The organism is Mesorhizobium sp. M1088 (assembly GCF_040318575.1).
Classification (GTDB): domain Bacteria; phylum Pseudomonadota; class Alphaproteobacteria; order Rhizobiales; family Rhizobiaceae; genus Mesorhizobium.
The window spans coordinates 1-55,136 of sequence record NZ_JAMYMO010000026.1; the positions used below are offsets into that span (position 1 = coordinate 1).

Consider the following 55,136-nt stretch of genomic DNA (forward strand, 5'->3'; position numbering starts at 1 on the left):
CTCCATCACCGAACACTCTCTCCACGGCATCAACACCTCCGGCCAAAAGCCAAAAGTGTTACCCATGTGTCCGGTACAAAACGTCACCTATGTCTCAGGCCGCACACGCTGCGGTGCGATGCGGCCGCGGACCTATTCAATTTCCCTGTAGGATCATGCGCTTCGCTCCAGCCGGCGCGATGGGGAAGAAAGTTGTGGCCAACCTTCGCGCAAGCATCGACGCGATGTTCTGGTTATAACTAACGCTTCGAGTTGGATACCGGACCTCGACCTATGCCTTTCCTGCTGCGCCTATCGAGATTCAGGAATGAGCCGCTATCGACCACGCCCCTGAGTACAATATGACGAAGGGAACATCACGATCCCGACGGATCCCGATGCCGCAACGCGTCGACAATGATCTTGAACGCAGGAAGGTTTTGGCGGCGGCTCGGATAATAGAGAAAATAGCCATCGAAGAAGGGTGACCAGTCGTCGAGGACCTTCACCAGCAATCCTGAGACGACGTGCCGCTCCACGATGTTCTCGGGAACATAGGCGATGCCATAGCCACTCACTGCAGCGTCGATCATGGCGTAGGAGTTGTTGAAGGTAAGTTGACCGTCCACACGGACACGCAGCGCCTGTCCATCCTTCTCGAACTCCCATGCGTACAGACCACCGGCGGTTTCGTGACGCATGTTGATGCAGACGTGCCGGACCAGATCCTGCGGATGCACAGGCACGCTGTGCGCCGCGAAGTATCGCGGCGAAGCCACGGCGACTAAGCGCCAGTCCGGGCCGATGCGGACCGCGATCATGTCTTTCTCGACGCTCTCTCCAAGCCGGACACCGGCATCAAAACCTTCCTCGACAATGTTGCGGAAGGTGCTGTCCAGGATCAGTTCGACGCCGATGTCGGGATAGCCGCTGAGGACCGGCTTAAGCTTCGGCCAGACGACGCTTTCGAGCGCGTGGTCGGACAGGGTCAACCTGATCGAGCCTGACGGCTTTTCGCGGAGCGCCATCAGCGCTGTGATCTCGTCTTCGATTTCACCAATGCGCGGGGTGATCGTCTGTAGCAGCCTTTCGCCCGCAACGGTCGTCGCGACATTACGCGTCGTGCGGGTCAGAAGGCGTATGCCCATGCGTGTTTCGAGCTGCTTGATCGTGTGACTGAGCGTCGATTGCGCGACGCCGAGCTTTGCCGCCGCCTTGGTGAAGCTGCGCTCTTCTGCGACAGCCTGAAACCACGTCAATTGGTTGAGATCGGTTCTGGCCATGAAGTTTCTCTCTCCGTCGCTTGCAGCGGATTATTCGATATAGTCGATAGGTTCATGCCGATTTATATGGGTAATCGCTTTATGGCAAAACCATTAGGTTTGCACTGCAACAATGCATTACCCGCGATGTCGGTGATTTGGATGACATGGATGTCGCAAAATGCGGCCGAGGCCGCCGGCAAGCCTGATGGTCGCGGCGATCCAGGCTTCGATCCTTCTGGGCGCGGTAGTCGGAGGGGTGCTGCTGTATGGTCTGACGATCTCCGCGATCTTCATCGGCAGCTTGGTTCTGGCCGGCTTCGCAATCGCGCTGATCGGCAACGGTCGGCGTCTGCTCAAACTCGAAGAGGACTGGCCAAAGTGGCGAGTGGTTCAATTCCAACCCAAACTTACAGGAGATCGGAAATGCCTTTGAATACCCCTGATACGAAAATACCAGCGCGTGAAATCCACCGGCGGGAGCTTTTGAAGCTGACCGGCTCCGGCATCGCCGCCTTCAGTGGGGCGTCACTCTTCAACTTTCCCTTCGCAAAGGCTCAAGACATGTCAAACGGTGCAAACAATTTCTATACAAGCGGTCAGGTGACGCTGGAGAAAGTGACCTTCAAAAGCCAATACCAGATGAATATTGCGGGAAATCTGCTCGTTCCCAAGAACCTCGACCGCAATGCACGTCATCCGGCCATCGTCGTCGGCCATCCAATGGGCGCGGTGAAAGAGCAAAGCGCGACCCTCTATGCCACCAAGATGGCCGAGCAGGGCTTCATCGCCATGGCGATCGACCTGCCATTCTGGGGCGAGAGCGAGGGCGAAGCCCGACAGATCGTTTCACCGGATGTCTACGCCGAGGCGTTCAGCGCGGCGGTGGACTTCCTCGGGACACACGCGTTCGTGGACCGCAACCGCATTGGCGCGATTGGTGTCTGCGGCAGCGGCAGCTTCGTCATCAGCGCCGCCAAGATCGACCCGCGCATGCGCGCCATCGCCACGGTCAGCATGTATGACATGGGCGCGGCGAACCGAAACGCACTCAATCACTCGCTAAGCGTCGAGCAACGGAAGCAGATCATCGCAGCGGCCGCCGAACAGCGCTACTCCGAATTCGAAGGCGGCCAAGTCCAGTATACGGGCGGCACTGATCTCGAACTGACCGCGTCGACGCATCCCATCCAGCGCGAGTTCTACGATTTCTATCGGACACCCCGCGGAGAGTTTACCCCGGCGGGTGTCTCCGACCAGATAACGACTAAGCCGACGCTGACCAGCAACGTCAAGTTCATGAACTTCTACCCGTTCAATGACATCGAGACGATCTCGCCGCGCCCAATGCTGTTCATCAGCGGCGATCAGGCGCATTCGAGGGAATTCAGCGAGGAAGCCTACAGACTGGCAGCCGAGCCCAAGGAACTGGTTTGGGTCCAGGGCGCCGGTCACGTCGATCTCTACGACCGTGTGGACCTGATTCCGTTCGACAGGCTTACCAGCTTCTTCAATCAGCACCTCTCCGCGTGACTGACGAGATGGAGCCTGTGTTTGCTGGGGCGGGCTCCATCTGCCTAGACTAGAAAACGGAGGAATGACCCGTGCTGAAATCACTGCTGAGCGCTGGCGTTATTGCATTTGGAATGGTTGGACCCAGGATGGCTCAAGAACGTATTCGCATTTCATCAGACTGGGGCGAGGTCACGGCCGATCTTGCCGATAACGAAGCCGCAAAATCTCTTGCTCAGATGTTGCCGCTTACCATTGAGATGAGCGACCACCTTCGCCAGGAAGAAGACCGGTAAATCTACCGGCTCCATTTCCGGAACAGACACGGCAGCGCGACTTCTCGGTCGGCACGCTCGGGCTGTGGAGTTCCGATTATTTCGTGATCTGCTATCGGAATGGTCGCGTCCCGTCGCCCGGCATCGTTGTGCTCGGGAAGGTCGCCGGCGATGTTTCGATCTTTGATCGTCCCGGTTCCGTCACGGTGAGAATTGAACGTGCTGGCTGAGGCGTGTGCAGCGCGGTGGCATCACGGGAAACAGCAGCATGAGCCGGGTGCGGATTTCGACAGCGCCTGCCCTGCGGTCACAGACGCCACGACCGGCATGGAGCACCTCCTTGCCACCGCGGCGATCCGCTCCCTGATTTCCCTCGTGATCGCACTGATCCCCAGGCCGCGTTCAACACTGCCGCGCGATACCGTCCCTAGCCGACCTTCACGAGCAATCCTCCTCGGCCCGCCGGCAACGAGTAGCGCCTCAGTGCGATCACCGTCACGTTTCGTTTCCTGTGCGCTTGCGGCGAATCCTGGCGTCGTCCGATCGCGAACTCGTAGTTCTCAGCTTCATCTTTCATTTGCCGGACGACATTGCCAGTCGCAAGGCCGCCCTGCCCTGGAAAGCCGCCTGCCCTAGATTGGACAGCGGCGCGGCAATGTTCCCAATGCAGGCCGCCCAAGCCAACCTGAATGACGGGAATTACGGAATTACGGTGACACTTTTTGCGGCGGCATTCAGGGCGTTTCCGCCGCAAATCTCAAATGCGCGTTTTTTAGCCTTCCCTGACCGGCAGCGCCTTTTCACCGGAATTGACCGCCCTATTTCGCCTCGACAGGTGGGTGGCTGCTTGCTGGACGAGTCCCTTGCGGCGAGTACGGCATGTGCTTCGAGGTAACCCCCAATGGACTTCCACGATCGGCACCTATTGCGGTTGCGGGTGAACGGAGAGGACCACAGCCTTTCCGATCTCGATCCCCGCGTCACGCTGCTCGACCTGCTGCGCGAGCGGCTTCATCTGACCGGAACGAAAAAGGGATGCAATTTCGGCGAGTGCGGCGCCTGCACCGTGCACCTCGACGGACGGCGTGTGAATGCCTGCATGATACTTGCCGTGTCCTGCGAGGGACGCGAGGTCACGACGATCGAAGGGCTGGCAGACGGCGACGCGCTTCATCCCGTGCAGCAGGCGTTCATCGATCATGATGGTTTCCAGTGCGGATTCTGCACGCCCGGCCAGGTGATGTCGGCGGCGGCGCTGATCGAGGAGGGACATACCGGCTCCGATGCCGAGATCCGCGAATGGATGAGCGGCAATCTGTGCCGCTGCTCCGCCTATCCGCAAATCGCCGAGGCGGTGCGCGCGGCGGCCGGGAGGGTGAGCCAATGACCCCATTCGTCTACGCGCGCGCCGATAGCCTGGGCGACACGATCGCGGCCGGTGCCGCGCCGGACAGCGCCTTTCTCGCCGGCGGCACCGAATTGCTCAATTGGCTGCGCCTTGGAATTGCCGGGCCGGCGCGGATCATCGATATCTCCCGCCTCGATGGGCTGGATCAGATCGAGGCACTGCCAGGCGGCGGCTTGACGATCGGCGCGCTGATGCATCTCAACGATGTCGCGCAGCATGCGCTGGTGATGCGCGATTATCCGGTGTTGAGCCAGGCGATCCTCAACGCAGCGTCGCCGCAGCTGAGAAACCTCGCAACGATAGGCGGCAATCTGCTGCAGAAGACGCGCTGCGCCTATTTCCGTGCCGAAGAGCAGCTGCCATGCAACAAGCGTCAGCTCGGCTCCGGCTGCTCCGCATTGCATGGCATCAACGACAATCACGCGATATTCGGCTGGACCGAGGATTGCGTCGCCACCCAGCCATCCGACCCGGCCGTGGCGCTGGCAGCACTTGATGCGGTCATCGTCACCGCGCACCGCAGCGGCGGCCGGCGCATTCCGGCAGCCGAATTCCACCTGCTTCCCGATACGCGGCCCGAGGCGGACAATGTGTTGCAGCAAGGCGAACTGATCACGGCAATCGAGCTGCCGGCGCCGGCGCCGCGATCGGCTTACCTCAAGGTGCGCGAGCGCGAATCCTACGAATACGCCATCGTCTCCGCCGCCGCTGTGCTGGAGATGGACGGCCAAACCATCCGTCGGGCTGCCCTGGCGCTGGGGTCCGTCGCGCTGCGGCCGTGGCGGCTGAGCACCGCCGAGGAGCAGCTCGCCGGTGCCGAAATCGGCGATCGCGAGGCGTTGAGCACCGCTATCGAGCAATCCTTCGCCGAAGCGCGTCCCTTGTCGCAGAACGCCTACAAGATCGAACTGGCCAAGACCGCCGCTTTGCGGGCGATCGAAAGAGCAGCGAGGATGCCGTCATGATGATCAGCCAGCCTGTTGCCCGCCCTGACGGCGGCGTCAAGGTCACCGGCCGCGCCCGCTATGCGGCCGACTATTTCACCCCCGACCTGCTCTATGCGGTACTCGTGACCGCGCCCGTTCCGGCCGGCCGCGTGACGTCGATCATGGTCGACGACGCGCTCGCCGAGGAGGGCGTCGTGCGTGTGCTCACGCATGAGGACATGCCCAAATTCGGCCGGTTCGCATCGCCGAGAGCCGAGCCCGATACGCAGATGCAGCAGGCCGAAGGCCCGCCGGCAGCGCAGAGCTTCATGCCCATGCAGGGCGACGAGATACGTCACGAGGGTCAGCCGCTTGCCATTGTGCTGGGCGAGACGCTGGAGGCGGCGGAGGCCGGCGCTCGCCGCGTCGCATTACGCTACGAGTTCGCCGAGCCGGAATTGCCGGCACCGGCGGAGTGGACCGCCATCGACAAGGCTGCGGTCGTGCCGAGGGAGAGCGGCTTCCTGTTCCTGGAGCCGACGTTTACCAAGGGCGAGGTCGACCGCGGGCTTAGCGACGCAGCCGCCATGGTCGAAGCCGTCTACCTGCAGCCGTCGCGCCATCACAACGCGATGGAGCCCTCGGCGACGCTCGCTGAGTGGAATGACGGAGAGCTGACGCTGCACGATGCCACGCAGCACGTCTACGGTGTCCGCCAGGTGCTTGCCGCCCGCATGAATGTCCCGGCCGAGAAGGTCCGCGTGATTTCCCGCCATACCGGCGGCGGCTTCGGCGGCAAGGGTTGGATCTGGCCGCATCAGGTGCTGGCCGCCGCCGCTGCGCGCATCATGCAGCGCCCGGTCAGGCTGGCGCTAAGCCGCGCCAACGCCTATTCCTGTCTCGGCTATCAGCCGCGCATGGCGCAGAAGATCGTGCTGGCGGCGGACAGCTCGGGCAAGCTGACCGCCGTGCAACAGGACGTGATCAACCTGACCACCGTGAGCGACGATTTCGTCGAGTTCGCCACCGAAGCCTCGAAGGGTCTCTACGCCACGCCGGCGATGCGTCTCAGCCAGCGCGTGGAGCGCGCGAACGTCGCCATGCCGACGGCGCTGCGCGCGCCGGTCGAGGGTCCAGGCACCTGGGCCCTCGAAAGCGCGATGGACGAGCTCGCCCACCGCCTGGGCGTCGATCCGCTCGACCTGCGTCTGATCAACCATGCGGACACGGATCCGGCCACCGGCCAGCCCTGGTCATCGAAGAAGCTGCGCGAGGCCTATGAGGAAGGCGCCCGCCTGTTCGGCTGGCGCGAGCGCCCGCGCAAGCCGCAACGCGACGGCGATTGGCTGATCGGCTACGGCATGGCGACCTGTACCATGGGTTGTTTCCGCCACCCGACGCCTGCAGCCGAGGTCAGGCTGCACAGGGACGGCACGGTGCTCATCCGCACCGGCACGCAGGACATAGGGACCGGAACACTCACCATCTTTCCGCAGATCGCAGCCGACGTGCTGGGCCTGCCGATGGAGAAGATCGAGTTGGAAATGGGCGATACGCAGCTGCCGGAGGCGGGACCGACCTATGGCTCGTCATCGACCATGGGGGTGGGCGCGGCGGTGCTTGCCGCCGCCGAAGATGCGCGTTCGCAGCTTGCCCGTCTTGCCAATCTGCTGCCGGACGAGGTGGAGATGCAGGACGGCAAGATTCGCCGCAGGGGCGCTGCCGGCGGTCAGACGATCGCCGATGTGATGAGCCATACCGACATCGGCGAGATCGTCGGCTCCGGCTCGTTCGATCCGGCGCAGCATGGCAAAGGCCTCGCCATGCGCACTTTCGGCGCGATTTTCATGGAGGTCGGCGTCGATCCGGGGCTCGGCCTGCTCAGGCTCCGTCGCGCCGTCGGCAGCTACAGCGCCGGCCGCATCGTCAATCCCCGCACCGCACGCAGCCAGATGACGGGCGGCGTCATCTGGGGCTGGGGCATGGCGGCCATGGAGCAGAGCAGGCACGAACCGGTGCTTGGGCGGTTCCTGTCGAAGAACCTTTCCGGGGTCGCCATTCCGGTCAACGCCGACATTCCCGGCGACATCATAATCCACTTCGTCGATGAGGTGGACGAGCATGCCAGCCCGATCGGCGGCAAAGGCATCGGCGAACTCGGCGCCACCGGCGTTGCCGCTGCTGTTGCCAACGCCGTCTTCGACGCCACAGGCAAGCGGATCCGGGAGTTGCCGATCACGCCGGAAAAACTGCTGTCGAAGGATCGGCCCGCGGAAGCGTCTGCTCGACCAGGTTGACGTAATAGCGCATCACCGTCGGCACGATCTCGTCGTTGAAAACGTAGCGGTCGCCATGCAGGCCTTTGCCCGGGCCAGCCTCGCCGGCGCCGATCCAGGCATAGCAGCCGCCGGCGTCGCGGATCATGAAAGCGAAATCCTCGCAGCCGAGACTGGGGCTGAACTCGGTCAAGACATTCTCCCGGCCGACGACGGGGGCGGCGGCCTCGACGGCGCGGGCCGTCGCATCCGCCGTATTGATCAGCGGCGGATAGCCCTTCCTGTAGTCGAGCCTGGCCTTGAGCGAATGCGCGGCGGCAATACCTTGTGCGATCTCGCCGATCAGCCTCTCGCAATGGTCGGAAAGGCCGTGCTCGAAGAAGCGGCAGGTGCCTTGCAGCCAGACCTTGCCCGGCACGATGTTGCCGACATTGCCGCCATGGATCTGCGTGATGCTGACGACAAGCGCGCTCTGCGGGTCGACCGAGCGGCTGACGATGCGCTGGACGGCTTGCACGAAGGCGCTGGCGGCCAGGATCGGGTCGTCGCCGAGCTGCGGCATCGCGGCATGCGCGCCAAGACCCTCGAAGGTCAGCTCGAAATTATCGACGGCCGCCATTTGCGGCCCGACGCGGGCGGCGATCGTCCCCAGCCTGATGCCCGGCCAGTTGTGGACCGCATAGACCGCTTCGACCCGAAAGCGCTTGAACAGGCCGTCCTCGATCATGCGCATGCTGCCGCCCTCGTTTTCCTCGGCCGGCTGAAAGATGAAAGTGACGGTGCCGTCGAAGGCGCGCGATTGACTGAGCAGTTTGGCGGCGCCGAGCAGCATGGCGGTGTGGCCGTCATGGCCGCAGGCGTGCATCACGCCCTCTTGCCTCGAAGCATAGGGCAGGCCGGTTTTCTCCAGCACCGGAAGCGCGTCGAGCTCGGCGCGAAGGCCGATAGCGCACGTTCCAGCGCCGCTGCGCAGGACACCGACGACGCCGGTGCCGCCGATCCCTTCATGCACCTCGTCGACGCCGAAGGAGCGCAGCTTCTCTGCAACGAAACGCGCCGTTTCGTATTCATTGAATCCGAGCTCCGGATTGGCATGGATATGGTGCCGCCAGCCTATGACCTCTGGTGTCAGCGCGGCGATGGGGTCATTATGCAGCATGATGCCTCCTTTCACGCCGGCAAGGCGGCGCGGTTTGATCCTGCCAGCCATAGAAGGCCGGACGAGAAGCGTCTTGAACCGGATTGACCATGGCAAGGACAAACGAAGCGGCAGAGACCGGGAAATACTGGCGCCATCCGTGCTTCCCCGACCTTGGTCTGTTTAAGGCGCGCTTCACCCGGCACCGTTACGACCTGCACACGCACCCGACCTATGTGGTCGCCCTGATCACCTCCGGCTGCGAACGCATTCGCATCGGCCGCCAAAGCGTTCTCGCTCCGGCAGGCACCATTGCCGTCGTCAATCCCGAGGAGTGGCATGACGGCGAACGCGGCGCGGACGAAGGCTGGGCTTACCGGACGTTTTATCCTTCGGTGCCGCTGATGACCGCGCTTGCCCGCGAACTCGGCCGGGACGGCGCTCCAATGTTTTCGCGCGCGACGATCGAAGACAGCAGTCTCGCCGCGGCATTGATGGCAGCACACCAGGGCTCGACATCCCCGGAAACAATGACGGCCGAGACGTCCCTGCTCGTGGCGCTGCGACGGCTGATCGTTCGGCATGGCGGCTCGAGCGGACAGGCCGAAGAGATCGAAAGCTCAGGATCGCAGCGGAGGTTTTCGCTCTGTCGCGACCTTATCGAAAGCGAACTTGGTTCGCAGCTCGACCTCAAGCGGCTTGCCGGCGTGGCAGGCGTGACCCGGTTCCAGGTCATCCGCGACTTCAACAAGGCGATCGGCCTGACGCCGGCGGCCTATATCCGGGACCGGCGATTGCGCCGGGCGAGCGCGCTGATCGAACAGGGATCTGGCCTCGCCGACGCCGCTATCGCAGCAGGTTTCGCGGACCAGAGCCATCTGTCCCGTACATTCCGGGCTATGCATGGCATGACGCCAGGCATGTTCAGAAGAGCGGGATAAGGCGCTCCCCAACAGACAAGCTTGCGCACCAATGCGTGCTGCGCGATGCTGACGCAGCCTGGGGGAATCATGCGAAAAATCTTGGCGCCGACGCTGCTGCTCGCGGCTGCACTGTTTGCAAACAACGCCCAGGCGCTGGATGCCGGCGGGACGCCGGTTGTCGTGACCCCGCTTGCCTCTCGCACCGAGACCGCGTCCGGCCAGCCGATCACGCTGCCGCAGAACAACGTCCAGGTCCTGGTCTCGGCCTATCAGATCGCGCCGGGCGCGACCTTGCCGGTCCACAAGCATCCGTTTCCGCGCTATGCCTATGTCGAGGCCGGCACGCTTCAGGTCACCAATGTCGAGACCGGCAAGAGCAACACCTATCAAACAGGTGATTTCATCATCGAGATGATCGGGCAATGGCATCAGGCGACCAATGTCGGCGCCGACCCGGTCAAGCTGCTGGTCATCGACCAGGTCGAAGAAGGCACCAAGAACACCGTGTTGCGCCAGTAGCTGCCAGGTCTGAGAACGGCGTCCGGGGCGGATCCAGCACAGCGCGTAACAGACGTCAGAACGCGAACCCCTCCGGCAAATTGTGATTCCAATAGCCTTCCTCGACCAGTTCACTTATGCGCCAGCCCTCGGACGTGCGTACGACGCGGTCTCGATACCAAAGCCCCTGGAAGAAGACCTGCCTTTTGCCTTCGCCGAGGTCTACCACCATCGGGCATGAACAATGCACGCGCGCGCTGGCCTCGTCCCCTCGGAGATCCAGAAGGATTGTCGAAATGGCGTGCTGCGAGATCAATATCTTGGAAAGGGCGCCTTTCATGTAAGCAACATGCTCATCCACACCGCTCCTGATTCCACCTGTTACAGTGTCGTCAAGCAAGGCATCGGGTGTGAATATTTTGCGATAGGCTTCCCAGTCGCGATCGTCCACCGCATAGCAATAGCGAACAAGCAGCTGTTCGATCTCAAGCCTATCGGAAACCTCCTGCAATGAAAGGGTCATGTCCTGTCTCCGCGGTTGGCGGCACTAATGCCGCATGCGCCAAGCCTGCCCCGACATTTCGATCAATATTCACGTTGCCGATGCTCCGAGCAACCTCGCCGCGCGATTGGGCCTGCGCAAACCCGAACACTCATTTGGCCTTCGCCTTTACCCGGTCGGCCGCAGCGGCCAGAACGGCGCGATCCCCCTCTTCGTACAAGCGGCGGATGGAGATTGCCTTGACGCGCCAGCCTTCCGGCGTCCGCACCAGCCGGTGGAGATACTGCCGCCGACCGTCCAGAACCTGGCACCGATCCAGTGGGCTGCGCGGACATGGCTGCGTGCAACCGCGTCATTGCCCGCGCCTTCGACAATGATGTTGGTGATGAGGTGCTGGGTGGCGTCGAAGCCCGGCAGCAGCCCTTGCCACTGCGCGATCAGCGCGTCGCTGCCGCTGGTCGCGGCTTCGCCGCCGAAGAGGCTGGTATAGTCGGTCGTGACGGACAGCACTTAGTTGGCGGCATGGTGCGACCCTAGCTGCCGCTTGCTGATAGCTCGGGCAAGTCCGGATCTGGTGCTCGGCATACGGCACGATGAATGGCCCGGTTTGGCCTTTGCGGACATCAACGCGAATACAAGAAAGCCGTCTTAGGTCTCCGACGTCATTTCTTTTGCCAATTCGCCGATCATCGAACGCAACCACATGTGGGCTGGGTCGTGGCGGTAGCGAATGTGCCAAGCCATCTGCACTGGAAAAGTGCCGAGGTCGACGGGCGCCGGTAGTATCTTCAGGCGCGGATCCCTCTCAAGGCTGCGGCAGATCAGTCTCGGCAGCGTTGCGCAGTAATCCGTGACGGCAAGCATCTCTGGTACGGCCAGGAAGTGCGTGACAGAAAGGGCAATCTCTCGCTTGAGGTTTTGTTGCTCCAATGCCTGGAAGAGGCCCGCCCGCAGCCGGCCCGGCGGGAGCACGTTCACGTGCTTGAGCCTTTCATACTGTTCTCGGGAAATATGGTCTCGAACGTCGGGATGATCCTTGCGCACCGCGCAGGCGAGCCCATCGTCCATAAGATGCTGGACGACAAGATTGCCCGGCGGATCGACGATCCGGCCAATCACCATGGCCGTGGTACCGGAAATGACGCCGGTCTCGGCGAGATCGTTGCCAAATGCTGTCATGCGGAGCTTGATACCAGGCGCCAGCTCACGCGTCCTCGCGACGAGGGCCGGCATCAACACAAGCTCCACGTAACTGTTGGGGGCAAGCGTGAACAGCCGTTCGGCCTTTGCTGGCTGAAACTCCTGCTGGTTCAAAATGAGATCGTCCAGTTGCGCCAGCGCTGCTTCGATCGTCGGAGCGATCTCCTCGGCCAATTGCGTCGGCTTTATGCCATACCTTTCCCGGATGAATAGCGGATCCCGGAGGGTGTCGCGCAGGCGGTTCAACGAATTGGACAGCGCCGGCTGGGTGATGCCCAGTCGCGCTGCTGCCCGTGTCACGCTCCGCTCTTCCATCAGGGCCAAGAAAACCGGGAGCAGGTTCAGATCGTATCTCATCGAGATATAATCTCGACATGAATATATAAAATAAATGAAATAAATTTCTGAAATACATGGGCAGGTGCCATTATCCGTGCATCGACAGGCCGACGCGGCCGATTGAGCTCCAAATCAACCAACTACGACGCCTCATCGGCGCGGCATCACCTGAGAAAAGGATCCGACAATGAAAGTCCTGATGGTACTCACCTCCCACGACACTCTCGGTAACACCGGCAAGAAGACCGGCTTCTGGCTCGAGGAACTGGCAGCCCCCTACTACGTCTTCAAGGACGCCGGCGCCGAGATCACCCTCGCCTCGCCGAAGGGCGGCCAGCCGCCTCTCGATCCGAAAAGCGACGAGCCTATGTTCCAGACCGACCTTACACGGCGCTTCAGTGCTGACGAGGTTGCCAGGGCGCAGCTCGCAGAAACCGTGCGCCTGGACAGTGTCGACCAGAAGGACTTCGACACGGTCTTCTACCCCGGCGGCCACGGCCCGCTGTGGGATTTGGCCGAAGATCCGAATTCGATCAAGCTGATCGGATCCTTCATCGCGGCCGGCAAGCCGATCGCCCTCGTTTGCCACGCACCGGGCGTTCTGCATCGCGTGACCAGTCCCGACGGCACGCCGTTTGTGCAGGGACGCTACGTCACCGGCTTCACCAATAGCGAGGAGGAGACCGTAGGTCTCACGAATGTCGTGCCGTTCTTGGTCGAGGACGAGCTGATCAGCCTCGGCGCGGTTTTCTCCAAGGTCAAGGACTGGGGCGTCCACACAGTCGTCGATGGCCAGCTTATCACGGGTCAGAACCCAGCATCATCGAGCGAGGCAGCTGAGGCGCTGCTAGGCGCTTTGAGCCAGAGGAAGAGCAAGACCGCCTGAGCGGTCTGGAACAACCGTGATCTGCCGACGGCTCGCGTCGGCGGATCAACTTCAGAACCCGCTACAGTCTCAAGCCTATCGGAAACCTCCTGCAATGAAAGGGTCATGTCCTGTCTCCGCGGTTGGCGGCACTAATGCCGCATGCGCCAAGCCTGCCCCGACATTTCGATCAATATTCACGTTGCCGATGCTCCGAGCAACCTCGCCGCGCGACTGGGCCTGCGCAAACCCGAACACTCATTTGGCCTCCGCCTTTACCCGGCCGGCAGCGGCGGCCAGAACGGCGCGATCCCCCTCTTCGTACAAGCGGCGGATGGAGATTGCCTTGACGCGCCAACCTTCCGGCGTCCGCACCAGCCGGTGGAGGTAGCTGCCACCGACCGTCCAGAACCGCCCGCCGATCCAGTGGGTTGCGCGGACATGGCTGCGTGCGACCGCGTCATTGCCCGCGCCCTCGACGGTGATGTTGGTTATGAGGTGCTGGGTGGCGTCGAAGCCCGGCAGCAGCCCTTGCCACTGCGCGATCAACGCGTCGCGGCCGCTAGTCGTGACCTTGCCGCCGAAGAGGCTGGTGTAGTCGGTCGTGACACGGGCTGCGAGATAGGTTCTGACCCGGTTCCATTCACGCAGATCGGCATAGAGGCCGATCCCGGCAATCGCCTCGGCGATTGCGATCCTGTCTTTGACCGTCAGCGCATCTCCCGGAGCGCTCGAGGCGGGCGCCGAGACGGCGGAAATCATCGCAGCGGAAACCGCCGAGGCCAGGACATGCCGGCGCGTGACGAGGCTCATTGTCCCGCCTCCCCCGCACTGCCCAGCGTCGCGCGGAAGTGCGCGGCGACGGCATCGCTTGCGGCCTCCACCGGCGCGGCACGATCGTAGAAATCGAATTGGGTGACGTTGTCGAGCCACAGCTCCCGCCTGGAACTGTTCAGCCGCGTGTAGAATTTGTGCGCCCCCTGCGGAATGGCAGCCGCCTCGCTGTGCACCATCAAAAAAGGCTGGCGCAGGCGCGGAGCAGCCTGGATGGCGTCGAACGTCAGCCAGCCGCGCCAGAACGCCGGATCGGCCTCGTTGCGCCAGGCCGGGATCATGCCGCGATCGGGTTCGGTGTAGTAAGGCACCTTGAACATGATCGCGCGCTCGTCGGTCAGGCTCGCGGCCGGAAGGAATGCCTGTCTGCCGGTGCGGCGATATTCCGCCTCTGCCGCATCGCTCGTGGCTTCAAGCCTGGCGACGCCATGCCTGCCGCCATAGGCCTGCTCGACCACTTCGGCATCCTGTAACCAGGGCGCAACGAGGGCGACCGATTTGATCGCCGCGTTTTCGGCGGCGGCGGTGACCATATAGCCGGAGCTGGCGCAAATGCCGAGCCCGCCGATGCGGTCCTGATCGGCTTCGGGCCGGCTCGAGAGATAGGCGACCGCCGCTTCGATGTCGGCGATCTTGGCCCTAGGATCCTCGTACTGGCGGCGTAGGCCGCCGCTTTCGCCCCAACCGCGAAAATCGAAGGTCAAGGCGACGAAGCCACGATCGGCCATCTCGCGGGCGTAGCGGGCCGGCATCTGTTCCTTCACCGTCATCCAGGCGCCGGTCACGACCAGCGCCGGCCGAGGTTTTGCCGCGTCCATATCCTCCGGCAGATAGAGCTCGCCGACAAGCTGCTCACCATGCGAGGAGAATGTGACGTGCTCGACGCGCGGTGCGGCGACGGCATTGGTGACGGCGAGCGCGGCGGTGGTTGCTACGGCAAGTGTCAGGGTTTTAAACATCGCAAGTCTCCTTTGGCTTGGAGTGAGAAGCGCTGCGCGTTGCGAGAAAGACCGCCGTCTCAGCGCTCGCCAGCCAGTCGGCCGGGCAGCGGCTTCAGCGGGTAATGCGCCCAGTAGAAAGCGTCCGACTGGTACATGTCGGTCAAAAAATTCTGTGCCTCGGCGATCTTGCCGTCCTTGATGCGGAACATCAGCGCGTAGAACTGGTCGATCTCGGGACCTGAGCCGACATTCGACCAGCCGCGATGGACGTCGACAACGAGGTCGCCTTGCGCCTGGAAGAAGATCGGCTCGGCCTTGAACTTGCCATCGGCCAGGCCGCGGAAGAAGGCGACCACCTCGTCCGGCCCGCGCTTGTCGCCGGCGAGCGGATGATGGCCGGGAATGCGCCACACGATGTTGGGCGCGAGGAAGGGCCGCACGGCCTCGGGATTACCGGTCGCGTAAGCTGCGTAATAGCCTTTGATGAGCTGGATATTGCGGTCTTCCAGTGGTCCGCTGTGCGCCGGGGCGGCAGACACCGCCAGAAGAGTGCCGGCGGCGAGTAAAGCAAGCCTGGTCATCGGTCCTGTCTCCTTGCCTGTTCGAGCCGTTCCCAACACCGAGGCCCGTTCGTCAGACCCAACATGACGCCTTTCGTTCGCCGGAAAAACCGGTAGAATTCGACAGGGCTATTTGGAAAATCCTTACAATGCGCCTCGACCAGTTCAGCGGCATCGTCGCCTTCGTCAAAGTCGCCGAGGCCAAAAGCTTCACCCGCGCCGCCGCCGAGCTCGGCGTCGCTCCGGCCTCGTTAAGCGAGGCGATCAAGGGGCTCGAGGAGCGCCTGGGGGTGCGGCTGCTCAACCGGACGACCCGCAGCGTTGGCTTGACCGAAGCTGGCGCTGAATACCTCGACCACGTGCGCCCGGCAGCCGAAGATATCTGGGCGGCTGGCGCGGCACTGCGCGAAGCTCGCGACCGTCCCGCCGGCACGCTGCGCCTCAGCCTGCCGTGGATCGCCGCGCCGCTGCTGATAGAGCCACTGATGCGGCCGTTCATGGATGCTTATCCCGAAGTGCGGCTTAGTCTGATTTTCGACGACAGCTTCGTCGACATCGCCGCCGAGGGCTTCGATGCCGGCCTGCGCATCGGCGAGCTTCTCGAGAAAGACATGATCGGCGCGCGTCTGGGCGGGCCACTGCAGATGGTCGTGGTGGGTAGCCCCGATTATCTGGCGCGCAAAGGCACACCGAAGCGGCCGGCCGACCTCGCCGCCCATCGCTGCATCGCATTCGCCCTCACCCGCACGCGCGCGATTTCGCCCTGGGAGTTCACCGTGGATGGACGCGAAGTCGCATTCACGCCGGACGCATGTCTGGTCGTGAACACACTTCCGCTGTGCATTACCGCCGCCGCGCAAGGGCTGGGCCTCGCCTTCGCCGTCGAGGGCCTCGCCGCGCCGCTTCTCGCCTCAGGCGCGCTGGTCAAGGTGCTGGAGCCTTTCTGTCCCGCTTACGAGCCGCTCCACCTCTATTATCCGAGCCGCCGCCTGGTACCGCCGAAGCTGCGGGCCTTCATCGACTTCGTCCGCGCGAATTCGTACAAGCTGCGGATCTGAAGTGGCTTTTCGAGAACCCGGCCCCGTTCAGCCCCAGGCGCCGACCATCTGCCTGGTGGTTGCGTTGAGCCGGTTGAATGCGTTGATCAGGGCAATCTGGACGACCAGGGCGGCAAGCGCCTTTTCGTCATAGTGCCGGGCGGCCTCGTCCCAGACTGCATCCGGCACCGGATCCGGCCGATCGGCCAACCGGGTTGCCGCCTCGGTCAGTGCCAGCGCGGCGCGTTCGGCGTCGGTGAAGTAGGGTGTCTCCCGCCATGCGGACACGGCAAAGATGCGCTCGTCCTTCTCGCCGGCCTTCTTCAATTCGCGCGCATGCATATCGACGCAGAGGCTGCATCCGTTGATCTGGCTGGCGCGTAAATGGACGAGCTTGCGCGTCACATATGACAGGTCGGCCGTCTCCGTCGACTTGTCCAGCGCGAGCAGTGCCTGCAAGGCGCCGGGAATGAGCATCACCGGGTTTTTCAACCGTGCTTGCATGGTGGTCTCCTTAGGCGTGTTTCTGCCGGCCGCACATTTAGCTTTCGGTCGGCTGTGCTGTTAATCAATCAATAACTCGCTAGCTATGAATCGACATATAGCTGAACGGTTATGGATATGTCAAGCGGCAAAATTGGAGCACCGCCGGCCGCCCTGTCGCGTGTTGAGCCAACAGTTCCGGCTTTCATCGCACCATGCCCGATGCTACCGCTGGGCAGCTGAAATCATCGACGGATCGCCTATGATCGAGACCGAACGCCCTCGCCTGCCGCTGATCGAGATCTGCGTCGAAGGCATAGACGGCCTGCTGGCCGCGCAAGCCGCAGGCGCCGACCGTGTCGAGCTCTGTGCCAGCCTGATCGAGGGCGGCATCACACCGAGCTTCGGCACGGTGCACACGGCGCTCGAGCTGGCGACGATCCCCTTCCACGTCATCGTGCGGCCGCGCGGCGGCGATTTTCTCTATGGCGAAGCCGAATATCGTTCGATGCTCGCCGATGTCGGCGCGCTTGCCGAGCTCGGCGTCGCCGGTGTCGTCGTTGGTTGCCTCACTGCCGACGGCACCATCGACGAACAGCGCATGAGCGAATTGGTTAAGGCGGCGGGAAACTTGAACGTCACCTGCCACCGCGCCTTCGACATGACCCGCAATCCGACAGAGGCGCTGGAAGCGCTGATCCGCTGCAAGGTCGGCCGCGTGCTGACCAGCGGCCAGCGCGACACGGCGCTCGAGGGCGCTGACCTGCTCGCCGATCTTGTCAGGCAGGCCGGCGACCGCATCATCATCCTCGGCTGCGGCGGGCTTGATCCCGAGAACATCGGCAAGGTGCGGAGGAAAACCGGGTTGAGCGAAATGCACTTCGCCGCGCTCAAGGACGTGCCGAGTGCCATGCGTTACCGCAACCCGAAAGTCGGCATGGGCGGCACCGACCTCGACCGCGAATACCGCAACACCGTGACCGACGAGGCGCTGGTGGCGGCGACCATCGCAGCCGCCCGGCTGTGATCCTGGAAGATCGAACAACATGATCGAAGTGCGTTTGCCGATCGAACGGGTTTCGCCGCGTGATGAGTCCGCAATCCTCGCGCTCAACAACGAGCATGCCGCCGAATTGTCGTGGCTCGAACCCGAGCGCCTGTCCTTCCTGCTCGCCGAAGCGTTTTACACGCGCCGCATCGGTACGCTCGAAGCCTTCATCATGACCTTCGACCAGGACGCCAGCTACGACAGCCCGAACTTCCTGTGGTTTCGCCAGCGTTACCCGCGGTTCGTCTATGTCGATCGCGTCGTGGTCGCCGCCGCAGCGCGCGGGCGCGGCCATGCCCGCCGGCTGTACGAGGATCTGTTCGAGCAGGCGTCACGCGCGGGCCAGGCGATCGTCACCTGCGAAGTCAATGCCGAGCCACCCAATCCGGCTTCGGACGCCTTCCATGCCGCACTCGGCTTTGCGGAAGTGGGCGACGCGGTAATCCACGGCGGCAGGAAAGCCGTGCGGTATTATGCAAGACGGATCGCCGGCTGAACGGCGGGCGCCGTACGCCCTACCAATTGCGGTTCAGCCAGGAGCGGGCCGGCTTTTCGATGATGTAGTAGCTGCACAGCGCGCAAGCGAACGCCGCCGCAAGCATCAACCACGGCGAACTGCCTTTTATGTCGACGAATTGATAAAAGGGCTGCTGCCAAAGATAGAGCGAATACGACCACAGCCCCAGCATCGTCATCGGCAGGGACGATAGAAACCCGGTCAGATACCGGCTGCCGAAGTCGAGCGAATTGACGGCGAGTGCCAGCAGCGGCACCGCGACCAGATAGTGGATCGGGGTTGGCACGGCAGCCATGAAAAGGAGCACAGCCAGTACTGAGGCCGCCAGGGCGACATGCGGCCCCTTGAACAGCGCCGGCAGCCTGTCGTCGGCCTTGAGCAGGCATATCACCGCCGACAGCAGGATCGAGGCGATGTGCACGTCGGTGCGCCAATAGGTGCCCTCGTAGCCTATTGCGAGCACCCAGTAGGAGATGGCGCCGTTTGCCATGGCCAGCACCGACAATGCACCGAGCAACATGATGACCCGGGACCGCCCCGAGACGACGACGCTGATCAGCGCCAGGATGATATAGGCGTGCTCTTCGACGCAGAGCGACCAGATATGGTCGAGCGCGCCGGCGCGGGTGACGAGAATTCCGGCATAGTTGTAGGTGAACGTCAGCGCCGTCAGCGCCGCCTTCCACTTGAAGGCGATGAATGTGCCGGACAGGGCAACCATCGCGGCGACGACAAAAATCAGCAGTGCCGGGTAGATGCGGGAGAACCGGCGCTTGAAGAATTTCTTCAGCGGATAGTATTCGACAAACAGGATCTCGGCCATCAGCCGGCCGCTGAGCACGAAGAAGAATTCGACGCCCAGGACGCCGAGATTGATGCCGGGAACGGGGAAGAAATGGCCGATCAGCACCAGCGCGATCGACAGGCCGCGCCAGCCGTCGAGATAGGCAAGCCTGGTTCTTGCCGAGCTATCGGCGACAGGCCTGGACACGACAAGACGCGTCGCGGAGATGTCCGTCATGCCGGTCCCTTCATTGAACCTGCGAAAGGCGGGCTGGAGGCCGCATTCCTCCAGCTATATTGCAGCGCACCAGAGCTTTGTGCAAGTGCGAGATAACGACACGCCCGAAGTACGGGGGCGGACCGAAAGGGGGCTGTCACGTCCGTTCCCCGAAACGGTCGACAGTCTCAGGCGTTGGCGGCAGGCGCTGCGCGCCATGGCCAGCCTAACGGCAAATGGTACATCTCCATCTTGGCCGGCAGAGCAAAATGTACCGGTGATTTCCGCGGCACCGTGCGGCAGGCCTGCTCTTCCGCCATCCAATGCCTTGCCCGTTTGCCCAAATCGGCCGAATGTGCCGGCGACATATCCACTGAACTGAGACAGTGCATGACAGACTTCGTCCTTCCCCTGCCCGCAACCCCGTCGGTGGCCGTGGCCGGCTCGCCGGAGCGTTTTGCCGTGCGCCGGATCTTCTGCGTCGGCCGCAACTACGCCGCTCATGCCCGCGAGCTCGGCAATGACGAGCGCGACCCGCCCTTCTTCTTCACCAAGCCAGGCGACGCAGTGGTCGATGCGGCGGTCGGTTCGGGCACGATTATCCCCTACCCGCCGCTGACCCAAAACCTGCATCACGAAATCGAGCTGGTCGTCGCGATCGGCGGAGCCGGCTTCCGCATCCGGCGCGAGCGCGCGCTGGACCATGTCTGGGGCTACGGCGTCGGCGTCGACCTGACTCGCCGCGACCTTCAGGACGAGGCAAAAAAGGCGGCAAGGCCGTGGGACTGGTCGAAAGCCTTCGACCGTTCAGCGCCCTGCGGCCCGCTGGTTCCGGCGCAAAAATCCGGTCATCCCGACAAGGGCCGCATCTGGCTCGCGGTCGACGGCGAGATCAGGCAGGACGGCGACCTCGCCGAACTGATCTGGCCGGTTCCCGACATCGTCTCGATTTGCAGCGAGGCGCTAGAGCTTAAGCCCGGCGACCTGATCTTCACCGGAACACCGGCTGGCGTCGGCGCCGTCGGGCCGGGCGAAAAGATCACCGGTGGCGTCGACGGCATCGGCGAAATCGAACTGACCATCGGCCAACCGATCCGATGAGCGACATCGTCCTCCATAACTACTACCGCTCCTCGACCTCTTACCGGGTGCGGATCGCGCTGGAGATGAAGGGCCTGTCCTACGACTACGTGCCGCATCATTTGCGCCACGGCGAGCATCTCGAACCCGCCTACCTCGCGGTCAATCCGCAAGGGCTGGTGCCGGCACTGGTCCTGGACGACGGCAGGCTACTGACGCAATCGCTGGCGATCATCGAATATCTCGACGAGACCACGCCTGAGCCACCGCTGCTGCCCACGGATGCGCCTGGCCGCGCCCGCGTCAGGATGCTGGCGCAGATGATCGCCTGCGACATCCATCCGGTGAACAATCTGCGCGTGCTGACCTCGCTGCGCACACTGTTCGGCGCCGGCGACCAGGATGTCGTCAACTGGTTCCGGCACTGGGTCAACGAAGGCTTCCAGCCGCTTGAAAAGATTCTGGCTTCCTCGCCCGAGACCAAGACATTCTGCCATGGCGACACGCCGGGGCTGGCCGACATCTGCCTGGTCGCACAGGTCACCAGCAATGCCCGCTTCGGCGTCGACATGACGCCCTACCCGACAATCTCGCGCATCAATGCCGCCTGCACGGCGCTGCCGGCGTTCCAGAAGGCCGCGCCTGAGAACCAGATCGATGCCGAATAGACCGCAAATCGCAGAAGTCATGAGGAACAGCCGATGAAAGCCGTCGTCTTCGAAAAATTCGGCGAGGCGCCGACGATCCAGACCGTGCCGGATCCGACGCCGGCGCCGGAAGGCGTCGTCATCAAGGTTGAGGCCACCGGCCTCTGCCGCAGCGACTGGCATGGCTGGATGGGGCACGACGACGGTATCCGCCTGCCGCATGTGCCTGGCCACGAGCTTGCCGGCGTCGTGGCCGCGGTGGGCAACCAGGTGACCCGCTGGAAGGGCGGCGAGCGCGTCACTGTGCCGTTTGCCGTCGGCTGCGGCCGCTGCTTCGAATGCACGTCGGGCAACCACCAGGTCTGCGAACATCAGTTCCAGCCCGGCTTCAGCGCCTGGGGTTCGTTCGCCGAATATGTCGCCATCGATCATGCCGACACCAATCTCGTACGCTTGCCCGACGAGATGGAATTCGCCACCGCCGCTAGCCTCGGCTGCCGCTTCGTCACCTCGTTCCGCGCCATCGTCGATCAGGGCCGGGTGACGCCCGGCGAATGGGTTGCCGTGCATGGCTGCGGCGGCGTCGGCCTGTCGGCGATCATGATCGCCAGCGCCATGGGCGCCAATGTCGTCGCCATCGACCTCACGGACGAGAAGCTGGACTTTGCCAAAAAGATCGGCGCGGTGGCGACGATCAACGCGGCAAAGACGCCGAACGTGGTCAAGGCGGTCAAGCAGATCACCAATGGCGGCGCGCATATGTCGATGGACGCGCTCGGCCACCCCACAACCTCTTTCAACTCGATCGCGAACCTGCGCCGTCGCGGCCGCCACGTGCAGGTCGGCCTGATGCTCGGCGACCATGCCAGGCCGCAGATACCGATGGACAAGGTGATCGCATTCGAGCTCGAAATCCGCGGCAGCCACGGCATGCAGGCGTTTCGCTACCAGGCGATGATGGAGATGATCCGTACCGGCAAGCTGAAACCCGAACTGCTGGTCGGCAAGAAGATCAGCCTCGAAGAGGCGCCGGCCGCATTGATGGCGATGGGCGGCTTCGAAGGCATAGGCATCGGCGTGGTGACCAGATTCTAGATCACGCCCTGAGCCTGGATCAGCGAAACGACGCGCAGACCTCCCGCACGCAGGCTCGCAGCCAGCGTTGTGCCGGATCGGCATCGAGCCGCGGATGCCACAGCATCGAAATGGTGACCTCCTCGATATCGACCGGCAACGGGAAGCTGTACATGCCCGTGCGCGCGCCCAGCGTGTGCCGTTCGGGGACGCTGGCGATCAGATCGGAGGCGCGCGCCATGGCGAGCGTGGCCGAGAAGCTGGAAACCATGCACACGATCGTCCGCTGGAGACCGAGCAGTTTCAAGGCCTCGTCGATCGGGCCCTTTTCGCGGCCACGCCGCGAAACGCTGATGTGGCGGCCGGCCGCATAGCGTTCCGGCGTCATTGGGCCCTCGCCCAGGCTGTGACCCGTTCGCACCGCACCGATGAAGCGGTCGCGAAACAGCGCCTGAATGCGCATTTCAGGGTTCGTTTCACTGGCAACCCCGATTTCGAGGTCAACCGCCGCGCCACGCAACGACATGTCGTTCTTGTCGGATTTCGGCGCAAAACGCAGCCGCACGCCAGGCGCATCCGCTTCGACACGGGTCAGAAGACGCGGTGCGAACTCCTCGACGAAACTTTCGTTGGCGCGCAGCGTGAAGACCTTGTCGAGAGCAGAGAGGTCGAGGAGCTTGGCCGGGCGCAGCAGCGCTTCCGCTTCCTGAACGACGCGGCCTACCTGTTGCTGCAACTCGAGCGCGCGCGGCGTCGCAACCAGGCCACGGCCGGCCCGGACCAACAATGGGTCGCCTGTCGCCTGGCGCAACCGCGCCAACGTCCGGCTCATCGCCGAGGGACTGAGGCGCAGCCGCCCGGCCGCGCGCGCCACACTGCCTTCGCTCAGCAGCACATCGAGGGCGACAAGCAGATTGAGATCGGGTGACGACATGGAAGGACCGTAGCACAGCTCGGCCGCGATGTGGCGTTTCATGCACGAATAAGATGCAAATACTGCGCCTTCCGCCACATCAGGCGAGGGAATAGCGTCCGACAGCTCCGATTGGGGGCTGCCGGCAAAGGAGTTCACCTTGGCATCGACCGCTGAAAAGACCTGGGACGAAGTTGCCCCGGTGAGCGCACGCTCGATCCGATGGGCATTGGCAAGCCTGTCGCTTTCAACGCTGCTGTCGTCGCTCGCCACCAGCATCGCCAGCGTCGGGCTGCCATCGCTGATGCAGGCGTTCGACGCATCGTTCCAGCTCGTGCAATGGGTCGTCCTGGCCTATCTGCTCGCCATCACCACCTTGATCGTCAGCGTCGGGCGGCTCGCCGACATATTCGGCCGCCGACCGCTATTGCTCGGCGGCATTGCCCTGTTCACCTTCGCATCGGTGCTTTGCGGGCTCGCGCCGACGCTCTGGCTGCTGATCGCCGCACGGGCGGCACAGGGGCTCGGCGGGGCCGTCATGATGGCTCTGACGCTGGCCTTTGTTGCCGACGCGGTTCCCCGGGATAAAACCGGCAGCGCCATGGGCCTGCTCGGCGCCATGTCGGCGATCGGCACCACGCTTGGCCCCTCGCTTGGCGGACTGTTGATTGCCGGCCTCGGCTGGCGCGCGATCTTCCTCATCAATCTGCCGTTGGGGGTGCTGGCCTTTGCGCTTGCCTGGCGCTTCCTGCCGGCCGGAAAAAAGACGCCAGGTCGGCGCGGTTTCGACGGGATCGGCACGGCTTTGCTCGCGCTGACGCTAGCCGCCTATGCGCTTGCCATGACCCTTGGGCGTGGCAGTTTTGGTTCTCTCAATGTCGGCTTGCTGATTGCCGCCACCGTGGCTGGCCTGCTGTTTGTCATTGCGCAGACAAGGGTCCAGAACCCTTTGATCCAGCCTGCGAGGTTCCGCGACCACGCGTTGAACGCAAGCCTCGCCATGAACCTGATCGTCGCGACGGTGATGATGGCGACGCTGGTGGTCGCACCATTCTATCTGTCGCGCGCGCTTGGGCTGGACGCAGCCATGGTCGGGCTGGTTCTGTCGACCGGCCCTCTGGTTACCGCATTGGCGGCGCTGCCGGCCGGACGCCTGGTCGATCGTTTCGGGGCGAACCGGACGATGATCGTCGGCCTGTTCGATCTCGCTATTGGCACCTTTGCTCTGTCGCGGGCGGAATTCGGTATTGCCGGCTATGTCGTACCAATCATCATCGTCTGCACCGGCTACAGCCTGTTTCAGACCTCCAACAATTCGGCCGTGATGACGGGCGTCGCATCCGACCAGCGTGGCGTCGTCTCCGGCCTGCTCAATCTGTCGCGCAATCTCGGCCTGATCACCGGTGCGTCGGTGATGGGCGCGGTGTTCGCCTTCGCATCGGCTGGGGAAGGCACTGGCTTGGCAGTGTTGGCACCTGCGGCAGCGGCACGAGGGATGCAGGTCACTTTCCAGCTGGCGACGGGCCTGGTGCTGATGGCGCTGATCCTTGCGGTATTTTCAGCCCGCGCCACGGCCGGGCGAACTGATATCGTTGCCAAGCATCCTTGAGGGTTTCCACCCCGTTCGCATGCAACTCCGGCAGCTGGCGCACCTATCTCGCATATCTCTTGGCACCGACGACGCAAAGTACGACGGCGGCGGTGACGGCGATCATGGCGGGACTGACCTGCTCATGCAGCAGCGCTGCCGCCAGCCCGAGGCCGAAGAAGGGCTGCAGCAGTTGCAACTGCCCGACGGCGGCGATGCCGCCTTGCGCCAGGCCGCGATACCAGAACACGAAACCGATCAGCATGCTGAACAGCGAAACATAGGCCAAACCGATCCAGGCGCCCCTGCCGGCACTTTCGAGCGACGGCGGCAAAGTGATGAACGTCAGCGCCAGCATGAGGGGCAGCGACAGCACCAGCGCCCACGAAATCACCTGCCAACCGCCGAGTTTGCGCGACAGCGCCGCTCCTTCGGCATAGCCCAATCCACACACGATGATGGCGGCCAGCATCAAGATGTCGCCGAGCGGCGAGACCGACAGGTCTTGGGTGACTGCGAAACCGGCGACAAGGGCGCTGCCGAGGCACGAGAACAGCCAGAACGCCGGCTTCGGGCGATCACCGCCTCGAACCACACCGAAGATCGCGGTCGCCAACGGCAACAGGCCGACGAAGATGATGGAGTGAGCCGACGTGATGTGCTTGAGCGCCAGCGCCGTCAGCAGGGGAAAGCCGACCACGACGCCAAGCGCCACGATCGCCAGCGGGAACAGATCTCGCCGCTCCGGACGCTTCTGACGAAAAATGAGCAGCAGCGCCAGGCCGAGGATGCCCGCCGAAGCCGCACGGGCGACCGTTACGAACACCGGATCGAAATCCATCACCGCCACGCGCGTCGCCGGAAGCGAACCGCTGAAGATCAGCACGCCTATGAACCCGTTAACCCAGCCACTCGCCGCCCAACTACTCGCCGCCCAACGACTCGCCGCCTTGTTCATTGATGCCCCGCTGATTTCGCCCTCTATCGGGCCGGGCGTATGGCTCCGCCAGAGACAATCAGGTACAGTTTGACAAAACCGTTATGGTAGGGCGAGCAGTACGGATGGATGAGCAGACGACAACAGATGAGGGCGGCCGGACGCTTGTCGAAAGCGTCATGGCGACGATCAGGCACAGGATCGCCGCGCGCAGCCTCACACCGGGAATGCGGCTGCCTTCGATCCGGGCGTTCGCCAAGGCCATGCAGGTTTCCAAATCCACCGTGGTCGAAGCCTATGAGCGTCTTGCGGCGGAAGGCATGATCCGCTCGCGGCCGGGCTCGGGCTTCTATGCCGCCGGACCGCTGGCTCCGTTGTCGCTGGCCGAGATCGGCCCCAGGCTTGACCGTGCTGTCGACCCGCTCTGGGTCTCGCGCCAATCGCTGGAAGCCGGCGACGGCGTCCTGAAACCGGGTTGCGGCTGGTTGCCGGCGTCATGGATGCCCGAGGCCGGATTGCGTCGCGCGCTGCGGACGATGGCCCGCGCCGACGACGCAGCGCTGACCGATTACGGCACGCCGCTCGGCTTGCCGGCGCTACGCCATCTGCTGGCGCGGCGCATGGCCGAGCACGGTATCGAAGCCTCCCCGGACCAGATCATGCTGGCGGAATCGGGCACTCAGGCGATCGACCTGCTGTGCCGGTTCCTGCTCGAACCGGGTGACACGGTGTTGGTCGACGATCCCTGCTACTTCAACTTCCATGCCCTGTTGCGCGCCCATCGGGCCAAGGTGATCAGCGTCCCCTACACGCGCTCGGGTCCGGACATCGAACGGTTCGCGCAAGCGCTGAACGAGCACCGGCCGCGCCTCTACATCACCAATTCGGCGCTCCACAATCCGACCGGCGCGATATTGTCCCCGGTCGTTGCCCATCGGCTGCTGAAGCTCGCCGACCAGTCGGGGCTGACGATCATCGAGGACGATATCTTCGCCGATTTCGAACACACACCGGCGCCCAGGCTGGCTGCCTTCGACGGCCTCAGCCGGGTCATTCATATCGGAAGCTTTTCCAAGACGCTGTCGGCATCGGTGCGCTGCGGCTTCATCGCCGCTCCTCGCGACTGGATGGAAGGATTGACCGATCTCAAGATCGCCACGTCGTTTGGCAGCGGTCGGCTTGCATCCGAACTGGTACTGACGCTGCTGAAGGACGGCCTCTATCGCAAGCACGTCGATCTGCTGCGCGCGCGGCTCTCGCGCGCCATGGAAGAAACCGGCACCCGCCTCAGGGCGATCGGCATCGTGCCATGGATAGATCAGCCCGCCGGCATGTTTCTATGGTGCAGGCTGCCGGAGGGGATAGATGCCGCGGACGTCGCCCGCCATGCTCTGTCGGCCAATGTCGTGCTTGCGCCCGGCAATGCGTTCAGCCTGTCTCGTTCGGCCAGCCGTTACATGCGCTTCAACGTCGCCCAATCGGGAGACGACCGGGTTTTCAGGGCGCTTGAACAGGCGATGTCGCGTTGATTGCGCTGCCGCAAAACTGAGGCTGAACTCTCAGGCCCCTGCCCGCTTGCGGCGTGCATAAAGCATGACGAGCGTCTCGGCGGTCAGCGCCGGCCTCTGCTCGCCTTCGATCTCGACCGTATTGGCGGCCTTCATCAGATATTGCCCCGGACCTTTGTCTTCCATCGACAACAGCGTGGTGCGCAGCCTGATTCGCGAGCCGACCCTGACCGGCGCCACGAAGCGCACTTTGTCGAAACCGTAGTTGAACGCGGCCTGCGTGTTTTCAGGTACGATCCCCATCTCGAGCGCCAGCGCGCCGATGATCGACAGAGTCAGATAGCCATGCGCGATCGTGGTGCGGAACGGGCTTTGCCGCTTCGCCCGCTCGGGATCGACATGGATCCATTGATGATCGCCCGTGCATTCGGCAAACTGGTCGATGCGGTGCTGATCGACCAGCGTCCAGTCCGAAACGCCCAACTCCTGCCCGGCCATCGCCCTGAGTTGCTCGAAGGTCGGCGGCGTCCTCGGCCGTATCTGCGTCATTCCTGCTTTCCCGATCGCTTGCCTGTTCCGGACCACGACGGGCCGCCCCTGTCAATTCGCCAGTGCGATTCCAGCCCATAATCTTCGGCCGCGAACGCCGGTCTTCGCTGCCGGCAAGCGTGCTGCCGGGGAACAGCTTACCTCTTGTCGTCGCCGGCGCGGATCTCCTCCATCGCCTCATTGATGCGGCTGCGCAGGATTTCAATTGATTCGGTGCCGGACGCCCTTGCCAGTTCGGCCATCTCGCCGGCATTCTTCAGCGCGGTCTCGAAGGATTTCCTGGCGAACGCCGCCTGCTTCTGCATCATTTCCTGCGGATTGCCGGGTGCTCTGTAGCTTTGTGCCATGTGGGTGATTTCGCGCAGCGTGTCCTGCAGCATCTCGCGTTGCCTTGACAACAGCGCCGACGCTCCGGCGGCGCTCGCCCGTGCCGACTTCTCCAGCGCTTCCAGGTTCCTGGCGTGGTGGGCGAGGATCGCCTCGACATCGACATTCGGCAGCTTCAGGTCGCGGCCGAATTTGCCGAACATGTCGATGAAGGACTCGGACTCCGGTCGTTTTGCCATGCTGGTTCTCTCCCCTGTTGCCGCGAACGCCGCCACTGCACGGAAGATAGTGCAGCGAAGCTCAGCGGTCCATTCGGACTAGTCAGCCGACAAGAAACAGCCGTTCGGCAGTGTAGAGCACGAGGCCGGCAAGGCCACCGATGATCATGCCGTTGAAGCGGATATATTGCAGGTCCTTGCCGATGTTCATTTCGATAAGCCTTGTCAGTTGCGCGAGGTCCCAGCGCTTGACCTGGTCGGCGATGAACTTCGACACGCCGCTCTTCTGGCTTTCGACGAAGGAGGCCAGCGCCACGATGAACCCCTGGTTCATGTCGGCCCTGATCTGCGCGTCGTCGGCAAGATGGCGGCCGACCTCGACGAACATGGTGGCGAGATGGTCGCGGATCATCGAATTCGGCGCCTTGGCGTCCTGTTCGATGAACAGCCGCAGGCTGTCCCACATATCGCCGGCCAGCGCGCTGAGCTCCGGCCGGGCAAGGAAATCGCGCTTCAGCTTTTCGGCGCGCCTGGCATATTGTTTGGATGTCCTCAGCCGCTCGACGAAGGTTTCGACGAAAAGGTCGAATTCGGCTCGCATCGGATGGTGCGGATCGGCCCGCACCTCATCGAGCAGCGAGCCGGCCGACGCAACGATCTTCTTCAACAGATAGGCGTCGGCGCGAAACAGGTTGAACAGCGACGGCAGTTCCTCACGGATCTTCTCGCGCATCGTCGCCAGCGCCTGCTCGTCGCTCAGGAAGCGGCCGACCACCTTGGTGAACTCGTCGAATAATTTCTGGTGGCGGCGATCGTCGGTCAGCGCCGACAGCAGCTCGGCGGCGAGCGGCGCCAGCGGCACCTTTTCGATCTGCTCCAGCATGCGGCTGGTGACGAAGCCGCGCAGTCCGGATTGCTCGACCGCCGCCAGCGCCTGCGGCACCAGCCGGCCGACGAAGCGCGATAAATCGGCGGCGCGGTTCGGGTCGGCCAGCCAGTCCGCGACCAGCGCCGAAAAGTCGACCTCGGCGAGCTTTTCGCGCACCGGTTCCGGCGCCAGGAAATTCACCTCGATGAAGCGGCCGAGATTGTCGGCGATGCGATTCTGGTTTTCCGGGATGATGGCCGTATGCGGGATCGGCAGGCCAAGTGGCCGCCGAAACAGCGCCACCACCGCATACCAGTCCGCCAGCCCGCCGATCGTCGCCGCCTCGGCGAAAGCGGCGACGAAGCCCAACCACGCATGCCGGCTCTCGAGCGATTTCGCCACCGCAAAGACCAGCACGCAAAACGCAAGTGCTGCGGCGGCGACGAACTTGGTGCGCCTGAGCGCCGAAAGCTTGGCGTCGGCATCGGCGTCGAACCGGACGGACGCGACGGATGCAAATGCCGGGGCTGGTCGTGACATGATGGGCCGCTCCTGATCGTGTATGCGAACTTATCTAGTGTCGCCTGCCCCAGAAAGCGCGCCGCTGGTTCCGGTGCGCGCAATCGTGCACGCAAACTTGACGCCAGAATTCATCTATTATGCAGCGCCAGTCTGGAATTGTTCCAAACTATAGGCCATATTGACGCCAACCACTGTTATGTGAGGACACAATGCGGCTTACCCGTCAGACCAATTACGCCATGCGCATTCTGATGTATTGCGCCGCCAACACCGAGCGGTTGAGCCGCATCCCCGAGATCGCCGCCGCCTATTCGGTATCGGAACTTTTCCTGTTCAAGATCCTGCAGCCGCTGGTCGAAAACGGCCTGATCGAAACGGTGCGCGGCAGGAATGGCGGCGTCAGGCTCGGCCGCGCGGCCGAATCAATCAGCCTGTTCGATGTCGTGCGGGTAACGGAGGAAAGCTTTGCCATGGCCGAGTGCTTCGAGAACGACGCCGCCGAATGTCCGCTGGTCGACAGCTGCGCGCTGAATTCGGCATTGCGCGAAGCGCTCAACGCCTTCTTCGCCGTGCTGTCGCGCTACACGATCGCCGATCTGGTGGCGGCGCGCCCGAATGTGCGGCACCTGCTCGGCATAGACATGCTGGTGCAAAGGGCGCCGGCCGCCTGATTTTTGGTCGCATCTCAGTTGGTGAGGTCTGTTGAGATTCAGGTCAGGCCGAGCCGGAGTCGAAGACGGGCGCGAAGCGACCAAAATGGTGGTTTCCGAGAACCGGAACGGAGCGTACGTTTGGGTACGTGAGTACCGGCCTGCGCCGGCCATAGCCTTAACTGCCGCACCTCTCATGAATGCTTCGGCCGGCGAAGGCCGGAAGCGCAGGAAACCGCCATTTGCAGGCCGGCATCACCTGAATATCAACAGATAGACTGCGGCAATACGAACGGCATGTTTGCCGCCGGCAACACGCCGACCTTCAGCCGGCAATCGAAGACCTTTTCGATCAGCTCGTCGCTGAGCACCTGCTGCGGCGAACCTGTAGCGGCGAGCCTGCCGCGATGCATGACGAAAATCCGGTCGGCATACATCGCCGTCAAATTGAGGTCGTGCAGGATGGCGACCACGCCGCCGCCGCGTCTGGCGAAATCGCGGGCGATGTCCATGATGATCAGCTGGTGTTTGATGTCGAGGCTGGACACCGGCTCGTCGAGGAACAAATAGCGCGGCTTGCCGTCGAGCACCGGCGCCCAGACCTGGCAGAGTACGCGAGCAAGCTGCACGCGCTGCTGTTCGCCGCCGGACAGCTCCTGGTAGAAGCGGCCGGCGAAACCGTCGAGGTCGACGCGAGCCAGCGCCCGTTCGGGCAGGCGCTGGTCCTCGCCGGACAGCGCGCCGGAGCGCCCGCCGACCAGGCCCAGCCTGACGATCTCACGCACTGTGAACGGGAAGGACAGCGTCGTCGCCTGCGGCAGCACGGCGCGCAGCGTCGCCGCTTCGAGAGGCTTCATCGCGGATAGATTGCGGCCGTTGACGGTGACCTCTCCCGAATAGCCAAGATCGCCGGACAGTGCTCTGAGGAAGGTCGTCTTGCCCGAACCGTTGGGGCCGACGATGGCCGCGATTTCGCCGGGCCGCGCCTCGAAATCGACATTGGCGACAATGCGCTTGCCGCCAATCGCCACCGAGACATCGCGCGCTTCGATCATAGGCAAACCCTCACAAGTCGATGACGCCGCGCTTGCGCAGCAGGATCCACAGGAAGAACGGCGCACCGGCGACCGCGGTGACGATGCCGATCGGCAATTCGGCCGGGGCAACGATGGTGCGGGCGACGGCGTCGGCCAACAGCAGCAGCGCGGCACCAAGCAGTGCCGATGCCGGCAGCAAATAGCGGTTGTCGGGGCCGATCAGCAGGCGCAGCAAATGCGGCACGACGATGCCGACGAAGCCGATGCCGCCGCTGACGGCGACCGACGCGCCGACCGCTGCCGAGACGCCGACAATCGCGGAGTATTTCAGCCGCTGCACCGGAATGCCGAGATGGCCGGCCGTGGCCTCGCCGAGCGCCAGCGCGTTGAGGCCGCGCGCCAGGAACGGCATTGCCGCCAGCGCCAGCACGATGACCGGCCCGACCGAGCCGATCTTCTGCCAGGTTGCGCCGCCCAGCGAGCCGAGCTGCCAGAAGGTCAGGTCGCGCAATTGCCGGTCGTCGGCCATGAAGATCAGGATGCCAGTCAGCGCCATGGCAAGCGCGGCCAGCGCGATGCCGGCGAGCAGCATGGTGGCGACGGAGGTCTGGCCTTGCCGTGTCGCGACCCGATAGAGCAGCAATGTCGTAGCCAGCCCGCCGCAGAACGCAGCCAGCGGCAAAGCCATCGTGCCGAGCGCCGAAGTCAGCGGCGCCAGCATGGTCGAGCCAAGCACGATGACGGCGACCGCACCGAGGCTCGATCCGGCCGAAACGCCGATCAGGCCGGGGTCGGCCAGCGGATTGCGGAACAACCCCTGCATGACGGCACCGGAGACTGCAAGCGATGCGCCGATCAGCACGCCCAGAACAACGCGCGGCAGACGGATGTCATGGATGATCAGGCGGTCGCGGGCGCTCAATGCCGCGTCGCCGGGCAACGCGCCGAACAGCCAATCATGCATGACGCCGATGGCCGAGGCATCGGATGCGCCGGAGGTCAGCGACAACAGCACGGCGATAGCCAGCCCGACGCAGAGCAGCACGATGACGAGGCGGGCGCGCCGCGAACGATCACCCTCGGCTGCCGTCGCCATGATGCCCGCCGCACCGGCGATCGAATGATCGGCCATCGCGCTCAATCCGTGACCTGGCCGCCATAGAGCGAGACGGCGAGGTCGTGGATGGCGTCGGCCGTGCGCGGGCCGAAGCCGAGCAGGTAGCCGCCGTCCATGCGGATCAGCCTGCGGGCGGCACCCGCCGGCGTCGAAGCCACGGCAGGGTTCGAAAACAATTCGTCATCCGCGGTGGCCGGTCCGGCATTGTTCATCATCAGGATCACGTCGGGCCTGGCGGTGATGACTGCCTCGTCCGACAATTGCTTGTAGCCGGCAAAGCCGTCGATGGCGTTGATGCCGCCCGAAAGCTTGATGATGCCGTCGGCGGCGGTGTCGCTGCCGGCGGCAAGCAGCTTGCCGCCCTGCATCGACAGCACGAACAGGATGCGCTCGCGATCCTTGATCGAGGCGGTCTGCTTTTCGGCTACCTTCAGCTTGGCGTCTATCTGGGCCGCCAGCGCATCGGCCTTGGCCTCGGTGCCGAGCGCCTTGCCGACGATGTGGATCTTTTCGAGAATGCCTTGATTATCATAGCGCTCGGGCACCTCGATGAACGGGATGCTTGATTTCTTCAGCACGTCGACGGCTTCCTTCGGTCCGCTGCCGTGCAACGCCAGTATGCCCGACGGATTGACCGACAGCACACCCTCCGGCGACAGCTGGCGCATGTAGCCGACATCCGGCAGTTCCACCGCCGCTTGCGGATATCGGCTGGTCGAATCGCGTGCGACAAGGCGATCCTGTTCACCGAGCGCGTAGACGATCTCGGTGATCGAGCCGCCGATGGCCACGATCCTCGAGCGATCGGCGAAAGTCGCGATGCCCTCGGCGGCTTGAGCCGTCATCAGCGTGGCGAACCCCAGGAAAACGGCGGCCGCAGGACCAAGCGCCGACCTGGAGACCGATGCCAGCCTGGAGACAAGAACCATCGTCGTTTTCCTCAGGCTGCGGTCGGGCTTGGGATACGCGGCAGGTTTTCGGCCAGAAAGCGCCAGTCTTCGCGCTCGCTTTCGCCTTCATGCCGCTTACCGAAGAACTGGATGATCATCTTGCCGTCGGCGCCATAGACTTCGAGCGACGTGACATGGCCGTCCCCGGTCGGCTTGCGCACGGCCCAGACCTCATCGATGTGGTCGGTCCGCAGGTGCAGATGGAAGGTCTCGTCGAGCACGTTGAGCCATGGTCCCATCGGCTTGATCGAGGCGACGGGGCCGGAATGGATCTGGATGCAGCCGCGATTGCCGACAAAGCACATGATCGGAATGGCGCCGGCAGCGGCGTGGTTGAACATGGCGTTCACTGCATTCTTGTCGACCAGCCAGGCGTAGTCCTGGCCGACCATGCGCACCGCCTGTCGGCGGCTGATCTTCAGTGTCTTCAGCATGCCGAAGAACTGGTGCACGTCGGTCAGCTGGCTCCAGCGGTCGCGCAGATCGTCGATGCTCGCCGGGTTGTCCGCAGTCTCGGTCTCGTCGGTGGTGCCCGCTGAAATCGCCACCGTCGGCTCCTGGTTCGGCGATTCCAGCCCGGCCACCAGTTTCTGATAGGCGTAAAGATTGGAGGCTGGCCTGAGATGCACCTTGTGTACCGCCTCGCCTGCGGTGTCGAAGAACTGCAGGCTGCGGCGGATGCCGGCGCCGTCGCGCTTTCCCACGGCAAAGCCGTGTGCCCAGACTTTTGGGAAAATGCGCAGGTCGATATTCTCACCGAGCACCATGGCATTGTGATTGCCGGTGACGACCTTGTCGTAGACGCCGATCTTCTCGTGCACCGCGCTTTCGTTGCGGGTCAGCGCCATCACCTCACCGACAGCTTCGAGGCCAGTCAAGAGGTCATTGACGCGCGGCTCGACCCGCACGACCCCGTCGCCGCAATGCGCGGCGACCAGTTCGGCCTCCGAAATCCCGAGCTGGGCGGCGAGGTCGCGCTCGCGCATTTTCGGATTGTCTGCCCGTGCCCGCCGGATCTCGTGCGGGGCGGGTTTTACGCGCTGGTCCATTTCTGCCACCTACTTGTTGAGTATGAGCTTGCCCTGCCGGGTGATCTTCAGCCGGTACAGCGCACCATGATGCTCGATGCCGATCTCGTGCTCGCCCTGGAACAGCGTGTTGCTGGACAGCGTTCTCACGGCCGATTGGACCCGGTCGAAACGGACGGAATTTTCGTCGGAACGGCGGACGCGATAGCGAAAGTCGCTGGGATTGTGCGTGTTCATTGGTTCGATCCCTTTCCTGTGCCGGGCATCTGGCGCGGCGCCTGCGTGAAATGCCGATTCAATTCTTGACTCGAATGATCATGTTATCTAGCAGTGCAATACCGGAGTAAATGAGTCAACATTTAAGACGCCGGACACGATGAAAAATGCCAGCGAGCCCCAAGCCAGCCAGCATCGAACATGGATTCTTGGAGCTGCAGCATGGGGTTGGCGAATTGGGGACGGCTGGCGGGCAGCGGCCTGACACATAGTTCTATGACAAGCAAAATGGCCGCGTTGCTGGCCGGCGCGGCGGCGATCCCGCTGCTCGCCACACCGGCCGGCGCCCAGCAGGCCGCCCAACCGGCAGCCGACCAGCAGCAGGCTGACCCGTCTCAACAGCCCGAAAAGGTAAAGCCGGCCCCGGCGGGTACCACACTGCTCGACAAGATCCTGATCCTCAGCCGTACCGGCGAGACGGCGATCGAGTCGCTTGCTTCAGCCAGCCATGTCGACGAGGAACAGCTCGAGCGCCGCATGGCGACGACGCCCAACGAAATGCTGTTCGGTGTGCCAGGTGTCGCCGTCCAGGCCGACGCAAGGCGTGTCAGTTCCAGCATGAACATCCGCGGCCTGCAGGACTTCGGCCGCGTCTCCGTCATCGTCGACGGCGCCCGCCAGAATTTCCAGCGCTCGGATCATGGCACGCAATCGACCTTCTACATCGATCCCGAATTGATCAAATCCGTCGATGTGATCCGCGGTCCGGTCGCCAACACCTATGGCTCCGGGGCGATCGGCGGCGTCGTATTTTTCGACACCAAGGATGCGCAGGATTTCCTCAAGCCCGACGAGACCTGGGCGGCATCCGCGACCGGGCGCTACGAAACCAACGGCGAAGGCTGGACCACCAGCGCCACCGGCGCCTATCGGATCAACGAGAACTGGGACGTGCTTGGCAATATCGTCTACCGCGACTATGACGACTACGAGCATGGCGGCGGCGACACTGTAGCGGGCACCGGCTTCGACGTCTTGAGCGGCCTCCTCAAGACGACCATCCGCCCCAGCGAAAACAGCGAGCTGAAGCTGGGCTGGATCGGCTCGAACGACGGATGGACCGAGACCAGCGGCAGCGCGCCGGTGAACGACGCCGACCTGAAGGCGAATACCTTCACGGCCCGCTACAACATCACCGACCAAGACAAGAGCTGGCTCGACCTCCACATCAACGCATCCTACAACAAGACCAAGCTCGATCTGACGACCCTTGTCGCGCAAAACCGGTTTGATCCGGTCACCGGTCTGCCCGTGGTTTTGCCGGCGGGTTCGAAATCGACGTTCGACATCGGCACCTCCGGCATCGACATTTGGAACACGTCGAGATTCGAGACCGTCGGCATTGCGCATGAGCTGACCTATGGCGGCGACTGGGTTGGCGACGATGTCGAGACAGGCGGCACGGCGGGCGGCGACAGCTTCTATACGCCCTCGGGCAACAGGAACGTCTCCGGCGCTTACGTTCAGGACAAGCTCACCTGGGACTGGCTCGAGGTCATCGCCGGGCTGCGTTACGACAGCTACAAGCTCGACAGTGATGTCGGCGAAACCTCTGGCGACCGGCTGTCGCCACGCATCACAGTGGGCATTTCGCCCTTCGAAACCGCCAGCCTTTCCGGCCTGCAATTCTACGGCACCTATGCGGAAGGCTACCGTTCTCCGTCGCTGTCGGAGACCCTGATCAGCGGCAATCATCCGGCCGGCGTCAGCTTCCCGTTCCTCCCTAATCCCGATCTCAAGCCTGAAACCGGCAAGACCGTGGAATTCGGCGTCAATTACAGCACCAACGGCGTCATTGAGGCCGACGACGCGCTGCGGCTGAAGGCGGCCTATTTCAACAACAATGTCGACGATTACATCGACGGCGTGACGCTCTCGCCGTTCGACCCGACCAGCGGCTGCCCGTTCGGTCCGGGCATCCCGATCTGCTTCCAGTATCAGAATTTCGCCAAGGCCAAGATTCACGGCTTCGAGATGGAGGGCGTCTATGATGCCGCCTGGGGCTTTGCCGGGCTTTCGGCGTCGTTCACCGACGGCCATACGATTTCCTATGAAGGCGAACGGGCGGACCTTGTCACCATCCCTTCCTCCCAGGTCACCGGGCAACTCGGCTTTCGATTCCTCGAGGACAGGCTGACCGTCGGCGGCGAGGTGCAATACAACGGCGAGCCGCAGGGCAACCCGGTGGCCAGGGACTACACGCTGGTCAATGCCTTCGCCAGCTACCAGGCGACCGACAATTTCAAGGTCGATTTCCGCGCCGACAATCTGTTCGACGTCAAATACGCCAACCCGCTGAACGCATCGACGACGAGTGTTGTCTACGAGCCAGGCGTCACGCTGAAGCTGGCGGCGACGATGAGGTTTGGAGGCTGACAACAATGACAGGCATCACAGCATCCCTTCGTCTGTTCGCCGCGGTGCTGGCAATGTCGCTTGTTGCGGCTCCGGCGTGGACACAACAGCAAGCACCGGCGCTGATCCTCGAGCTCAACGGCGCTCAGCCTTCCGACAAGGGCTGCCGCCTGACCTTCGTGGTCACCAACAAACTCGGCGCCGACCTTTCCAAAGCGGCATTCGAGATCGCATTGTTCAACGACGCCGGCGTCGTCGACCGGCTGACCGTGCTCGACTTCAAGGAGCTGCCGGCAGGCAAGACCAAGGTGACGCGTTTCGATCTTGCCGGCACGGATTGCGGCAAGGTCAGCCGCGTGTTGATCAACAGCGCCACGGAATGCGCCGGCGCCGAGCCGAATGCCTGCATGCGCGGGCTGAAGACGCAGACCAGGACCGGCATCGCCTTCGGGGTCTGAATTTTGGGACCGGAACCCGCATTCGCACGAAACACCGTGGCGTGGCCACTAGCCGGTTTCCTGCCGCCGGAGCCGGACGATCCGGATTTCGCCATCCCGCGCGAGGCGCTGCGTGTTTCGCTGCGCGACAGGCCGGAAGACAGTTACATCGCCGATGCCGACGGCGACTTGCCGACGGTGCCTGCGGAGCCATTGCGGCAGGCACGACAGACGCGGCGCCGCCGCAACTGGACGGTGGCGATCGCCTGCTCTTGCGCATTCCACGTAGCCGTGGCGCTGGCCTTTCTCACGCTGCCGGACGACCGGCCAAGCATCGAAGGTGCCGACCAGCAAGGCGAAATGCTGCTCGGCGCCGACCCGCAGCAGGCGGCCGGCGATGTCGGAGACGATCCGGAAGTGGCCAACGTGACGATGGTGACCATGCTGGACGCCAAGCCGGTCGAAACGGTCGAGGCGCAGGCGGCCGCGGCAGAGGAGACGCTCCAGCCGGTCACCGATGCGGCGGAGACATCGGACAAAGAAGTGGTTGAGCCGGTCAACGAGGCCGCCACGGAAATCGCTGTGCCTGCCGATCGCACCGAGCCAGCACCTGCGCAGCCGGCGCGCCAGGACCCATCGCCCGACGTTCTTGCAACCGACAGGCTGGTGCCTGCCGACGACAATGCCGTGCCGCCGCCAGTCAGCGCGGTCGAAACGGCCGAACCTGCCGAGACGAGTGCGCCGGCACCAGCCGACCCGGGGCCGGCCGAAACGGTTCAGACGACCGAGACAGTCGGCGCGGCGGACGAACCGAAGCCGGACAGGCCGGAGCCCAAGCAGCCGAAGAAGGCAACCGCAAAGAACAAGCCGGTCAAAAAAGCCGAACCGACTGAAACCGAAAAGCCGCCCCTGCGCAAGAAGGCGGGCAAGGCTGCGGCCAAAGCCGACACCAAGAAGAAAAAAGCCGGCTCCGGCGGCCGTGACGAAACGGATGTCGCGCGCGGCATGGCCGACGGCAGGAAGGACGGCAAGATCCTGACCGCCAGCAGAGGCGGCAAATCAGGCATCGGCAATGCAGCCGTCACGAACTATCCCGGCAAGATCAGGTCAAAACTGGTGCGGGCCTTCAATTCGACACGCACGCGCGCCACCGGCACAGCAACCGTTGCCTTTACCGTCAGCTCGAACGGCAGCGTCCGGTCAGCCAGGCTGACGGGCAGTTCGGGTGTTGCCGCGCTGGACAAAGCCGCACTCGACGCAGTCCGCCGGGCTTCTCCGTTTCCTCCTATTCCGGAAGGAGCCGGTCGCTCGGCTTGGCAGTTCGAAGTGCCGCTCGGTATCAGGTAACGATCGTCCTCATGCGGATACCAAAGTCGGCGCCACCCCTGCCCCGCGATGCGCGAACCCTGGCGAAACCTACGCAGCGGCCAGCAGGCTGGCATTGCCGCCCGCCGCCGTGGTGTCGACGCAGACGGCGCGCTCGTGGGCGTAGGCGGCCGGATAATAGACTTCGCTGATCAGCGGCACGATCGGGCCGGCGCGCTCGGCGATGACCTTGCGCACGATGCGCGCGGCCTCGGGCGTGCCGGAAAAGGCCACGACATCGACCCGCAGCGAGCGCGCTTCGACCGGGTCCGGCCGGCCGTCGATGGCCGCCAGCGGCAGGCCCTTGCCGGTCAGCGCCGACAGCGCTGCCGGCGCGCCGGGTGCGACGGCGAGCACGGCATTGCCGGCGGCCAGCGCCTGGATCGTCTGCGCAAGCAGCGTATCCGCGTCGGGACCGAGGCACAGCACGCGCCCGCGCGGCGACAGCGACAGCGTGTTGGCCTCGCCGGTCGGCCCGGGCAGGTCGACCTGGCCGAAATCGATGGCGGCGGCGGTGCCGATGGCGGCGGCACCCTTGCCGCGCAGATGTTTCCTCAGGATGGCGACACGATCCGGACGCGTCGACCAGCCGCCAAGCGCCGGGTCCGGCAGATTGTCGGCGAGCTCGGTCGCAGTCACCTTGCGGCCTTCGGCAAGATGGGTGCCGGCCTCCGGTCCCTTGCGGAAGCGTCGAAGATAATGTGGGCCGCCGGCCTTCGGCCCGGTGCCGGAAAGGCTCTCGCCGCCGAACGGCTGCGCGCCGACGACGGCGCCGATCTGGTTGCGGTTGACGTAGATGTTGCCGGCATGGATGCCATCGACGAAATGCTGGGCGCGGCCTTCGATGCGGGTGTGCAGGCCGAAGGTCAGGCCATAGCCCTTGCGGTTGATCGCCGCGATCACCGCATCAATCTCGTCGGCATCGAAGGTGGCGACATGCAGCACCGGCCCGAACACCTCGCGCTCCAACTCCTCGATGCCCTTGACCCGAAAGACGTGCGGCGCAACGAAGCGGCCGTCCTTCGGCGCTTCGAGCTTGGCGATCAGCCGGCCCTGCAGGCCCATTTTGGTGCAATAGTCACGGATCGACGCTTGCGCCTCGTCATCGATGACCGGACCGACATCGGTCGATATCCGCCACGGGTCGCCGAGGCTGAGCGCTTCCATCGCGCCTTTCAGCATCTCAAGCATCTTCTTCTCGACGTCCTTCTGCACGTAGAGAATGCGCAATGCCGAGCAGCGCTGGCCGGCACTCTGGAAGGCGGAGGCCAGGATGTCGCGCACCGCCTGTTCGGGCAGCGCAGTGGAATCGACAATCATGGCGTTCAGGCCGCCGGTCTCGGCGATCAGCATGGCGTCGGGCGCGGCGGTGTCGGCGAGCTGCTTTTCGATCAGCTTGGCGACCTCGGTCGAGCCGGTGAAGCAGACGCCGGCAATGCGCGGGTCAGCGGTTAGCGGGCCGCCGACCGAGGGGCCGTCGCCGGGCAGAAGCTGGATGACGTCTTCCGGCACGCCGGCCTCGCGCAGCAACTGGACAGCGCGGAAGGCGATCAGCGGCGTCTGTTCGGCCGGCTTGGCGATCACCGAATTACCGGTGACGAGTGCCGCCGCGATCTGCCCGGTGAAGATGGCGAGCGGAAAATTCCACGGCGAGATGCAGGCGATGGCGCCGCGCGCCTCGGTGCCCGCCTCGGCATTGGCGGCCTCAGCCGCATAGTAGCGCAGGAAATCGACCGCCTCGCGCACTTCGGCGACGCCGTCGGCGAGCGATTTGCCGGCCTCGCGGGCGGCGAGTGCAAAGAACTCGACGGCGTTTGCTTCGTAGAGATCGGCCGCCCGGTTGAGGATGGCAGCGCGCTCGGCGACCGGCCGTCTTGCCCATGCCGGTTGTGCCTCGACGGCGATGCGCACGGCGGTCTCGACCTGCTTGGCGCCGGCCTCGCTGACCGTGCCGACCACTTCCGAAGGTTTTGCCGGATTGACGACCGGACGCTGCTTGCCGTAGCCGGCCGCGCGGCTGACCGGCTTGGCGTGCCAGCGCTCCGGCCCGGCGAACTCGGCCCTCGCCTTGTCGATCGCAGCCAGCGTCAGCGTGTCGGTGATATCGAAGCCCTTGGAATTGCGCCGGCCTGGACCGAAGATTGCCGACGGCGGCACGATCGCTGGATTGGCGGCGGGACCTTGTTTCTCCACCGTTTCGAGCGGGTCGCGGGCAATGTCCTCGGGCTCGACTTCCTCGTCGGTGAGCTGGTGGACAAAGGAGGAATTGGCGCCGTTTTCGAGCAGCCGGCGGACCAGATAGGCGAGCAGGTCGGAATGAGCACCGACCGGCGCATAGATGCGGCAGCGAGTGCCTTCGGCCCGCCGCACCGTCTCATGCAGCGCCTCGCCCATGCCATGCAGCCGCTGGAATTCGAACGTATCGCGCTCCGTCGTCATCGACAGAATCGCGGCGACGGTGTGGGCGTTGTGGGTGGCAAATTGCGGGTAGATGCGGTCGGTCATCGCCAACAGCTTCTTGGCGCAGGCCAGGTAGGAGACGTCGGTGTTGGCCTTGCGGGTAAAAACCGGATAGCCGTCGAGCCCGAGCGTCTGCGCCCGCTTGATCTCGGTGTCCCAATAGGCACCCTTGACCAGCCGCACCATGATGCTGCGGTCGTATTTCCTCGCCAGCTCGTAGAGCCAGTCGATGACGAAGGCCGCGCGCGGGCCATAGGCCTGCACGACGACGCCAAAACCGTTCCAGCCGGCAAGCTCCGGTTCGGCCAGCACCCGCTCGATGACGTCGAGCGACAAATCGAGGCGGTCGGCTTCCTCGGCGTCGATGTTGAGGCCCATGCGTGAATGGCGCGCCGCCAGCGCCAGCGACAACAGCCGCTCGGCCATGACGGGCAGCATCTTTTCCTTCTGCGTCACTTCATAACGCGGATGCAGCGCAGACAGTTTTACCGAGATGCCGTGGTTCTGGCGGATGTCGGGGCCGTTGGCGCCGGCATCGAGCGAAGAGATGGCATCGGCATATGCCTTGAGGTAGCGCAGCGCGTCGGCCTCGGTGCGGGCCGCCTCGCCCAGCATGTCGAAAGAATAGAAATAGCCCTTCTGCGTCATCGGTCGGCCGCGCCTGACCGCCTCGGCAATGGTGCGGCCGAGCACGAACTGCTCGCCCATTTCGCGCATGGCGGCGGCGACGGCCTTGCGGATGACCGGCTCGCCAAGCCGGCGCACCATGGCGCGCAGCGTGCCTTCGATGCCGCCCTCGCCCTCGTCGAGCACGCGGCCGGTCAGCATCAGCGCCCAGGTCGACGCATTGATGAAGATCGAGCTCGAGCCGCCCGCATGCGCCGACCAGTCGTGCGGCGCGATCTTGTCGGCGATAAGGTCGTCCATCGTCTCGGTGTCTGGCACCCGCAGCAGCGCCTCGGCCAGGCACATCAGCGCCACGCCCTCCTTGGTCGACAGGCCATAGGCGGACAGGAAGACCTCCATCAGCCGCGGATCGGACGAGCCGCGCACCGCCCGCACTAGATCGGCGGCACGCGCCGAAATCGCCTTGCGGTCTTGCGCGGACAGCCCGGCCGCCTCGGCCAGCCGCTTTACCGCCTGGTCTTCGTCGGGCAAATAATTGGCACGGATCTGCTGGCGGATGGTGTCGAGCGCTGGCATGGCGGTCCTGTAGAGCGAGCATAAGGGAGCGGGCCGACGGTCACCGGACCGAACGGCGCAAGCTAACATAAGTAGGGATTGCAGTCGGTCCAAAGAAGTCGACAGAACAGATCGATCGATCTATCATTAGGACTGATCACCTCCAATTCGACCAGGAATTCAGTGACGGAAGACCAATTGGACCGCATCGACAGGAACATCCTGTCGGCTCTGGGCAGCAATGGCCGGCTTTCCATGTCAGAACTGGCGGCGAAAGTCGGTCTGTCGAAGACGCCGGTGCAGGCACGAGTCAAACGGCTGGAGAAGGACGGCTTCATCAGGGGCTACCAGGCAATCATCGACCGTGAGCGCATGGGCGAAGGCCATGTCGCCTTCGTCCAGGTGAAACTGTCCGACACCCGCTCGGCCGCGCTCGACGCCTTCAACCGCGCCGTGCAGGCGGTGCCGGAGATCGAGCAGTGCCACATGATGGCATCGAGCTTCGACTATCTGCTGAAGGTCCGCACTACCGACATCGCCGCCTACCGCCGTGTGCTTGGCGAGCGCATCTCCGCCCTGCCGCACGTTGCCCAGACCTCGACGTTTGTCGCGATGGAGACGGTGAAGGATCGGTAGGAGAGCGCTGTTGTTGTCCCGCCCTCACTCCGCCAGTGTCTTCAAAAACGCCACCAGCGCCGCGCGTTCGCGGTCCGAAAGCTGCAGCGGGTGGATCTCGGATGTGCCCTCGACGCTTGCCGGTGCCTTCGAATAATGCGCCACCACCTCGTCGAGGGAGGAAAACTGCCCGGCGTGCATGTAGGGCGGCCGGGTGGCGGCACCCCGCAGCGACGGCGTCTTGTAGGCGCGGACGAGTTCCGGCCCGGTCTTGACCATGAAGCGCAACTCGCGGCAGGCGCTGGCATCGCCGTCGCGAAAGGCGCCGAAACAGTTGAACGGATCGGCCTCGACCTGCGCCACCGCCTCGACGCGGCCGCGATCCGGTGGCAGGCCCGCGACCGGCGGCACGCCGGTGTTGTGGAAGCTGCCGTCGGTAAAACGCGGGCCGTTATGGCAGGTCACGCAATTGGCCTTGCCGATGAACAGCTTCAGGCCGAGGATTTCCTCCGGCGAAAAGGCGGCGTCGCCTTTCGGCTCGGCGCCCGCAGCCAGGTCGATGGCGAAGCGGTCGAAGCGTGTCTGCGGCGGCGCGATCGAGCGCTCGAAGGCGGCGATCGCCTTGCCGATGTTGGCAAAGACGCGGTTGACCTCCTCGGCTTGACTGGCGGGCATGGCGTTCCAGGCCGCCTTCTCGGCATCGGTGCCGAGCGGGCCGGCATTGGCCGGCACGCCCGAAAGGTCCGGCAGCGGCCCGAAGATGCGCTCGTAGCGCTCGCCGAAGCGGGCCTTGATGTAATGCGCGAAGGCGGCGCGGTTGCCGGCCTGCTCCAGCGGATTTTCGAGCGGTGTCAGCGCTTGCGCCCACAGGCTGTCGCGCCGCCCGTCCCAGAAGAACCAGGGATCATGCGCGACGCCGGCCAACGGCATGGTACGACGGTTGGTGCGGCCGACGGCGATCGCTTGCGGCAAGTCGTCCTGGAATTGGCGGTCGATCTTGTGGCAGGTCGAGCACGATACCGTGCCGTCGCCGCTCATCCCGGTGTCGAAGAACAGCGTCGAGCCGAGTGCCGCGGCGGCCGGCACATCGGCGAAGCGATTGGTGGTGTCGGGCTTCAGCGGCGGCAGCTTGGATAGTGCCAGCGAGGCGATGGTCTGCTTTTCGGCATCGGAAAACTCCGGTCTGCCGCAGCCGGCAAGCAGGGCCACCACCACCAACGCGAGAAGACTGGGAAACCGGCTCATCAGTGGCTCACAGCACCACATTGAAGACGACAGTGTCCGAACCGGCCGCAGCGGAAATGGCAAAATGCAATTGCCACCACCCGCTCATCGTGAATTTGACGCCGTCGATGCGATAGCGCCCCGCGCCGAGGTAATCGGTCGCCTGCGGGCTGGTCGGCAGACCGTGCTTGTGCTGCGGCATGCCGCCGGAAATCGTTATCGCAGCACCTTCCACCGGCGCACCCTCGACGGTTTTGAGCGTGAGCAGCCAGGATTCCAGTTCGCCCTGCCGGATGACGCCTTTCTCGGGCTCGAAAGTCGCCACGAACAGCTTGTTCGCCGTCGTCTTGGAACGGCCGACGTCCGAACTTGGTTGGGGTGCATGCGGCGCCGTCAGATAGACGATTGCCAGCACGCCGGCGAGCAAGGCAGCCAGGCCGAGGCCTCCAAGAAGATAACGCCATAACGATGCCAAACCCATTCCTGTTCTGCGGATAACGTTTCGCTGGGCAGATCGCGTCCCACGCCCCTGTGGGAAATCGAGCCCAGTGCAAGAATCCGCCGTCGCCAAGCATGGCGCTGCCGGCTGCAAAAAGCTACAGCACCGCAATTGCAGGATGGAGGAGTGCTTCATGGCAGGAAACGGCATCGCCTCGATCGGCGAGTGCATGCTCGAGCTTTCGGGCCAGGCCGGGCCGAACTGGCGCATGGGCTTTGCCGGCGACACGTTCAACACGTTATGGGCGCTGCATGCCTTGAGCGGCGAGCGGCCGGCGACCTATGTGTCGGCCTTCGGCGACGACCCGTTCTCACGCGACCAGATCAAGTTCCTGGCCGAGAACGGCATCGGCATCGGCGCCAGCCCGGTGATAGCGGGCGCCCGCCCCGGCCTCTATGCGATCACGCTGACCGGCGCCGAACGTTCTTTCACCTATTGGCGGACCGATGCGGCCGCAAGGCAGTTGGCTTCGGACCCAGCCGCTTTGCAGAAAAGCCTTGAAAACCAGGCGCTTGTCTATTTTTCCGGTATAACTTTGGCAATTCTCGACGAGGCTCCACGCAAGGTACTGCTGACGGCCGTGGCCACGGCGCGCGTGGCCGGCTCGCTGATTGCCTTCGATCCCAATTACCGGCCGCGGCTGTGGCGCCGGCGCGAGGACGCGCAGGCCGCGATCCTCGAGGCACTCGCCGTCGCCGACATCGCGCTCCCGACCTTTCCCGACGAGCAGATGCTGTTTGGTGATACGACACCGCAGAAAACAGCCGAACGGCTGCGAAAGCTGGCCGGCGAAGTCGTCGTCAAGAACGGTGAGGAACCGGCGCTGATCGCGCAAAACGGAACCTTGCAATCGGTTCCGGCGGTGCACGTCGCCACCCCGGTCGACACCACCGGCGCCGGCGACTCCTTCAACGGCGCCTACCTCGCCGCCCGCCTTGCCGGCCATGCCCCGGCAGAAGCCGTGCTGCGCGCTCATCGCGTCGCCGCCGCCGTCGTGCAGGTGCGCGGCGCCCTGGCGCCGTTCGAGACGCTCAAGGGTGCGTTCGAGGCACCCGCTATCTGACCTTGATGACGACCTTGCCCTTGGCGCGTCCTGTTTCGACATAGGCCAGGGCGTCATTGGTCGCTTCGAATGGAAAGACCCGATCCACAACCGGGCGGATCGCGCCGGTTTCGATGAGAGCGGTGATTTTGCTCAGCTGATCGCCCTGCGCCCACATGAACAGGAACGAAAACTGCACGCCGCGGCGCTTGGCTTTGGCCCGAATTCCGCGACTCAGGAAGCGCAGCACCAGCCTCAGCATCAAGTTCAGTCCCTTTTCCCTGGCAAATTCGGCATCCGGTGGACCGGAGATGGAGATGAGCTTGCCACCCGGTTTCAGCACCCTCAGGGATTTTTCCAGTGTCTTGGCATCCTGGCTGTTCAAAACGACATCGTAGCCCGACAGAACTTTCTCGAAGTCGTCTTTCCTGTAGTCGACGACGACATCGGCGCCGAGACTTTTGACCAGATCGGCACTCGCCGCGCTCGCGGTTGTCGCAACGGTCCCGCCGAGGTGCTTGGCCAACTGAATAGCAAATGTCCCGACGCCGCCGGAACCAGCCTGAATGAAGACCTTCTGTCCCTTCTTCAGGTTTGCCCGTTCGATGAGCGTCTGCCAGGCGGTGAGACCGACCAGGGGAATCGACGCCGCCTCTTCCATACTGAGATTCTCGGGCTTCAAGGCTACGTCGGCCTCATTCACGGCAATGAATTCGGCGAATGTCCCAATCCGGCCATCGCGCGGCCGCGCATAGATCTCGTCGCCGACCTTGAACTTGCTGACTTTCGATCCCACGCGGATAACCTTCCCAGCCACGTCGTGGCCCAGGATGAAGGGCCGGCGGTAGGGCAGGATGAGCTTGAATTCTCCGGTTTTGACCTTGGAATCGAGCAGGTTCACCCCTGCGGCATGGACCTCGACCAAGACATCGCTGTCCTGGAGCTCCGGCTCCGGCATTTCGGCCAGCCGCAGGGCGCCCTTTTTATTATACTTATCGACAACGAATGCCTTCATGGCAGTTACTTTCCAAGAATGTCTGTTGCTGTTCGGGACGAAACAAGCCGAACGTTTTCAGCTGCATGGCCGCCCTGCGGCAAGGCCTCAGCCTCGAGGAAGGACAGCGCCTTCGGGACAAAAGCGGCGTGGTTCTGAAATACCCCGCCATGCCCGGCATCCGGATAGATGACCAGATGCGCCCCCGGGATACGCCCGGCGAGATCGTAGGTATTGCTGCTCGGCACCATCCTGTCCTGGTCGCCATTCGCAACCAAAGTGGGAATGCGGATGGTGCTCAGGTCTTGTGGCGCCTGGAGTCCGTAGGCCTTGATCGCCTTGAGTTGCGCGCCGAACGCGCTCAGCGATATCGCCTTGTCCCGGTTATTCCGGCGCTCTTTCAACCGTTGCAGAAATGCGTTTGCGGCGCGGCGCCCATTCGGCGTTCTTGTGAAGAAGAGATAGTACTTCGGATCCCGAAAAGTCAGCGCGCCCTTGATCATGTCCACGATCGTCAGCGGCGTCACCTTGTCGATGCCTTGCCCACCGGCCGGCCCCGTGCCAGCCAGGATGAGTTTGCGCACAAGCTTGGGCTCGGTCAGCACAATCTCTTGCGCCACGAAGCCGCCGAGTGAAAAGCCGAAGAGATCGACTTCTTCGAACCCCAGCGCCCGGACAAAGGCGACCGCATCCCGCGCCATGCCGGAAATGGTCGACGGAGTTTTGCCACCCGAAGCACCGATTCCGCGATTGTCGAAGGCAATTACCCGCCGGGTCGCAGCGAGGCCATCGACGATGCGCGGATCAAAATTGTCCAGCTGAGCAGCCAGATGGTTGAGCAGGATCACCGGCACGCCCGCCCTGGGCCCGAGTTCCCTGTAAGCAAAGGCTGTGCCGCCGACGTCGATCGAGAGCGTTGGCACGTCCTGGAACAACGCCGGTGAACGCGGCAACCGATTGGATCTATGTGTCATGCTTGGCGTCTCCGTTTCGTAGGGCCTGGCCAAATGTGTTGTGGTTGCTAGTCGCATGTGCGTGAAATCCTCTGGCTCGCCGTTGTTCAGACCGGCAGTCGGAACTGCTTGCGCAGGCTCTTGTCGAAAATCCCCGCGGGGGCAAAGCGGCGCAGCAGGCTGACCTGGCGCGCTGCCTTGCCAGCGGTATAGCGCCGTCGCGGACGGGCATCGGTCGCTGCCTTGACAACCACATCCGCCACCACTTCCGGCCGATCGGCCTTGGGCATCACATCGCCCAGCAGCGCCTTCAACCCGGCTCGAGCCCGATCGTATTCCTTCAACAGCGAATCCGGCTCGATGCCGTTCTGGTCGAAGACGGTGCGGACGAATGCCGGCTCGATGACGGAAACGCGGACGTTGAAGGCGCGCACCTCGTGGTCGAGCGATTCCGAATAGCCTTCGAGCGCGTGCTTGACCGCCGAGTAATGAGCTGAGTATGGCGCGGGTACCAGTCCCAGAATCGAGCCGATATTGATGATGCGCCCTTCGCCGCGCCGCCGCATCGACGGCAACACCGCATTGGTCATTCGCATGACGCCGAACAGATTGACGTCGAACAGGGCTTGTACCTGGGCGACCGAGGATTCCTCGGCGCCTCCTAGCAGACCGACACCGGCATTGTTGACCAGGAGGTCGATCCGGCCGGTCTGCGCGAGCACGGTGGCAACGAGCGCATTGACGGCCGCATCATCGGTCACGTCGCATGCCAGCATGGTCACTCCGCCCGGACCATTACTGGTCTTGCGGCGACTTGTCCCGAAGACAGTGAAACCCGCCCGCGCCAAGGCCTCGGCGCTGGCGCGGCCGATGCCGGAGGAGGCTCCGGTCACGATTGCGGTCTTTTCAGAATTCCCATTCATTTTTGATGTTCCAGGTTCGAGAGGTCTAGCTTATTTCCACGAGTTGAATTATGATCGTAATATCAGATTATGAGCATAATGCAATAGCAGGACAGGAAAGAAAGACCATGCGCTACGAAAAGGGCCGAAAAGACGCGTCACGCAGCCGGATCATGGAGGTCGCCGCCGAACGTTTTCGATCTGACGGCATCGCGGCGTCCGGGCTGGCAACCATCATGAGCGACGCCGGGCTGACGAACGGCGCCTTCTATCCGCACTTCCAGTCGAAGGCGGAGCTCGTCCGTGAAAGCGTGGCGGCGGCCTTGGACGCGCAGTCGCATGAAGTGCAGGAAGCATTGGCCGCCGGCGGTCCGGAAATGGCCATAGAGACGTATCTATCGGCCGAGCACCGGGACAATCCTGGAAAGGGTTGCGCTTCGGCCGCGTTGTTGCCGGAAATCGCGCGGCAGCCGCCTGAAACGCGAGCCCTCTATGCCGAGCGCGCTCAATCCCTGGTGCGCCAGATAGCTGAAGCTCTGCCGCAGACGAACGATCCCGAGGGCGCTGCGTTGGGCATGTTTGCAACGCTCATCGGCGCGCTTCAACTCGCCCGCGCCGTGGAAGGAACGGAATTATCGGATCGTATCCTAGCGGCGGGAGCAGCTGCCGCAAAGGCGCTGATCCGGCCGGTTCAAGACGAGGTGGCCTCCTGAGGGCAGCCCGGACTATTCGGCCGGCTCGAATCTGCCTTGCACCAAGACTGTCTCCACCGGCCCAAGCGGATTGATGATCCGGCTCTCCAGGACTTCGATAAGTTTGCGTCCAACACCCGCCATATCCACGGAATGAACTCCGATCTTTGCCGGCAGGAAGCGTGCCAGCCGCGTGCTGTCACGGGTGACAATGTGAACGTCGCGGCCTGGTGTGAGACCCCGCTTGCCGAGAGCGTGCAACGCTCCCAGAAGGCCCAGTTCGTTGGCGCACGCCAAGCCCGTTGGCGGATCTGATGACGCCAGCAAGCGATCGAACCAGCCTGCGCTCGATTCCATGGTGAACATGCCATGACCGATCAACGATTGGTCGATCGGAATACCAGCCTCGGCCATTGCCCTTCCATACCCGGAAAGACGCACGGCACTCGCCTGGTCCTCCGGAACGAGAAGTTGCAGCGCAATGCGTCGACAGCCCTTATCCATGAGCCGCCGGGTCGCCTCATAGGCAATCTGTTCATTGTCGACATCGACGTAAGGATACGCGATATCCAGGTCGGTTCTTCCAAACGCGACGAACGGCATGCGTTTATCCAGCAGCAGCTTGACGCGCGGATCAGCCGACACCAGGCGCGTGATGACCAGGCCGTCTGCGCTGTGCGCCTGAAGCTGCCGCTGCACACTCTCAACGGGATCGTCGTCGGGAGTGGTGGAATAGATGGACAGACTATAACCGGCTTGCCGCGCCGCCAGCGTCATGCCTTCGATTAAAGGAAGCTTTAATAGATCGGACAGATGGTCTCGTGTTTCCATCGGGAGTACTGCCGTCAGCGTCTGCGTTCGACCGGTTTTGAGCGCGCGACCATGATGATTTGGTAGATAGCCGACCCGCTTGGCCGCCTCCTTGACGCGGGCTATGGTCGAGGGCTGCACCTCCGGCCCATCCTTCAGAGCGCGGGAAACCGTGGTCACCGAGAGGGAAAGTTCCGCGGCGATCTGCTTTAGATTGGCCATTGTTCGCCCGACTTCATTTGCGAAAGCGCCGGCTGATTTGCTGACCGCCATAACGTTACCGAATTCGACATCCCGGTCAATCGAAACTCCCGCAGGAAGCAGCTTGACTCCAGTGCATTGAGATGCAATCGTAACGTTACGATTACAAAATAATGGCTCTTTTGAGCGATGTTTGATAAAGTTGGGGAGGAGAACCTATGTCCTGGCTACGCATTTCCTTAACAGCATTCGCAATCTCGGCTGCCCTGCCCGTTCATGCGCAGACGGTCACCATCACGACCGCAGGTGGCGATTATGGTAACGCCATGAAGGAGGCCATGTGGGGCCCGGCTGCAAAAGAGCTTGGCTATGACGTCCGCGAGGAGACCCTAAGCGACGGCCTGGCCGCCTTGAAGATGCAGGTCACCTCGGGTGCGGTCACGACCGACGTCATTCACCTGGGCTCACCGGAAGGTGCCCAGGCGGCCGCACAATCGCTGCTGGAGCCACTCGACTACAAGATCATCGATCCGAAATCCGTGCCGGAGGGTGCAAAGTCCGACTACTGCTATCCGTTTGACTCCTATGGCACCGTCATGTCGTGGAACACCAAGACCTATGGCGAGAACCCGCCGAAGACGTGGGCGGAATTCTGGGATGTTGCCAAATTTTCTGGCCGTCGCGCGTTGCGCGCCAATGCGCAAGACTCGATCGAGATCGCGCTGCTCTCCGATGGCGTGGCACCGGCGGACGTCTATTCCGTGCTCAGCACCCCGGAAGGGCTAGAGCGCGCCATCAAGCGGCTTGAAGCGATCAAACCAGATGTCGCCGTGTGGTGGACCTCGGGCGCCCAGTCCGCGCAGTTGCTGAAAGACGGTGAGGCGGATTTGGTCATTACCTGGAACGGACGCGCCCAAACCGTGAAAGCAGATGGCGGCGCGGCTGACTACACGTTCAAGGGTTCGGTCATCGGCACGGACTGTCTTGGGGTGCCGAAGGGAGCGCCGAACAAGGAAGCCGCGATGAAGCTCATCGCAGCGATGACGCAGCCCGCGCGGGTTGCCAAGCTGACCGATTTCATTGCCTACGGCCCAGTCAATCCTGCGGCATATGAGGGTGGCCTTATTCCCGAGGACCGTCTGAAGACCCTTGCGACCGCGCCTGAAAATGCTGGCACTTCGGTGTTTTCCAATTCAGAATGGTGGGTCAAGAATGGCGAGGCTGCCCAAAGAGCCTTCGATGAAATGATGGCTCGCTGACTCTCAGCTCTGACGCATGTCGCGCAAAAATGTGCAGCGCGACAACGACATGCATGAAAACAAGAAACCTAAAGCGCGTCGCGTGAAGCCAGTCGAACGCGACGCGCTTTAAGGCTGGAGCACATGATGAAGTCGCTCGCGATCACCGTCGAAAGCGTGCACAAGGCTTATGGGTCCTACGTCGCACTGGATGATGTTTCGCTCGACATTCAGGCTGGCGAATTCCTCACGCTGCTAGGGCCATCGGGATCGGGCAAGACCACGTTACTCATGGCTCTGGCTGGTTTTGTCCGGCCGGATTCCGGTAAACTTTTCTTGGGCGATCGAGACATCACCCGCCTGCCGCCCAACAAACGAGACATCGGCATAGTATTCCAGAATTACGCCTTGTTTCCCCACATGAATGTCCTGGCGAACGTCGCGTATCCGCTGGTGCTGCGCAAGGTACCGAGAGCGGAGGCGCGTCAGCGGGCGCTTGATACCTTGGCCCGCGTGAAGCTGGATGGTCTGGCGGAGCGCAATATTGCCGCACTATCCGGCGGCCAACGTCAACGGGTGGCATTGGCGCGGGCTATCGTCTTCGAACCGCGCGTGATGTTGATGGACGAGCCGCTGTCGGCGCTCGACAAGAACCTGCGCGAGACCATGCAGTATGAGATCCGACGTCTGCATGATCATCTACGGATCACCACGATCTATGTAACCCACGACCAGCGCGAAGCGCTGATTATGTCTGACAGGATTGCGGTGATGAATTCTGGCCGCATCCAGCAGATAGATACGCCGCAGCGGATTTATGATCGTCCATCGACCCGCTTCGTCGCGGAGTTCATGGGCGAGGCCAACATTGTGGCCCCGGGCTCAGCGCGCAGAATCGACGGCGCCGAAGCATCACGCGAAACCCTGATGATCCGCGCCGAAAGCTTCCATCTTGATGCGAAGCTCGTCGGGGGAGACGGAGTGGCTCTCGAAGGAATACTGCGCGCCAAAGCGTTCCGCGGCGAGAACTGGCTTTTGACGCTGGCGCTTGACGGCGGGCAAGAGGTTCTTGTCTGCATTCCGGCAGCGCTGGCCGGCGGCTGCGCCGAGCTTGCCGCCGGTCAGCGGATGACCGCATATGCACCGGCAGCGAAGGTTCACGCGATACCGGGAGCGATGGCGTGATCGTCCTCCGGGACCCGGCGCTCGCGGCGGATGCGCGGCGCGAGCGGCGGTTTTTTCTTTCACTTTCGCTCCCGGCGCTGTTCATCGTTGGACTGGCGGCGATACTGCCCATCCTTTGGATCATCCGGCAATCCTTCCTGACCACCGCAGGTGAGTACACCGTCGGCAACTACCAGAAGGTCCTTTCGAGCGGACTGACGTGGTCGGCGCTCGTCACGACCCTCGAACTGTCCTTGGGTACGCTGGCGGGCTGCATTCTCCTCGGCACTCCTCTGGCGCTGGCGCTGGCCAGCGTCAGACCAAGGTTGGCCAACGTGCTCATGGCGTTCGTCATGCTGCCGCTGTGGACCTCTATTCTGGTGCGTACCTATGGTTGGCTCGTGCTCTTGCGGCGCGACGGCCTGATCAACGCGGCTTTGACCGGTTCAGGCCTGACGGCGGAGCCATTGCCGCTGGTCTACAACTTCACGGGAACGCTCATCGGCATGGTGCACTACATGCTGCCACTTTTTCTGCTGCCTGTTTATGCTGCGATGCGCGATATCGACCCAAATCTCATTCGCGCGGCTGCGAGCATGGGAGCCACTCTCAGGCAGGTCATCCGCACAGTCATTATGCCGCTTTCGGCGGGCGGCATCTTCTCGGGTTCGATCATCGTCCTCATCTACGCCATAGGTTTTTTCATCACGCCGGCGGTGCTTGGCGGCGGCAAGGTAAATCCGCTCTCTACCCGGATCGAGCGTACACTATCGACCTTTCAGGACTGGGGGTCGGCAAGCGTCCTGGGCATTCTGCTCCTCGTTCTTATGGCGCTGATCGGTGTGATGTTGCTGGCGGCACGCCGTCTGGTGGCCCAGAACACCGTGGAAGCCTCCCATGCTTGAAGCCTATCCGCAAAACAGGCTCGCCCGCATTTTGCTCTGGAGCTTTGCCGCTCTTGTCATGGCATTTCTGATGCTGCCGACGCTCGTGGTGGTGCCGCTTTCCTTTTCGGCGTCGAATCTCGTCGAGTTTCCGCCGCACGCCTACTCGTTGCGCTGGTACGAGAACTTCTTCGGCTCGGCAACGTGGATGGCCGCGCTGAGAACGAGTTTGGTCCTTGGGACGTTGACGGCGTTGATCGCGGTGCCTTTCGCGCTGCTCGCCTGCATTTCAATGAATCGGCTGGGCGGAAAAACCGCTGCGGCCATCCAGAGCGTCCTGCTGACCCCCTCGATCACCCCCGGTATCCTGCTTGCGATCGGTCTCTTCTTTGTGTTGGCCGCACAACATCTGATCGGAACGCTATTCGGTGTGCTGGTCGGGCATGTGGTGCTGGCCGTTCCGGTCGCCTGCATTGTGTTGCTACCCGCTCTCGCCCGCTTTGACTGGAACCAGGTTCAGGCGGCGCGCAGCCTCGGTGCAAACTGGGCCAGGTCCATTGGCGGAATCATCGTTCCGCAACTTCGGATCAGCTTGCTGTCAGCGACATTGATGGCGTTCCTGACTTCGCTCGACGAGTCTGTGATTTCGATCTTCATCGCAAGCGGTCGCAACAGCACGATGCCGAAGCTTATGTTCCTGTCGCTGCGCGATCAGATCGATCCGACCATTGCGGCGATCTCGACATTGTGGACCGTCATCGTCGTGGCCGTGGTCCTGATTGTGACCCTTCGCCAAAAATCCTGACCGAGACTGGAAACATGCCCACCAATCACCACGCGGCCGACGATCTGACGGATCATTCGACGGACATCCCTCAGGTAGGGTTGGCCATCATCACCGGATCGGCAAACTGGGGGCTTGCCTTCCCGGAAGATATCGAATTCGATGGTGTGCGCACCTTGCGGCGCGACATGAGTTTTGAAACACCTTTCGGTCGCACCGACAACTGGAAGCTGCTCGAGTTCGATGCGTCGATCACAGCCGAAGGGAGAGCAAAACGCGCGCTGTGCATGTATTCGCACGGCAATCCCCGCGACCGTATCGACCATTCCTGCCATCGCCGCGCGTTCTGGGTATTGATGCGGGCGGGTGTACGGCAAGTTCTCGCCTGCTCGACCGTAGGCGCCGTCAACAAGGCGATCCAGCCGGGCGACATGGTGGTGACTGCCGATATCATCGAACTGACGCAGACCCCGTTTTCACTGCTTCCTGACCGCCAGAGCTTTGACTGTTCGGGCAAGCAAAT

The 55,136-nt window shown here is 63.3% G+C and carries 57 protein-coding genes (1 of these 57 running past the window's edge); 30 read left to right on the plus strand and 27 right to left on the minus strand.

The annotated features are described in order from the left end of the window. Window positions 1–356 precede the first annotated feature (356 nt). Complete coding sequence (locus NKH49_RS23735) at window positions 357–1,262, minus strand: LysR family transcriptional regulator (RefSeq protein ID WP_352470378.1); 906 nt, start codon at window positions 1,260–1,262, stop codon at window positions 357–359. A 187-nt stretch (window positions 1,263–1,449) separates the two neighbouring features. Here NKH49_RS23735 and NKH49_RS23740 point away from each other — a divergent pair, with 187 nt between their 5' ends. The 7 genes from NKH49_RS23740 to NKH49_RS23770 all read left to right on the plus strand — a co-directional run bounded on the left by NKH49_RS23740 (window position 1,450) and on the right by NKH49_RS23770 (window position 7,659). Then, a complete protein-coding gene (locus NKH49_RS23740) occupies window positions 1,450–1,677 on the plus strand; it encodes a hypothetical protein (protein ID WP_352470377.1) in 228 nt (75 codons plus the stop codon). A 50-nt stretch (window positions 1,678–1,727) separates the two neighbouring features. Then, a complete protein-coding gene (locus NKH49_RS23745) occupies window positions 1,728–2,774 on the plus strand; it encodes an alpha/beta hydrolase (RefSeq protein WP_352685030.1) in 1,047 nt (348 codons plus the stop codon). A 71-nt stretch (window positions 2,775–2,845) separates the two neighbouring features. After that, window positions 2,846–3,049: a cyclophilin-like fold protein gene (locus NKH49_RS23750; protein WP_352470375.1), complete on the plus strand. Its 204-nt coding sequence runs from the start codon at window positions 2,846–2,848 to the stop codon at window positions 3,047–3,049. Window positions 3,050–3,111: 62 nt separating this feature from the next. Further along, window positions 3,112–3,258: a hypothetical protein gene (locus tag NKH49_RS23755; protein WP_352928233.1), complete on the plus strand. Its 147-nt coding sequence runs from the start codon at window positions 3,112–3,114 to the stop codon at window positions 3,256–3,258. 671 nt (window positions 3,259–3,929) lie between these two features. Continuing rightward, window positions 3,930–4,415, plus strand: coding sequence for a (2Fe-2S)-binding protein (locus NKH49_RS23760; protein ID WP_352919033.1), 486 nt, complete (start codon window positions 3,930–3,932; stop codon window positions 4,413–4,415). Then, window positions 4,412–5,401: an FAD binding domain-containing protein gene (locus tag NKH49_RS23765; RefSeq protein ID WP_352919031.1), complete on the plus strand. Its 990-nt coding sequence runs from the start codon at window positions 4,412–4,414 to the stop codon at window positions 5,399–5,401. The genes NKH49_RS23760 and NKH49_RS23765 overlap by 4 nt, the downstream gene beginning before the upstream one ends. Next, window positions 5,398–7,659, plus strand: a complete 2,262-nt coding sequence (locus NKH49_RS23770; RefSeq protein WP_352928134.1) for a xanthine dehydrogenase family protein molybdopterin-binding subunit — start codon at window positions 5,398–5,400, stop codon at window positions 7,657–7,659. The genes NKH49_RS23765 and NKH49_RS23770 overlap by 4 nt, the downstream gene beginning before the upstream one ends. On the opposite strand, the gene NKH49_RS23775 is transcribed toward NKH49_RS23770, so the two are convergent. Beyond that, on the minus strand, window positions 7,598–8,797 hold the full coding sequence (locus tag NKH49_RS23775) for an amidohydrolase (RefSeq protein WP_352928137.1): 1,200 nt from the start codon (window positions 8,795–8,797) through the stop codon (window positions 7,598–7,600). The genes NKH49_RS23770 and NKH49_RS23775 overlap by 62 nt on opposite strands. Before the next feature lie 89 nt (window positions 8,798–8,886). Between NKH49_RS23775 and NKH49_RS23780 the strand changes: the two genes are divergently transcribed. Together NKH49_RS23780 and NKH49_RS23785 are read left to right on the plus strand one after the other, a co-directional pair. After that, window positions 8,887–9,717, plus strand: a complete 831-nt coding sequence (locus NKH49_RS23780; protein ID WP_352928139.1) for an AraC family transcriptional regulator — start codon at window positions 8,887–8,889, stop codon at window positions 9,715–9,717. Window positions 9,718–9,786: 69 nt separating this feature from the next. After that, a complete protein-coding gene (locus tag NKH49_RS23785; protein WP_352539722.1) occupies window positions 9,787–10,218 on the plus strand; it encodes a cupin domain-containing protein in 432 nt (143 codons plus the stop codon). A 55-nt stretch (window positions 10,219–10,273) separates the two neighbouring features. Here the strand turns inward: NKH49_RS23785 and NKH49_RS23790 are convergent, their stop codons facing one another. The 3 genes from NKH49_RS23790 to NKH49_RS23800 form a co-directional block, all read right to left on the minus strand. Continuing rightward, window positions 10,274–10,720 carry a nuclear transport factor 2 family protein gene (locus NKH49_RS23790; protein WP_352539721.1) on the minus strand — a complete coding sequence of 149 codons (447 nt, stop codon included), beginning with the start codon at window positions 10,718–10,720 and terminating at the stop codon, window positions 10,274–10,276. Window positions 10,721–10,867: 147 nt separating this feature from the next. Beyond that, entirely contained in the window at window positions 10,868–11,209 is a 342-nt protein-coding gene (locus tag NKH49_RS23795) for a nuclear transport factor 2 family protein (RefSeq protein WP_352539720.1), read from the minus strand. 138 nt (window positions 11,210–11,347) lie between these two features. Beyond that, window positions 11,348–12,256 carry a LysR family transcriptional regulator gene (locus tag NKH49_RS23800; RefSeq protein WP_352539719.1) on the minus strand — a complete coding sequence of 303 codons (909 nt, stop codon included), beginning with the start codon at window positions 12,254–12,256 and terminating at the stop codon, window positions 11,348–11,350. Between the two features lie 169 nt (window positions 12,257–12,425). Between NKH49_RS23800 and NKH49_RS23805 the strand changes: the two genes are divergently transcribed. Next, window positions 12,426–13,124: a type 1 glutamine amidotransferase domain-containing protein gene (locus tag NKH49_RS23805; protein WP_352539718.1), complete on the plus strand. Its 699-nt coding sequence runs from the start codon at window positions 12,426–12,428 to the stop codon at window positions 13,122–13,124. Window positions 13,125–13,361: 237 nt separating this feature from the next. On the opposite strand, the gene NKH49_RS23810 is transcribed toward NKH49_RS23805, so the two are convergent. Genes NKH49_RS23810 through NKH49_RS23820 form a run of 3 tightly spaced genes read right to left on the minus strand, consistent with a single transcriptional unit; the run spans window position 13,362 to window position 15,459 of the window. Further along, entirely contained in the window at window positions 13,362–13,916 is a 555-nt protein-coding gene (locus NKH49_RS23810; RefSeq protein ID WP_352928143.1) for a nuclear transport factor 2 family protein, read from the minus strand. Next, on the minus strand, window positions 13,913–14,896 hold the full coding sequence (locus NKH49_RS23815) for an alpha/beta hydrolase (RefSeq protein WP_352539716.1): 984 nt from the start codon (window positions 14,894–14,896) through the stop codon (window positions 13,913–13,915). Before NKH49_RS23815 ends, NKH49_RS23810 begins: the two co-directional genes overlap by 4 nt. Before the next feature lie 59 nt (window positions 14,897–14,955). Further along, window positions 14,956–15,459 (minus strand): nuclear transport factor 2 family protein, encoded by a 504-nt coding sequence (locus tag NKH49_RS23820; protein ID WP_352539715.1) that lies wholly within the window; start codon window positions 15,457–15,459, stop codon window positions 14,956–14,958. A 128-nt stretch (window positions 15,460–15,587) separates the two neighbouring features. On the opposite strand from NKH49_RS23820, the gene NKH49_RS23825 reads away from it, so the two are divergent. After that, entirely contained in the window at window positions 15,588–16,496 is a 909-nt protein-coding gene (locus NKH49_RS23825; protein ID WP_352539714.1) for a LysR family transcriptional regulator, read from the plus strand. 27 nt (window positions 16,497–16,523) lie between these two features. On the opposite strand, the gene NKH49_RS23830 is transcribed toward NKH49_RS23825, so the two are convergent. Continuing rightward, a complete protein-coding gene (locus tag NKH49_RS23830) occupies window positions 16,524–16,979 on the minus strand; it encodes a carboxymuconolactone decarboxylase family protein (protein ID WP_352470362.1) in 456 nt (151 codons plus the stop codon). A 241-nt stretch (window positions 16,980–17,220) separates the two neighbouring features. Between NKH49_RS23830 and NKH49_RS23835 the strand changes: the two genes are divergently transcribed. Together NKH49_RS23835 and NKH49_RS23840 are read left to right on the plus strand one after the other, a co-directional pair. Continuing rightward, window positions 17,221–17,985: a copper homeostasis protein CutC gene (locus tag NKH49_RS23835; RefSeq protein ID WP_352539713.1), complete on the plus strand. Its 765-nt coding sequence runs from the start codon at window positions 17,221–17,223 to the stop codon at window positions 17,983–17,985. A gap of 19 nt (window positions 17,986–18,004) precedes the next feature. Beyond that, entirely contained in the window at window positions 18,005–18,502 is a 498-nt protein-coding gene (locus NKH49_RS23840; RefSeq protein WP_352470358.1) for a GNAT family N-acetyltransferase, read from the plus strand. A 19-nt stretch (window positions 18,503–18,521) separates the two neighbouring features. Here the strand turns inward: NKH49_RS23840 and NKH49_RS23845 are convergent, their stop codons facing one another. After that, window positions 18,522–19,544, minus strand: a complete 1,023-nt coding sequence (locus tag NKH49_RS23845) for an acyltransferase family protein (protein ID WP_352470357.1) — start codon at window positions 19,542–19,544, stop codon at window positions 18,522–18,524. A 369-nt stretch (window positions 19,545–19,913) separates the two neighbouring features. On the opposite strand from NKH49_RS23845, the gene NKH49_RS23850 reads away from it, so the two are divergent. The 3 genes from NKH49_RS23850 to NKH49_RS23860 are packed head-to-tail and all read left to right on the plus strand — an operon-like array spanning window position 19,914 to window position 22,345. Further along, window positions 19,914–20,624: a fumarylacetoacetate hydrolase family protein gene (locus NKH49_RS23850; RefSeq protein ID WP_352470356.1), complete on the plus strand. Its 711-nt coding sequence runs from the start codon at window positions 19,914–19,916 to the stop codon at window positions 20,622–20,624. Further along, entirely contained in the window at window positions 20,621–21,271 is a 651-nt protein-coding gene (gene maiA / locus NKH49_RS23855; RefSeq protein WP_352500892.1) for a maleylacetoacetate isomerase, read from the plus strand. The genes NKH49_RS23850 and maiA overlap by 4 nt, the downstream gene beginning before the upstream one ends. Window positions 21,272–21,304: 33 nt before the next feature. Further along, window positions 21,305–22,345 carry a zinc-dependent alcohol dehydrogenase family protein gene (locus NKH49_RS23860; RefSeq protein ID WP_352500893.1) on the plus strand — a complete coding sequence of 347 codons (1,041 nt, stop codon included), beginning with the start codon at window positions 21,305–21,307 and terminating at the stop codon, window positions 22,343–22,345. A gap of 19 nt (window positions 22,346–22,364) precedes the next feature. Here NKH49_RS23860 and NKH49_RS23865 read toward each other — a convergent pair whose 3' ends face one another. Beyond that, complete coding sequence (locus tag NKH49_RS23865) at window positions 22,365–23,258, minus strand: LysR family transcriptional regulator (protein WP_352928236.1); 894 nt, start codon at window positions 23,256–23,258, stop codon at window positions 22,365–22,367. Window positions 23,259–23,397: 139 nt separating this feature from the next. Here NKH49_RS23865 and NKH49_RS23870 point away from each other — a divergent pair, with 139 nt between their 5' ends. Next, complete coding sequence (locus tag NKH49_RS23870; RefSeq protein WP_352928151.1) at window positions 23,398–24,846, plus strand: MFS transporter; 1,449 nt, start codon at window positions 23,398–23,400, stop codon at window positions 24,844–24,846. A 43-nt stretch (window positions 24,847–24,889) separates the two neighbouring features. On the opposite strand, the gene NKH49_RS23875 is transcribed toward NKH49_RS23870, so the two are convergent. Continuing rightward, a complete protein-coding gene (locus tag NKH49_RS23875; protein ID WP_352928154.1) occupies window positions 24,890–25,783 on the minus strand; it encodes a DMT family transporter in 894 nt (297 codons plus the stop codon). A 104-nt stretch (window positions 25,784–25,887) separates the two neighbouring features. Between NKH49_RS23875 and NKH49_RS23880 the strand changes: the two genes are divergently transcribed. Continuing rightward, window positions 25,888–27,291 (plus strand): aminotransferase-like domain-containing protein, encoded by a 1,404-nt coding sequence (locus tag NKH49_RS23880; RefSeq protein ID WP_352919013.1) that lies wholly within the window; start codon window positions 25,888–25,890, stop codon window positions 27,289–27,291. A gap of 30 nt (window positions 27,292–27,321) precedes the next feature. Here the strand turns inward: NKH49_RS23880 and NKH49_RS23885 are convergent, their stop codons facing one another. From NKH49_RS23885 to NKH49_RS23895, 3 genes are all read right to left on the minus strand, one after another. Next, window positions 27,322–27,819, minus strand: coding sequence for a MaoC family dehydratase (locus tag NKH49_RS23885; protein WP_023676428.1), 498 nt, complete (start codon window positions 27,817–27,819; stop codon window positions 27,322–27,324). Between the two features lie 137 nt (window positions 27,820–27,956). Beyond that, window positions 27,957–28,385, minus strand: coding sequence for a phasin family protein (locus NKH49_RS23890; protein ID WP_352928156.1), 429 nt, complete (start codon window positions 28,383–28,385; stop codon window positions 27,957–27,959). 82 nt (window positions 28,386–28,467) lie between these two features. Further along, on the minus strand, window positions 28,468–29,772 hold the full coding sequence (locus NKH49_RS23895; RefSeq protein WP_352928159.1) for a DUF445 domain-containing protein: 1,305 nt from the start codon (window positions 29,770–29,772) through the stop codon (window positions 28,468–28,470). Between the two features lie 191 nt (window positions 29,773–29,963). Here NKH49_RS23895 and rirA point away from each other — a divergent pair, with 191 nt between their 5' ends. Further along, the gene (gene rirA, locus NKH49_RS23900) at window positions 29,964–30,425 is read left to right on the plus strand and encodes an iron-responsive transcriptional regulator RirA (RefSeq protein ID WP_023676431.1); all 462 of its coding nucleotides are present in this window, start codon (window positions 29,964–29,966) and stop codon (window positions 30,423–30,425) included. Window positions 30,426–30,670: 245 nt separating this feature from the next. On the opposite strand, the gene NKH49_RS23905 is transcribed toward rirA, so the two are convergent. From NKH49_RS23905 to hemP, 5 genes are read right to left on the minus strand one after another with little or no spacing between them, the layout of a single operon-like run. Continuing rightward, entirely contained in the window at window positions 30,671–31,459 is a 789-nt protein-coding gene (locus NKH49_RS23905; protein WP_352816904.1) for a heme ABC transporter ATP-binding protein, read from the minus strand. Between the two features lie 10 nt (window positions 31,460–31,469). Next, the gene (locus NKH49_RS23910; RefSeq protein WP_352539708.1) at window positions 31,470–32,573 is read right to left on the minus strand and encodes a FecCD family ABC transporter permease; all 1,104 of its coding nucleotides are present in this window, start codon (window positions 32,571–32,573) and stop codon (window positions 31,470–31,472) included. A 5-nt stretch (window positions 32,574–32,578) separates the two neighbouring features. Further along, window positions 32,579–33,487 (minus strand): heme/hemin ABC transporter substrate-binding protein, encoded by a 909-nt coding sequence (locus NKH49_RS23915; protein WP_352928162.1) that lies wholly within the window; start codon window positions 33,485–33,487, stop codon window positions 32,579–32,581. 11 nt (window positions 33,488–33,498) lie between these two features. Continuing rightward, on the minus strand, window positions 33,499–34,557 hold the full coding sequence (locus NKH49_RS23920) for a hemin-degrading factor (RefSeq protein WP_352928165.1): 1,059 nt from the start codon (window positions 34,555–34,557) through the stop codon (window positions 33,499–33,501). A gap of 9 nt (window positions 34,558–34,566) precedes the next feature. Beyond that, window positions 34,567–34,773, minus strand: coding sequence for a hemin uptake protein HemP (hemP, locus tag NKH49_RS23925; protein WP_352451949.1), 207 nt, complete (start codon window positions 34,771–34,773; stop codon window positions 34,567–34,569). Between the two features lie 201 nt (window positions 34,774–34,974). Between hemP and NKH49_RS23930 the strand changes: the two genes are divergently transcribed. Genes NKH49_RS23930 through NKH49_RS23940 form a run of 3 tightly spaced genes read left to right on the plus strand, consistent with a single transcriptional unit; the run spans window position 34,975 to window position 38,951 of the window. Then, window positions 34,975–37,188, plus strand: coding sequence for a TonB-dependent hemoglobin/transferrin/lactoferrin family receptor (locus NKH49_RS23930; protein ID WP_502907927.1), 2,214 nt, complete (start codon window positions 34,975–34,977; stop codon window positions 37,186–37,188). Between the two features lie 5 nt (window positions 37,189–37,193). After that, a complete protein-coding gene (locus NKH49_RS23935; protein ID WP_352928170.1) occupies window positions 37,194–37,625 on the plus strand; it encodes a hypothetical protein in 432 nt (143 codons plus the stop codon). 36 nt (window positions 37,626–37,661) lie between these two features. Next, the gene (locus NKH49_RS23940; RefSeq protein WP_352928173.1) at window positions 37,662–38,951 is read left to right on the plus strand and encodes an energy transducer TonB family protein; all 1,290 of its coding nucleotides are present in this window, start codon (window positions 37,662–37,664) and stop codon (window positions 38,949–38,951) included. Window positions 38,952–39,020: 69 nt separating this feature from the next. Here the strand turns inward: NKH49_RS23940 and putA are convergent, their stop codons facing one another. Beyond that, a complete protein-coding gene (gene putA, locus NKH49_RS23945; RefSeq protein WP_352928176.1) occupies window positions 39,021–42,632 on the minus strand; it encodes a bifunctional proline dehydrogenase/L-glutamate gamma-semialdehyde dehydrogenase PutA in 3,612 nt (1,203 codons plus the stop codon). Between the two features lie 162 nt (window positions 42,633–42,794). On the opposite strand from putA, the gene NKH49_RS23950 reads away from it, so the two are divergent. Further along, on the plus strand, window positions 42,795–43,247 hold the full coding sequence (locus tag NKH49_RS23950; RefSeq protein WP_023676441.1) for an Lrp/AsnC family transcriptional regulator: 453 nt from the start codon (window positions 42,795–42,797) through the stop codon (window positions 43,245–43,247). A gap of 24 nt (window positions 43,248–43,271) precedes the next feature. Here the strand turns inward: NKH49_RS23950 and NKH49_RS23955 are convergent, their stop codons facing one another. Both NKH49_RS23955 and NKH49_RS23960 read right to left on the minus strand, forming a co-directional pair. Next, window positions 43,272–44,471 (minus strand): cytochrome-c peroxidase, encoded by a 1,200-nt coding sequence (locus NKH49_RS23955; protein ID WP_352928179.1) that lies wholly within the window; start codon window positions 44,469–44,471, stop codon window positions 43,272–43,274. Between the two features lie 7 nt (window positions 44,472–44,478). Continuing rightward, window positions 44,479–44,925 carry a FixH family protein gene (locus NKH49_RS23960; RefSeq protein ID WP_352470464.1) on the minus strand — a complete coding sequence of 149 codons (447 nt, stop codon included), beginning with the start codon at window positions 44,923–44,925 and terminating at the stop codon, window positions 44,479–44,481. 157 nt (window positions 44,926–45,082) lie between these two features. On the opposite strand from NKH49_RS23960, the gene NKH49_RS23965 reads away from it, so the two are divergent. Continuing rightward, window positions 45,083–46,012 carry a sugar kinase gene (locus NKH49_RS23965; protein WP_352928182.1) on the plus strand — a complete coding sequence of 310 codons (930 nt, stop codon included), beginning with the start codon at window positions 45,083–45,085 and terminating at the stop codon, window positions 46,010–46,012. Here the strand turns inward: NKH49_RS23965 and NKH49_RS23970 are convergent. The 3 genes from NKH49_RS23970 to NKH49_RS23980 all read right to left on the minus strand — a co-directional run bounded on the left by NKH49_RS23970 (window position 46,005) and on the right by NKH49_RS23980 (window position 48,861). Further along, window positions 46,005–47,006, minus strand: a complete 1,002-nt coding sequence (locus NKH49_RS23970; protein WP_352928185.1) for an NADP-dependent oxidoreductase — start codon at window positions 47,004–47,006, stop codon at window positions 46,005–46,007. The two genes, NKH49_RS23965 and NKH49_RS23970, sit on opposite strands and share 8 nt — an antisense overlap. A 5-nt stretch (window positions 47,007–47,011) precedes the next feature. Then, window positions 47,012–47,959 carry an alpha/beta fold hydrolase gene (locus NKH49_RS23975; protein WP_352831010.1) on the minus strand — a complete coding sequence of 316 codons (948 nt, stop codon included), beginning with the start codon at window positions 47,957–47,959 and terminating at the stop codon, window positions 47,012–47,014. A gap of 86 nt (window positions 47,960–48,045) precedes the next feature. Continuing rightward, entirely contained in the window at window positions 48,046–48,861 is an 816-nt protein-coding gene (locus NKH49_RS23980) for an oxidoreductase (protein WP_352539699.1), read from the minus strand. A gap of 107 nt (window positions 48,862–48,968) precedes the next feature. On the opposite strand from NKH49_RS23980, the gene NKH49_RS23985 reads away from it, so the two are divergent. Further along, on the plus strand, window positions 48,969–49,553 hold the full coding sequence (locus NKH49_RS23985; protein WP_352451959.1) for a TetR/AcrR family transcriptional regulator: 585 nt from the start codon (window positions 48,969–48,971) through the stop codon (window positions 49,551–49,553). Between the two features lie 12 nt (window positions 49,554–49,565). Here NKH49_RS23985 and NKH49_RS23990 read toward each other — a convergent pair whose 3' ends face one another. Next, a complete protein-coding gene (locus tag NKH49_RS23990; protein ID WP_352928188.1) occupies window positions 49,566–50,615 on the minus strand; it encodes a LacI family DNA-binding transcriptional regulator in 1,050 nt (349 codons plus the stop codon). 146 nt (window positions 50,616–50,761) lie between these two features. Here NKH49_RS23990 and NKH49_RS23995 point away from each other — a divergent pair, with 146 nt between their 5' ends. The 5 genes from NKH49_RS23995 to NKH49_RS24015 form a co-directional block, all read left to right on the plus strand. Next, window positions 50,762–51,802: an ABC transporter substrate-binding protein gene (locus tag NKH49_RS23995; RefSeq protein ID WP_023676450.1), complete on the plus strand. Its 1,041-nt coding sequence runs from the start codon at window positions 50,762–50,764 to the stop codon at window positions 51,800–51,802. A gap of 126 nt (window positions 51,803–51,928) precedes the next feature. Continuing rightward, on the plus strand, window positions 51,929–52,966 hold the full coding sequence (locus NKH49_RS24000) for an ABC transporter ATP-binding protein (protein WP_352501102.1): 1,038 nt from the start codon (window positions 51,929–51,931) through the stop codon (window positions 52,964–52,966). Beyond that, window positions 52,963–53,850: an ABC transporter permease gene (locus NKH49_RS24005; protein ID WP_352500912.1), complete on the plus strand. Its 888-nt coding sequence runs from the start codon at window positions 52,963–52,965 to the stop codon at window positions 53,848–53,850. Before NKH49_RS24000 ends, NKH49_RS24005 begins: the two co-directional genes overlap by 4 nt. Continuing rightward, window positions 53,843–54,634 (plus strand): ABC transporter permease, encoded by a 792-nt coding sequence (locus NKH49_RS24010; protein ID WP_352928192.1) that lies wholly within the window; start codon window positions 53,843–53,845, stop codon window positions 54,632–54,634. Before NKH49_RS24005 ends, NKH49_RS24010 begins: the two co-directional genes overlap by 8 nt. 14 nt (window positions 54,635–54,648) lie before the next feature. Then, window positions 54,649–55,136: the 5' portion of a phosphorylase family protein gene (locus NKH49_RS24015; protein WP_352500914.1), read on the plus strand. Its footprint extends 433 nt past the window's final position; only the first 488 of its 921 coding nucleotides appear in the window; its start codon is at window positions 54,649–54,651; the stop codon falls past the right edge of the window.

Bases quoted from the DNA above. Each gene is read 5' to 3' on its own strand.
- NKH49_RS23735 (WP_352470378.1), bottom strand. From the start codon at position 1,262: ATGGCCAGAACCGATCTCAACCAATTGACGTGGTTTCAGGCTGTCGCA.
- NKH49_RS23740 (WP_352470377.1), top strand. From the start codon at position 1,450: ATGGTCGCGGCGATCCAGGCTTCGATCCTTCTGGGCGCGGTAGTCGGA.
- NKH49_RS23760 (WP_352919033.1), top strand. From the start codon at position 3,930: ATGGACTTCCACGATCGGCACCTATTGCGGTTGCGGGTGAACGGAGAG.
- NKH49_RS23765 (WP_352919031.1), top strand. From the start codon at position 4,412: ATGACCCCATTCGTCTACGCGCGCGCCGATAGCCTGGGCGACACGATC.
- NKH49_RS23770 (WP_352928134.1), top strand. From the start codon at position 5,398: ATGATGATCAGCCAGCCTGTTGCCCGCCCTGACGGCGGCGTCAAGGTC.
- NKH49_RS23775 (WP_352928137.1), bottom strand. From the start codon at position 8,797: ATGCTGCATAATGACCCCATCGCCGCGCTGACACCAGAGGTCATAGGC.
- NKH49_RS23780 (WP_352928139.1), top strand. From the start codon at position 8,887: ATGGCAAGGACAAACGAAGCGGCAGAGACCGGGAAATACTGGCGCCAT.
- NKH49_RS23785 (WP_352539722.1), top strand. From the start codon at position 9,787: ATGCGAAAAATCTTGGCGCCGACGCTGCTGCTCGCGGCTGCACTGTTT.
- NKH49_RS23790 (WP_352539721.1), bottom strand. From the start codon at position 10,720: ATGACCCTTTCATTGCAGGAGGTTTCCGATAGGCTTGAGATCGAACAG.
- NKH49_RS23800 (WP_352539719.1), bottom strand. From the start codon at position 12,256: ATGAGATACGATCTGAACCTGCTCCCGGTTTTCTTGGCCCTGATGGAA.
- NKH49_RS23805 (WP_352539718.1), top strand. From the start codon at position 12,426: ATGAAAGTCCTGATGGTACTCACCTCCCACGACACTCTCGGTAACACC.
- NKH49_RS23810 (WP_352928143.1), bottom strand. From the start codon at position 13,916: ATGAGCCTCGTCACGCGCCGGCATGTCCTGGCCTCGGCGGTTTCCGCT.
- NKH49_RS23815 (WP_352539716.1), bottom strand. From the start codon at position 14,896: ATGTTTAAAACCCTGACACTTGCCGTAGCAACCACCGCCGCGCTCGCC.
- NKH49_RS23820 (WP_352539715.1), bottom strand. From the start codon at position 15,459: ATGACCAGGCTTGCTTTACTCGCCGCCGGCACTCTTCTGGCGGTGTCT.
- NKH49_RS23825 (WP_352539714.1), top strand. From the start codon at position 15,588: ATGCGCCTCGACCAGTTCAGCGGCATCGTCGCCTTCGTCAAAGTCGCC.
- NKH49_RS23830 (WP_352470362.1), bottom strand. From the start codon at position 16,979: ATGCAAGCACGGTTGAAAAACCCGGTGATGCTCATTCCCGGCGCCTTG.
- NKH49_RS23835 (WP_352539713.1), top strand. From the start codon at position 17,221: ATGATCGAGACCGAACGCCCTCGCCTGCCGCTGATCGAGATCTGCGTC.
- NKH49_RS23840 (WP_352470358.1), top strand. From the start codon at position 18,005: ATGATCGAAGTGCGTTTGCCGATCGAACGGGTTTCGCCGCGTGATGAG.
- NKH49_RS23845 (WP_352470357.1), bottom strand. From the start codon at position 19,544: ATGACGGACATCTCCGCGACGCGTCTTGTCGTGTCCAGGCCTGTCGCC.
- NKH49_RS23850 (WP_352470356.1), top strand. From the start codon at position 19,914: ATGACAGACTTCGTCCTTCCCCTGCCCGCAACCCCGTCGGTGGCCGTG.
- maiA (WP_352500892.1), top strand. From the start codon at position 20,621: ATGAGCGACATCGTCCTCCATAACTACTACCGCTCCTCGACCTCTTAC.
- NKH49_RS23860 (WP_352500893.1), top strand. From the start codon at position 21,305: ATGAAAGCCGTCGTCTTCGAAAAATTCGGCGAGGCGCCGACGATCCAG.
- NKH49_RS23865 (WP_352928236.1), bottom strand. From the start codon at position 23,258: ATGTCGTCACCCGATCTCAATCTGCTTGTCGCCCTCGATGTGCTGCTG.
- NKH49_RS23875 (WP_352928154.1), bottom strand. From the start codon at position 25,783: ATGAACAAGGCGGCGAGTCGTTGGGCGGCGAGTAGTTGGGCGGCGAGT.
- NKH49_RS23880 (WP_352919013.1), top strand. From the start codon at position 25,888: ATGGATGAGCAGACGACAACAGATGAGGGCGGCCGGACGCTTGTCGAA.
- NKH49_RS23885 (WP_023676428.1), bottom strand. From the start codon at position 27,819: ATGACGCAGATACGGCCGAGGACGCCGCCGACCTTCGAGCAACTCAGG.
- NKH49_RS23890 (WP_352928156.1), bottom strand. From the start codon at position 28,385: ATGGCAAAACGACCGGAGTCCGAGTCCTTCATCGACATGTTCGGCAAA.
- NKH49_RS23895 (WP_352928159.1), bottom strand. From the start codon at position 29,772: ATGTCACGACCAGCCCCGGCATTTGCATCCGTCGCGTCCGTCCGGTTC.
- rirA (WP_023676431.1), top strand. From the start codon at position 29,964: ATGCGGCTTACCCGTCAGACCAATTACGCCATGCGCATTCTGATGTAT.
- NKH49_RS23905 (WP_352816904.1), bottom strand. From the start codon at position 31,459: ATGATCGAAGCGCGCGATGTCTCGGTGGCGATTGGCGGCAAGCGCATT.
- NKH49_RS23910 (WP_352539708.1), bottom strand. From the start codon at position 32,573: ATGGCCGATCATTCGATCGCCGGTGCGGCGGGCATCATGGCGACGGCA.
- NKH49_RS23915 (WP_352928162.1), bottom strand. From the start codon at position 33,487: ATGGTTCTTGTCTCCAGGCTGGCATCGGTCTCCAGGTCGGCGCTTGGT.
- NKH49_RS23920 (WP_352928165.1), bottom strand. From the start codon at position 34,557: ATGGACCAGCGCGTAAAACCCGCCCCGCACGAGATCCGGCGGGCACGG.
- hemP (WP_352451949.1), bottom strand. From the start codon at position 34,773: ATGAACACGCACAATCCCAGCGACTTTCGCTATCGCGTCCGCCGTTCC.
- NKH49_RS23930 (WP_502907927.1), top strand. From the start codon at position 34,975: ATGGGGTTGGCGAATTGGGGACGGCTGGCGGGCAGCGGCCTGACACAT.
- NKH49_RS23935 (WP_352928170.1), top strand. From the start codon at position 37,194: ATGACAGGCATCACAGCATCCCTTCGTCTGTTCGCCGCGGTGCTGGCA.
- putA (WP_352928176.1), bottom strand. From the start codon at position 42,632: ATGCCAGCGCTCGACACCATCCGCCAGCAGATCCGTGCCAATTATTTG.
- NKH49_RS23955 (WP_352928179.1), bottom strand. From the start codon at position 44,471: ATGAGCCGGTTTCCCAGTCTTCTCGCGTTGGTGGTGGTGGCCCTGCTT.
- NKH49_RS23965 (WP_352928182.1), top strand. From the start codon at position 45,083: ATGGCAGGAAACGGCATCGCCTCGATCGGCGAGTGCATGCTCGAGCTT.
- NKH49_RS23970 (WP_352928185.1), bottom strand. From the start codon at position 47,006: ATGAAGGCATTCGTTGTCGATAAGTATAATAAAAAGGGCGCCCTGCGG.
- NKH49_RS23975 (WP_352831010.1), bottom strand. From the start codon at position 47,959: ATGACACATAGATCCAATCGGTTGCCGCGTTCACCGGCGTTGTTCCAG.
- NKH49_RS23980 (WP_352539699.1), bottom strand. From the start codon at position 48,861: ATGAATGGGAATTCTGAAAAGACCGCAATCGTGACCGGAGCCTCCTCC.
- NKH49_RS23985 (WP_352451959.1), top strand. From the start codon at position 48,969: ATGCGCTACGAAAAGGGCCGAAAAGACGCGTCACGCAGCCGGATCATG.
- NKH49_RS23990 (WP_352928188.1), bottom strand. From the start codon at position 50,615: ATGGCGGTCAGCAAATCAGCCGGCGCTTTCGCAAATGAAGTCGGGCGA.
- NKH49_RS23995 (WP_023676450.1), top strand. From the start codon at position 50,762: ATGTCCTGGCTACGCATTTCCTTAACAGCATTCGCAATCTCGGCTGCC.
- NKH49_RS24000 (WP_352501102.1), top strand. From the start codon at position 51,929: ATGAAGTCGCTCGCGATCACCGTCGAAAGCGTGCACAAGGCTTATGGG.
- NKH49_RS24010 (WP_352928192.1), top strand. From the start codon at position 53,843: ATGCTTGAAGCCTATCCGCAAAACAGGCTCGCCCGCATTTTGCTCTGG.